The sequence below is a fragment of the Rhodanobacter denitrificans genome (genome assembly GCF_003335105.1).
Taxonomy (GTDB): Bacteria; Pseudomonadota; Gammaproteobacteria; order Xanthomonadales; family Rhodanobacteraceae; genus Rhodanobacter; species Rhodanobacter denitrificans_A.
Window position 1 is genome coordinate 169,829 of sequence record NZ_QFWQ01000008.1, and the last position, 44,408, is coordinate 214,236.

The window sequence follows — 44,408 nt, forward strand, 5'->3', positions numbered from 1 at the left end:
TGTCGACCACGACCTTCGATTCGATGCTTATGCGCTTGAAGCCGACCGGCTTCGCACCGTGCTGCGTTATGGCGTCGAAAACGTTCTTCGGCAGCGTATCGGGCGAATACTGCTGATGGAGGTAAGCATCCTTGTCATGCAGCGCAACGGCGACCGAGTTGGTCGGGTTTTGAGCAGAAACTCCCACGCCTTGCGCAAAAGCCGTCGACATGGGCAGTACCACGACCAAAGCCGTAAAAATATTCCTTGCTACGAAATCCATCCTTTCCCCCTGATTTTCAACTTGCATTCCTGGCCATCCGGAACGAAGCCAGCTGCAGAGGCCTGGTTGCAGACCTCCCCTTGCGCCGGAATGGGACACAAAACCGGTCCGGTCATCATGCACGACGCTCTGCGGGCCGTGCAAGATCATTCCAAATGAATCGCATACCGAAAGCTACGACCGGCTGAAAGTCCGATCGACGTTTCGTATTTATTTGCGACGCCGCGTTGAAAATCGATTCGCTACTCGACGTTTCCGGCTTGCAGCTTCATGCGCCGTATTCGAGTTTGAACGACAGGTACAGTACCGCCGCGGCGAAAACCCCGGCCACGACGTCATCCGCCATCACGCCCATCCCGCCTTTCACGCGCCGGTCCAGCCAGCGGATCGGCCACGGCTTCCACACGTCGAACAGGCGGAACAGCACGAAGCCGCATGCGATCGCCCACCACGGTGCGGGCAGCACCAGCAGCGGCAACAGCGCGATCCACTGGCCGATGAATTCGTCCCACACCAGGCTGCGGTGGTCGTCGACACCGAGCGCACGGCCGGCCACGTTGCAGGCCCATACGCCGATCGCGAAGCCGGCCACGACCGCCAGCAGATAGAACGGCAGCGGCAACCGGCGCAGGAACAGCCACGGCAGCAGCGCGGCCAGCGAGCCGAAGGTGCCCTGCGCCACCGGCGCCAGGCCCGAACCGAAGCCGCAGGCCAGCCAGCCCGCCGGCGTGGCCAGCAGGGCGCGCCGCTGCTCTGCACTGAGGGTCTTCTTCGCGCTCACGCGAAGTGCTCCCAGCCTGGCCGGTCCGTGGCCAGCCACGAGCCGTCGGCGGCACGCACCCGCACGCATTCGCCCTCCACGATACGGCCGATCTTCGTGGCGCCGCAGCCGAGCCGGGCCAGGCCGGCCTGCAGTTCGGCGACGCGGGCGGCCGGCGCGGTGAAGCACAATTCGTAGTCGTCGCCGCCGCTCAGGGCGAAGTGCAGCGCGGTGGTTTCGTCGTACAGCTCCAGCAGCGCCGACGAGCGCGGCAGCCACGCCGCCTCGATCTCCGCGCCGACGCCGCTGGCCGTGCAGATGTGCCCGAGGTCGGCGATCAGTCCGTCGGAGATGTCGATGCACGCCGTGGCCTGTCCGCGCAGCGCGGCGCCAGCCGCCAGCCGCGGCGTCGGGCGGTTCAGCCGCTCGCTCAGGAACGCGCGCAGCCCGGCGCGGTTGTCGTCGTCGCGCGGCGGATGCTGCACCGCATGCAGGCCGGCGGCCGCGTCGCCCAGCGTACCGGTGACCAGCACCGCGTCGCCGGCACGCGCACCGGCGCGGGTGAGCGCCTGGCCCGGCGGCACGAAGCCGTGCACGGCCACGCTGATCGTCAACGGCCCGCGGGTGGTGTCGCCGCCGACCAGGGCCAGACGCTGCGGTTGCGCCAGCCTGGCGAAACCCTCGGCAAAACCCTCGACGAAGGCCGTGTCCGCGCTGGGCATGGTCAGCGCCAGCAGCGCCCAGGCCGGGCTGGCACCCATCGCGGCGAGGTCGGACAAATTCACCGCCAGCGCCTTCCAGCCGATATCGGCGGCCGCGGTGCCGCGCGGAAAGTGCACGCCCTCGACCAGGGTGTCGATCGCCACCGCGAGTTCCTGCCCGGCCGGCACCGCGAGCACGGCGGCGTCGTCACCGATGCCGATGCGCACGTCATCCCGCGCTTGCGCGGCGTGCCGGCGGATCAGTTCGATCAGGTCGAATTCCATCGGGGAAGCCCCCATGCAAGGTCAGCGGCTGAACACGAGGGTGGGGCTGTCGTGATAGGTCGACGGTTGCCACAGGCGGAAGCCGGCTTTCTCCGCGACCCGGATCGACGCCTGGTTCTCCGGCGCGATGATGCACACCATGCGCCGTTCGGGAAACTGCACCTCGGCCCAGGCCGCGATCGCCGCCACCGCCTCGCTCGCATAGCCGTTGCCGTGCACCTGCGGCGCCAGTACCCAGCCGCACTCCAGCATGTCCCGCAACGAGGGTTGCAGTTCGCGCGCGAAGTCGGCGAAACCGACGTCGCCGACGTAGCGGCCGCTGGCTTTTTCCTCGACGGCCCAATAGCCGTAGCCGAGCAGTGCCCACAGCCCGCGATACTGCAGCAGCCGCTTCCACACTTCCTCGGCGGTGAACGGGCGCCCGCCGATGTGGCGGGTGACCGCGGGATCCGACCAGATTGCCGTGCAGCTGGCGTGATCGCCGGCCTGGTGCGCGCGCAGGCGCAACCGCGCGGTCTCGATTTCCGGCACCTGGCCGCCCGGCGACCCCGCGGCGCCCGGCATCAGCCGCGCTTCTCGACCGCGCGCAGTTCGCCGGCCAGCTTGTCCAGCACGCCGTTGACGTAACTGTGGCCGTGGTCGGCACCGAAGCGCTTGGTGACCTCGATCGCCTCGTTGATCACCACGCGATACGGCACGTCGGGGCGGAACTTCAGCTCGTATGCGGCCAGCCGCAGCGCGGCCCGTTCGATCGGGTCGACCTGCGCCACTTCGCGATCGAGATGCGGGCGCAGGCTGGCGTCCAGTGCGTCGACGTTCTTCTCCACGCCGTGCAGCAGGTCCTCGAAGTAGTCGAGGTCGGCCACTTCCATGTCCTGCTCGTGGCGGAACTGCTCGATCACAGCGTTCATGTGGCTGCCGGAGAGCTGCCACGCATACAACGCCTGCAAGGCGCGGCGGCGGGCGCGCGAGCGCGCGGCCAGATCGATGCCTTCAGGACGCGTGTGCATCACAGCTTCCCGTACAGGTTGACCATCTCCAGCGCGGCGACCGCGGCGTCGGCGCCCTTGTTGCCGGCCTTGGTGCCGGCGCGCTCGATCGCCTGCTCGATGCTGTCGGTGGTCAGCACGCCGAACGCCACCGGCACGCCGGAGCTGTAGGCGGCCTGGGCCAGGCCCTTGGCGCATTCGCCGGCGACGAAGTCGAAATGCGGGGTGGCGCCGCGGATCACCGCGCCCAGCGCGATCACCGCGGCGTACTTGCCGGAGTTCGCCAGCTTGTGCGCGGCCAGCGCGATCTCCCACGCGCCCGGCACGCGGACCAGTTCGATCGCGTCGTCCTTCACGCCGTGGCGCAGCAGCGCATCGCGCGCGCCGGCCACGAGGGGTTCCACGACGAAGCCGTTGAAACGGCCGGCGACGATGGCGAAACGGCCTTTCGGGGTGGCGAAATCGCCTTCGATGGTCTTCATTGCGGATTTCCTTGGGTGGACGCGCGGCCCATGCAGAGCGGGCATTTTACGGGTTTGCCGGGGATCCTGCCCGATTGGATCCCTCTCCTGCTTGCCCCAGGGGAGGATCCACGCTCAAACGCCGGGCGGCAAATGCGGATAGCCGCTGAAGGACAGTTGCGCCTTGCCGCCGGCGACCTGCAGCCGCGCCGGTGCACCGAACGGCAGGGTGAACTTGTCCGGCTCGTGGCCGACCGGCAGGCCGCCGAGCACCGGCAGACCACTCGCCCGGCGGATCTGCGCGAAGCTGTCGGCCAGGTCGTAGCCGTTGTCGTAGCTGCTGGGCCGGCACTGGCTGAAATGGCCCAGCAGCAGCGCGCGCTGGCGCCCCAGCACGCCGGACAGGTGCAGCTGGTACAGCATCCGCTCGATCCGGAACGGCGGCTCGCCCACGTCCTCGACGAACAGGATGCCGCCGTCGATCCCGCGGCCATCGATGCCCGGGAAATACGGCGTGCCGAGCAGGCTGCACAGCACGGCCAGGTTGCCGCCCCATAGCGGCCCCTCGACGTCGAGTTCGGCGTCGGCCGCGGTGACCCACTCGACCTGCGCCGAAGGGGAGCGCACGGTGTCCCAGAAGTGCCGCCAGGTGAATTCGCTGAGCGCTTCGGCGCCGAAGTCGGCGCCCAGCATCGGGCCGTTGAACGTGCACAGGCCGCTCTTCGCATGCAGCGCCAGTTGCAGGGCGGTGAAATCGCTGTGGCCGACCAGCACGGCGTTGCCGCCGCCGAGCCGTTCGCGCAAGGCGTCGTAATGCAGTTGCGCCAGCAGGCGGGTGGCGCCGTAGCCGCCGCGGATCGCCAGCGCGATATCCGGCAGTTCGTCCAGCGTGGCCAGCGCATTGAGGTCGCCGGCCCGCTGCGCGTCGCTGCCGGCGTAGCGCTGCTCGCTGCGCTCGAGCACCTCCAGGCCGCTCAATGCGCAACCGGCCTCGCGCAATCGCGCCACGCCGCGCGCCATCGCGGCGCGGTCGTGCGGGTAGCCGGAGGGGGCGATCAGGCGGATGCGGGTTTCAGACATGAGTCGATCATACGGTGCCGAAGCAATGGCTGCAGGGCGGAGTCATGGCGGACCAGAGCCGCTGCGTAGGGCGGGTACCGCCCGCCGCTGTACGTCAAGCACAAGACAAATGCAAAGGCCGGCGGGTAGTACCCGCCCTACGCAGCGAAGGTGGTTTCAGACGTATTCGACCACTTCCAGCCCGAAGCCACCCAGGCCGACCATCTTGCGCGGCGTGCCGAGCACGCGCAGGCGGCGCACGCCGAGGTCGGCCAGGATCTGCGCGCCGAGGCCGAGCTGGCGCCACTCCTGCTGCTGCGCCTCTTCCGGCGCCTGGGTACCGGGCTGGCGGTTGAGCCGGGCCAGCAGTGCCTCCGGGGTGTCTTCGCCGGACAGCACCAGCAGTACGCCGCGATCCTCGTCCGCGATGCGGCGCAGGGCCGAGGTGACGGTGAGGCCGAGATCGTCGCGCTTCAGGTGCAGCACGTCGGACAAGGTGTTGCGCACGTGCACGCGGGTCAGCACCGGCGCGCCGTCGTTGACCCTGCCGCGCACCAGCGCGTAGTGCAGGCCGCGGCGAATCGCGTCACGGTAAGCCACCAGCCGGAACGGGCCGAACTCGGTATCCACGTCTTCCTCGTGCACGCGCTGCACGGTCTTTTCGGTTTCCAGGCGGTAGCGGATCAGGTCGGCGATGCTGCCGATCTTCAGGCCGTGCTTCTGCGCGAAGATTTCGAGCTCCGGCCGGCGCGCCATCGAGCCGTCCTCGTGCAGGATCTCGATCAGCACCGCCGACGGCTCCAGCCCGGCCAGCGCGGCCAGGTCGCAGCCCGCCTCGGTGTGCCCGGCACGGGTCAGCACGCCGCCCGGCTGTGCAGTGAGCGGAAAGATGTGGCCGGGCTGCGACAGGTCCTGTGGCTTCGCATCGGACTTCACAGCCACCTGGATCGTGCGCGCGCGGTCGTGCGCCGAGATGCCGGTGGTGACGCCCTCCGCCGCCTCGATCGAGACGGTGAAGTTGGTGTGGTAGACCGAAGTGTTGTCGCTGACCATCGGGCGCAGGCCGAGCTGCCGCGTGCGCTGCTCGGTGAGCGTGAGGCAGAGCAGGCCGCGCGCCTCGCGCACCATGAAGTTCACGTCCTCCGGCCGCACCATCTGCGCGGCCATGATCAGGTCGCCTTCGTTCTCGCGGTCCTCGTCGTCGAGGAACACGACCATGCGGCCGGCGCGGATGTCTTCGAGGATTTCGGGGATGGTGTTGAAGGCCATGGGATTCGGGAGTCGGATAGGGGATTCGGTGAAAGGCCCGTCATTCCAGCGCAAGCTGGAATCCAGTGTCTTCCGCTTTGCCATAGCTAGACGTGAAGACTAAAGGCACTGGATTCCGACTTCCGCCGGAATGACGGCAAGGATCAGGCGAAGCCGTGCTGCTTGAGGAAGGCCTCGTCCAGCTTCGGCATCCCGCCAGCGGACAGCAGCCGCTCGATGTAGCGCGCCACCACGTCCACCTCGATGTTCACCGCGTCACCCACGCGGCGCACGTGGAACGCGGTGTGCTCGACGGTGTGCGGGATCAGGTTGACGCCGAATCGCGAGCCCGACACTTCGTTGACGGTAAGGCTGGTGCCGTCGATGCAGACCGAGCCTTTCGCCGCGATGTAGCGCGACAACGCCGCCGGCACTTCGAACGTCCAGCGCTGCGAGCGGCCATCGGGCGCGATCGAAACCACCTTGCCGAGGCCGTCGACGTGGCCGGAGACCATGTGCCCGCCCAGCCGATCGGCCAGGCGCAGCGCCTTTTCCAGGTTCACCGGGTCACCGGCCTTCAGCTGGCCCAGCGAGGTCAGCGACAAGGTTTCGTTGGAGACGTCCGCGCTGAAACCGCGCGGCTCCAGCGCGATCGCGGTGAGGCACACGCCTGAGACGGCGATCGAGTCGCCCAGCTGCACGTCGGCGAGGTCGAGGCCGGCGGTATCGACATGCAGCCGCACGTCGCCGCCGCGCGGTTCGAGCCGCGCCACGCGGCCCACGGACTGGATGATGCCGGTGAACATCAGCGCACCTCCGGCGGGAGGGGGATGGACCGCATGGATGCAATGGCTTTCATGAAACGTATCCCGCATGTTGTGAGCGAGTACGCCTCAAGGCATGGGGCCAGGCACGCGCCGTGAAGCGCCCGCCCTGCCGTCTTCTCTTTATCCGGACTGTGAGGAAGCGGTCGCCCGCTTCCAACCGTCGGCTCCGGCATTGGACCGGATCTGCTGACCTCACGGCGGTTGCCGTGAGCGCTCGCGGGCTCGCCCCCAAACCGTAAAAACCGGGGCCTACCGCCGGTGGGGAATTTCGCCCCGCCCTGAAGACGCTATGTAATGTCTGCCGACATCGCCGGCTGGCGAAGTCTAGCACCGCCGCCCCGCCGGCTCGCGTTCTGCCGTGGCGAATGCAGCGTTCGCCGGTGCGCACACCCGAACGGATCACGCCGGGCGCAATTGCAGCCTCCAGTCGGCACCGAGCATGCGCTGGTCGACCACCCGCAGCTGCCAGCGCAGCGCCATCTCGCCGAGTGTCGGCAGTTGCAGCAGCGGGCGGGCGGCGTCGCCCAGCAGCAGCGGGGCGACGTAGAGCAGCAGTTCGTCGACCAGGCCGGCGGCGAACAGCGCGCCGCACAGGGTCGGGCCGGCCTCCACCTGGACCTCGTTGCAGCCTCGCCCGGCCAGATGGGCCAGCACGGCGCGCAGGTCGAGCGCGTCGTCCGGCGTGGCCAGCGCCAGCCGCTCGACCCGCGCGAAGCGGTCGTCCTTGCAGGAAGCCGCCGCACCGTGCAGCAGCAGGGTTGGCGCCGAACCGTCCAGCACATGGCTGCCGGCCGGCGTGCGCAACCGACGGTCCAGCACGACGCGCAGCGGCGGCATGAACGCCGCGTCGTCGGGCAAGCGTACGGTGAGCTGCGGATCGTCGCCCAGCACGGTGCCGCTGCCGGTGAGAATCGCCGAGCTGCGCGCGCGCCAGCGCTGCACGTCGGCGCGTGCGGCCGCGCCGGTGATCCATTTCGATTCGCCGCTGGCCAGCGCGGTGCGCCCGTCCAGGCTCATCGCCAGCTTCACCCGCACGAACGGACGGCCGCGCTCGATCCGGCTGAAGAAGCCGCAGTTCAGCGCGCGCGCCGCTTCACGCATCAGACCGGATTCGACGGTGATGCCGGCGGCCCGCAGCTTGCCGATGCCGCGGCCGTCGACCTGCGGGAACGGATCCTCCGCCGCGATCACCACCCGTGACACGCCGGCGGCCACCAGCGCATCGGCGCACGGCGGCGTGCGGCCGTGGTGCGCGCACGGTTCCAGCGTCACGTAGGCGGTGGCACCGCTCGCCCGCTCGCCCGCTTCGCGCAGTGCGTACACCTCGGCATGCGGCTCGCCGGCGCGTTGATGAAAGCCGGTGCCGACCACCTCGTCGTCGCGCGCAATCACGCAACCCACGCGAGGGTTCGGCTGGGTGGTGTACAGGCCGCGCTCGGCCAGGCGCAGGGCATGCGCCATGTGGATGTGATCAGCCGCCGAAAAAGAGTCGGTCACGATGCCGCGCCTTGGTGGGAGCGCACCCCAGTGCGCGAAAAGCTTGCGATACGGCGACATTTTCCGCGCACGGGGTGCGCTCCCGCAGGGAAGCCAAAGCCCCCTGCGGGTGTCACGTCATTTGCCTTCCCGCTTGCCGCCGCCAAGCAAGGGCAGCTGCAGATCGGACAGCCCCGGCAGGTCGCGCTCGAGCTTCTCGATCTCCTCGCGGAACGCATGCACGTCCTCGAACTTGCGGTAGACCGAGGCGAAGCGCACGTAGGCGACCTGGTCGAGGTTCTTCAGCTCGCGCATCACCAGTTCGCCGACCTGGCGCGACGGCACCTCGCGCTCGCTGCTGCGGCGCAGGTCGTTGATGATCGCGCGCACCGCGGCGTCCACCGCGTCACTGGCCACCGGGCGCTTCTGCAGCGCCCGCTCGAAACTCACCCGCAGCTTGCGTTCGTCGAACGCCTCGCGCCGCTCGCCGCTCTTCACGATCGCCGGCAGCTTCAGCTCGGCCGTCTCGAACGTGTTGAAACGCTCACCACACTGCGGACACTCGCGCCGACGGCGCACGGTGGCACCGTCCTCGGCAAGCCGCGAATCGATCACGCGGGTGTCTTCGTGCTGGCAGAAGGGGCAATGCATAAGTTCAGGAGTGAGAGTAGAGAAGTGAGAAACGAGAGGAAAGCATCAGCGGCGGCTTTTTCTCACTTCTCACTCCTTTCGACTCACTTCTCGCTTTCAGCCGTACACCGGGAACTTCCGGCACTGTGCCGTCACCGCCTCGCGCACGCGGGCGATCACCGCTGCGTCGGTCGGCGCGTCCAGCACGTCGCAGATCCAGTTGGCCAGTTCGATGCAGTCGGCCTCCTTGTAGCCGCGGGTGGTGACGGCGGGGGTGCCCACGCGCAGGCCGGAGGTGACGAACGGCTTCTGCGGGTCGTTCGGCACGGCGTTCTTGTTCACCGTGATGTGCGCCTTGCCCAGCGCGGCCTCGGCATCCTTGCCGGTGATCGGCTTGCCGATCATGTCGACCAGCATCAGGTGGTTCTCGGTGCCGCCGGAGACGATCTTGTAGCCGCGCGCGATGATGGTCTTCGCCATCGCCTTGGCGTTCTTCACCACCTGGGCCTGGTATTCCTTGAAGGCCGGCTCCAGCGCTTCCTTGAACGCCACCGCCTTGGCCGCGATCACATGCATCAGCGGGCCGCCCTGGATGCCGGGGAACACGATCGACTGCAGCTTCTTCTCGATCTCCTCGCCAGCGCCCCTGGCGACGATGATGCCGCCGCGCGGGCCGCGCAGCGTCTTGTGGGTGGTCGAGGTGACCACGTGCGCATGCGGCAGCGGACTGGGGTACACGCCAGCGGCGACGAGGCCCGCGACGTGGGCCATGTCCACGAACAGGTACGCGCCGACCTTGTCGGCGATGGCGCGGAAACGCGCCCAGTCCATCACCTGCGAATAGGCGGAGAACCCGGCCACGATCATCTTCGGCTGGTGCTCGACAGCGAGGCGCTCGACCTCGTCATAGTCGACCAGGCCGTTCTCGTCGACGCCGTACTGCACCGCGTCGAGGATCTTGCCGGAGAGGTTCACCTTGGCACCATGGGTGAGATGGCCGCCGTGGGCCAGGCTCATGCCGAGGATCTTGTCGCCCGGCTGCAGCAGCGCGAAGTACACCGCCTGGTTCGCCTGCGAGCCGGAGTGCGGCTGCACGTTGGCGTAGTCGCAGTCGAACAGCTGCTTGAGCCGCTCGATCGCCAGCTTCTCGGCCACGTCCACGTACTCGCAGCCGCCGTAGTAGCGCTTGCCCGGGTAACCCTCGGCGTACTTGTTGGTGAGCTTGGAGCCCTGTGCTTCCATCACCCGCGGGCTGGCGTAGTTCTCCGAGGCGATCAGCTCGACGTGATCTTCCTGGCGCTGGCCCTCGTCGGCGATGGCTTGGGCCAGTTCGTCGTCGTAACCGGCAATCGTGCAGTCCTTGGGGAACATTCTGGCCTCGGCAGGTGATGGGGGATTAGCCGGAAAGTGTAGCGCTGCCGGGCGTTTGCGGCCACCGCCGGGCGGACCCGGGCGGCGGCATCGGCGCGAGGCCACAAGCCGCTATAATGTGCGGTTTGACGAATTCCCTTTACCGTGGCCGCCTCGCCGGCGGCGCGGTGCCCGCTTTCGGAGGTTGCATGAGCTCGCAGTACATCTACACCATGAACGGGGTCAGCAAGATCGTCCCGCCGAAGCGGCAGATCATCAAGGACATCTCGCTCAGCTTCTTCCCCGGCGCCAAGATCGGCCTGCTCGGCGTCAACGGCGCGGGCAAGTCCACCGTGCTGAAGATCATGGCCGGCGTGGATACCGACTTCCAGGGCGAGGCGCGCGCGCAGCCGGGCACCAAGATCGGCTACCTGGCTCAGGAGCCGGACCTGAATCCGGCAAAGACGGTGCGTGAAGTGGTCGAGGAAGGCGTCTCGGTCATCCTCGACGCGCAGAAACGGCTGGAAGAGGTCTACGCTGCCTACGCCGAGGACGGCGCGGATTTCGACAAGCTGGCCAAGGAGCAGGAACAGCTGGAAAACCTGCTGGCCGCGAACGATGCGCATGCGCTGGAGCGCCAGCTGGAAGTGGCCGCCGACGCGCTGCGCCTGCCGGCGTGGGAAGCCAAGGTGGGCCCGTTGTCGGGCGGCGAGAAGCGCCGCGTGGCGCTGTGCCGCCTGCTGCTGTCCAAGCCGGACATGCTGCTGCTGGACGAACCGACCAATCACCTGGACGCCGAGTCGGTGGACTGGCTGGAGCAGTTCCTGCACGACTACCCTGGCACCGTGGTGGCGGTCACCCATGACCGCTACTTCCTCGACAACGCCGCCGAGTGGATCCTTGAGCTCGACCGCGGCCGCGGCATTCCGTGGAAGGGCAACTACACCGAGTGGCTGGAGCAGAAGGACGCCCGCCTGAAGCAGGAAGCGAACCAGGAGAAGTCGCGCCAGAAGGCGATCGCGAAGGAGCTGGAGTGGGTGCGTTCGGCCGCCAAGGGCCGCCAGTCCAAGGGCAAGGCCCGCCTGGCCCGCTTCGAGGAACTGAACTCGGTCGACTACCAGCGCCGCAACGAGACCAACGAGATCTTCATCCCGCCGGGCGAGCGCCTGGGCCAGGAAGTGATCGAGTTCAAGAACGTCACCAAGTCATTCGGCGACCGCGTGCTGATCGAGGACCTGTCGTTCAAGGTGCCGCCGGGCGCGATCATCGGCGTGATCGGCCCGAACGGCGCCGGCAAGTCCACCCTGATGAAGATGATCATGGGCAAGGAGACGCCGGACTCGGGCGAGGTGAAGCTGGGTCACACCACCAAGCTGGCCTATGTCGACCAGTCGCGCGATGCGCTCGACCCGAAGAACAACGTGTGGCAGGAAGTCTCCGGCGGCTCGGACATCCTCACCATCGGCAACTTCGAGATCCAGTCGCGCGCATACATCGGCCGCTTCAACTTCAAGGGCACCGACCAGCAGAAGATCGTCGGCAGCCTGTCCGGCGGCGAGCGCGGCCGCCTGCACATGGCCAAGACCCTGCTGCAGGGCGGCAACGTGCTGCTGCTCGACGAGCCGTCCAACGATCTCGACGTGGAAACCCTGCGCGCGCTGGAAGACGCCCTGCTGGAATTCCCCGGCTGCGCGATGGTGATCTCGCATGACCGCTGGTTCCTCGACCGCATCGCCACCCACATCATCGCGTTCGAGGGCGACTCGCACGTGGAGTTCTTCCCCGGCAACTACAACGAGTACGAGGCCGACAAGAAGCGCCGCCTGGGCGACGAGGGCGCGCGGCCGCACCGGGTGAAGTACAAGAAGCTGGCTTGAGGACAGCTCTTTGCGTTTGCCTCCTCTCCCCTCCGGGGAGAGGATTGAGGTGAGGGACCACGGCTAGCCTCACCCCCATCAAGCCACCAGCCAAAACGCGTGGCCAAGACCGTCTCTCATCCCGCCCTTCTCCCCATAGTGGAGAAGGAGCAGGCTCACCGCCCGTCCGCCGACATCGAAGGCGGCGCATCGGCCGGGTCGGCACCCCAGGCCTTGTTCGGCACGGGACCCATCGTGAGCACCAGGGTGGCGCCGTGGACGATGTCCGCGTGGCTGAACCAGGGCTTGCCCCATGGCTTGCCATTGAGCGTGGCGGACTGGATGTACTTGTTCCGCGCCGAGTTGTTGCGCGCGACGATCTCCAGCGCCTTGCCGTTGCCCATGCGCAGGCGGACCCGGTCGAAGACCGGGCTGCCCAGGATGTAGTCGGAGCTGGACGGATCGACGGGATAGAAACCCATCGCGCTCAGCACGTACCACGACGAGGTCGAGCCCTGGTCGTCCATCCCGGGGTAGCCGTAGCCGCTGGCGTCGCTGCCGTACAGCTCGGCGAGAATGCGCCGTACCAGCGCCTGCGTCTTCCAGGGCTGGCCGCTCCAGGCATACAGATAGGCCGCCTGCTGATCCGGCTGGTTGCCCTGCACGTACTCACCGATCAGGCCGGTGCAATCGCGGCAGATGCCCTTGGCTGTGTAGGGCGTGGAGAAGAACGCGTCGAGCTTGGCGTTGAACGCGGCGCGTCCGCCGAGCAGGTCGATCAGGCCCTGCACGTCGTGCGGCACCAGCCACAGCGTGGACCAGCCCGAGGCCTCCTTCATCATGAAGTTGTAGTAGGGCTCGCCCGGGTCGAACGGTGCGATCCACTTGCCGTCTGCGGTTTTGCCGCGCATGAACCCGGTCGATGGGTCGAACACGTGGCGGTAGTTCGCGGCGCGGTGCAGGAACATCTGCGCCTCGTCGGTCTTGCCGAGCCGGCGCGCGATGTCGGCCAGCGCATGGTCGTCCCAGGCGTACTCCAGCGTGGTGGCGACGCCCGCCTTGCCGCCTGCATAGGGCGGGCTGGGATTGCCCTGCGGCACGATGTCGGAGATCCATCCGTTTTTCATGTACTCGGCGAGATAGCCGCGCGGCCCCCTGGGATCGGTCGCGTTCTTGCGCAGGTACGTGTAGGCGACGGCGTAGTCGAACGGGATGCCGCGCTGCCACGCGCCGTCGTACATCAGCGACGCGTGGTCACCGTGGAACGAGGTGTCCATGTAGCCGCGCTCGCGTGCCCGATCAAGCTCGGAGCGCATGATGTCCTGCACGACCTCCGGCTCAAGCAGCATCAGCAGCACGATCTGATTGCGGCCGGTATCCCAGAACGGCACCGGGCCGTAATGATCGTAGCTGGCGACCTGGGCTTTGCCGTCCGCGCCAGTGAAGTGCTCGCCCTTGCGCGCGAGCAGCCGGGGGCTGGCGAAGGCGTGGTACAGCGTCGAGTAGAACAGCATGCGCTGCTTTGGCGTGCCGCCAGTGACTTCGACGCGGTCGAACAATTGCGCCCACGCCTCGCGTGCCTTGGCATGCACGCGCTCGAAATCCCAACCCGGTTGTTCGTCGCGCAGCCGCTGTTCGGCTTCGTCGGCACTGTGGCCGTGGGCGATCTTCACCAGCACCTGCTCGCCGGCCTTCGTGTCGAAGGTGACGTAGGCGCCTGCATAGCTGCCGGATACCGCACGTCGATCCTGTTCCACGTCCGCGTCGCCGATGCCGTAGCCCGCGTGATCGTGGTTCGCGCGGAAAGTGCCGAAGCCGGCGAACGGCCGCGAGAACTCGGCGACGAACCAGGAGCCATCGGAGTCGCGTTCCGGATGCCCGCCTGTAGTGACGCCGCGGATGGTGTGGTCGTCGACCACCTCCACGTCGCCGCCGGAGCGGCGCAGGTTGATGACGACATGCGATCGATCGCTCGCCGGAAAGGTGAAACGCATCAGGCTGCTGCGCCGCGTCGCGGTGAGCTCGACCTTCGTGTGGAAGGTGGCGAGGTCGATCGCGTAATAGCCCGGCAACGCCTTCTCGCTCGCCTTGTCGTAGGTCGACTGTGCATAGTCGGGCGGCACCGTCCAGTCGCCCACCACCGGCATGATCATCGGCGATGCCTGGCCCCCATAGGTCGAACCGCCGCCGGTGAAACCGATCATCGTCGGGTTGGGGTAGTAGTACGACATGCCGACGCCCGCGGGGTAGCTGAGATCGACATTGAGGTTGACCGGCGTCGCCTCGGTCGAGCCGTGCGGCAGGCTCGCCCCCGGCGATGTCATGCCCGAGTACAGCGGCTCGCCCGGCGGCGGCGCATTGCCGATCAGCGCCTGCCGGTCCAGCGGCGCGGTGCCGACCAGCGGGCTGGCCATATCCACGGCCTGCATCGCTTGCGGCGACGCATCGCCATCGCGGGCATGGGTCGCGGCCACGCTTCCCAACGCATAGACCGCGAGTGCCAAGGCCAGGATCCCGGGGCGATTCCGGATCGACGGGACGCCGTGGCGGGAACGTGCGGCAGATGTATCCATAGTTTTTTTCCGGGGAGGAGGTGATGACGCGTCCCCACCGCGCTGGCCCGATACACGGCAACCGGGGTCGGTGCGAAACGGATGGGCTCGGTCAGGCGGGCAGTCCGTGCTCGCTCGCCCCACACCACCCGGAGTCAGGCAGTGAGCCTGACCTCGGGTGTCCGTGCCCGGGCTCCTAGTCGCCGGAACCGAACTTGTACGTGATACCCACGTAGTACTGGCGTCCGGCATATTCGAGCTGGTACAGCCGCGCCGTCGTATCGCCGCCCAGGTACGAGCGCGGCTTGGAACGCGTCAGGTTGAGGATCGACGCGGTCACCATCAGGTGCTTGTTGAACTCGTAGTCGCCATTCAGATCGATCTGGTGGTAAGGCTCCGTATAGATGGGAAGGCCGGCGGCAAGTCCCTGCATGGTGCGCCCCGTCCAGTTGCTGGTGGCGCGCAGCAGCAGCCCGTTCTTTTCATAGAACAACGACACGTTCGCCGCGTACTTGGCGCTGCCGATCAGCTCCGACTTGCCCACCTGGGTGTCGCCGAGCGAAACGGGTGTTTCGTTGGTCTTGTTGAGCGTGTAATTGGCGATGTAGCCAAAACCCGACTGGAAGGTGTGCTGCGTGTAGAGCTCCACGCCCTTGGAGGTGCCGGAACGGCCGTTGGCGTTGGTGCTGTACTGCAGGAAGGTCTGCTCGGTGCCACCGACATTCACCGTGATGTTGTTGACGGTGACCGGTACGACGAAGTTCTTCACCTTCTTCTCGAACAGGTCCAGGCCGACGACCGATTCGGGGGCGTAGTACCACTCGCCCGCCAGGTCGAACTGGGTGGCCGTGAACGGCTTCAGGTCGGCGTTGGCGCCGCTGCCGTACCAGCCCGGCGGGGGTGCGCCGAACTGCTTGCGGTCGTTGTAGTAGGCCTGGGTGTTGTTGGTGAGGCTGCCCAGCTGGGCGAGGTCGGTGTAGTTCGCGCGTGCCATCGCCTGCGAGCCGGCGGCACGCAGCACGAAGTCGTCGGCGAACGTCCACGCGACGTTGAAGCTCGGCAGGAGCTTGTTGTACCGCTTGGAGGTGGAGGCGTTGGAGTAGGTCTGCACCACCGACTGTTCGCGCGGCAGGTACTGGAAATCGCCCGGCGCGCACGGGCCACCGCCGGCGTTCACGCCGTTGGCCGGGCAGATCAGGATGTTGCCGGCCGCATCGTGGTAATACACCGCGTTATTGGTGGTGATCTGGTCGGCGACGGTGAGATCCTGCTGCGTGCTGACAAAGCGCAGGCCGACGTTGCCGCGCAGCGTGCCCGTATCAAAGTTCGCCTGGACGTAGGCCGCCGAGATCTTTTCCCGGACGGAGGATTTGTCTTCGGGATGGTTGAAGAGCACCCGGTCATAGGTCGAGTTGAGGTGGTTGTAGTAGGCCGGGAAGTTGATCGCCGGGAAGATGCTGTCGTTGTAGGCCTCGCTGCGGCCGTCGAGCATGGCCGGCTCGAGGAAGCCCGCCGGCAGCTGGCCGGCATTCGGATCGCAGGTCTGGAACTGCAGCGTGGTGCCCTTGCAGTACCAGCGCAACTCGTTGTTCTGCTGCTGGGCGCGGTTGTCGCGGTACTTCGCGCCGAACTGCAGCGATTGCAGCCAGCCGTTGTCGAAGGCCCAGGTGAGGTCCGCCTGGGCGAAATTCTGCGAGGTGCGGGTATTGACCATGTTGGAGCCGGTCGAACCAAGGTCCACCTGGCCCTGGCCAGCCAGCATGTTCTGCAGCACATTCGGCGAGGCGGTGATGGTCGGCGTGCCGTTCAGCGTCCACGCGGCCCCGTTGCTGCCGTCCACCCACTGCCCGTTGACGAAGTTGCGCGGCTTGGCGGCCATGCCCAGTTCCACCGACGGGCCGCCCGTGGCCCACGTGCGGCCGACGTTGAACGTTCCGCTGAGGTTGCCGCCGCCATCCCACTCGCCTTCGAGGTTGAGGGTCTGCGAGGTGGCCTTTTCGACGGAGTAATTGCCGTTGAGCCAGGGGATCTCCGTGGAGCAGACGTCTACCGGCTGCCGCTGCGCGCCGGTGCTGGGGTTCGTCGTCGCGTTGCAGCCCTGGCCCGGGGGTGGTAGCACATAGTTCGCACCGGTGACGACGGTGCCCGATGGATCGAAGGTGAGGCCGTTGGGCGCGAGCAGCCGGCCCTGCTGGTCGTCAAAATTGTTGTTGCTGGGCAGGCCCCACTCGGGAACCTCCAGGGTATTGGTGATCTGGGTCTGCTGCCGCTGGAAACGGAAGTAGTTGCCCGTCAGCAGGAAATGGTCGCTGGGCTTGAACTGCATGGTGGCCTGGACGCCCTTCGTCTTCAGGTCCAGCTGGTTCCGGCTGGTGGAGAACTGCTGCGGCATCCAGTAGCCCGAATACTGTCTGCCGGATTGGTCGACCTCGCCGTTGCCCCACAGGTCGATGTTGGAGGCCACGGCGGGGTCGTACTGGTTGCCATGCACATCCGTGGGCGGCTGGGTGCACGTTGCGTGGTCGGAGCAGTTGTTGGCCCACCAGTGCCAGCTCGACGCGTTGGCCGTGTAGTCGACATCCCGGCGCTTCTGGTAAGTGCCCGCGATCAGGACGCCAAAGGTCTCGTCCTTGTTCTTCCACGACCACAGCGCCGAGACCTGGGGCGTGATCTTGCTGCTGTTGTCGGAGCCCGCTCCATTGACGGACACGAAGCCTTCGTTCGCCTTCATTTCCAGCGGACGGCGCGTGCGCAGGTCCACGTTGCCACCGATGCCGCCTTCGTCCAGGCGCGCTTCCAGGCTCTTGTAGAGCTTGATGTCCGAGAACATGTTGGCGGGCATCAGCGTGTAGTTGAACGAGCGCGACAGGCTGGCCGAGGTATCGGCGGATGCCACGTAGTTGCCGTTCAATTCGGTGAGCGTCAGCTCGGGCGCGAGGCCGCGGATGCTTACCGTCTTGCCTTCGCCGGATTCGCGGGTGATGACCACGCCAGGCACGTGCGCCAGCGCGTCCGCGATGTTCTTGGCGGGGAACTGCGCGATGTTCTGCGCGTTGATGACCTCGACGATGGAATTGGAATCGCGCTTGTCCTGGAGGTTCTGGTCGATCGACTGGCGATAGCCGGTGACGACCACCGCCTGCAGATTGGTGGGACTGGTTGTCGCCCCGGTCTTTTTCTTGCCTGACTTCCTGGTCGCGGAACTATCGGTCGACTGTGCGGGTGACGGCGTAGCCGCGGCGGTTGCGGCAGGCGTCGATGCCTGCTCCGCAAAAGCGGCGGTCGGCATGGCCAGGCCGCCACCTAACGACAAAGTCGCCACGGCGAGCGCGGCGTACAACGGCTTTCGAGTAAAGACGCGTGGCAAATAAGTCATTTCTCTTGATCCCCATTTGGTGTGCATCCTTCTGGAATCAGCGGTGATCTCCCCCCGGTTCGATCACTGCAGTCGGATGCGTGATTTGCTCGATTGTCGCCTTCTCTTGCTGAAATTAGATCGATCTAAATTTTTGGGTGTCGATTAGGCCCTCGGCTTGCCAGTGGTGGATGCTTCAAGACCTTGAAAACACGACGGACATGTCCGGATCGGGTGCTGCCAAAGCGATAAGTCGCTGCTTGCCCGGACTGCGGGGGATCATTCGCAGGGCGAGATGATCAGGACCGACTGGATTTGGATCGATCTAAGCCCGTGGACCGAATTAGTACGCCGAGGACGCGATATGTCACGCTGCGGCGCAAAAAACGCAATGGATGACTGCCGGGCCTGTCGGATACGGCGGAGGCAAGACGGCCAGAAATGCGATCGGGCGTCCGTTTTGATGCCCTGCCCAGGTGGAGGCGCGGGAGCTTGCCATGTGTCTCGTGGCCTCAGTGGCGTGCCGCCACCTTTAGAAACGAAAGCCAGCGTGTCGATGAAATCCCGAACATCGCACTCTGCAGAAACAACGCAGCGCGATGAACCCCGGTTTTTGGCAAAACGGTTTCTGGCAAAACGGCCGCAAGACGCTGCCGCCTTCGACATGTCGCCCTCCTTCCTCGCCTGGCGGCTGGATTCCGTCATGGAGCGAGCATGGTGGCAACAACAAGGAGGGTCGCCGTACGCGCACGCAATCGCAGGGCGCCTCCAACGGCGCTCGACGGTCTGCCGGAAGCGGTGGTGCGACCTGGAATGAGAAGGAAGCGGTAAAACCGCCTCCTTCCGGAGCAAGCCGAAACGCCATCCATGACGATGGCGCACGTGATCGAAGGCGCTTCGCTAGACTACACGACCAGTTCTTTACCGGAGATCCCCGCCATGCGCTTCCAGGACACCTTGCAACGGCGCTGGCACGAGCATGGCACGCTGGTCTGCGTAGGCCTCGACCCGGAACCGACCAGGTTTCCCAGCCACCTGCGCGACACACCCGATGCGGTGTTCGACTTCTGCAGCGCCATCGTCGACGCCACCGCCGACCTGGTCTGTGCGTTCAAGCCGCAGATCGCGCACTTTGCCGCGCTGCGCGCCGAGGACGCGCTGGAGCGGCTGATCGCGCACATCCATGCGAAACATCCCGGCGTGCCGGTGATCCTCGATGCCAAGCGCGGCGACATCGGCTCCACCGCGCAGCACTACGCCACCGAGGCGTTCGAGCGCTACCGCGCCGATGCGGTGACGCTGAACCCCTACCTCGGCCGCGACTCGATCCAGCCCTTTCTCGAACGCGCCGACAAGGGCGTGATCCTGCTCTGCCGCACCTCCAACCCCGGCGGCGCGGATTTCCAGGCGCTCGATTGCGGCGGCACGCCGCTGTATCTGCGCGTGGCCGAGACCGTTGCCCGCGACTGGAACGCCAACGGCAACTGCGCCCTGGTCACCGGCGCCACCTGGCCGGAGGAACTGGGCAAGGTGCGCGCCGTGGTCGGCGAGATGCCACTGCTGGTGCCGGGCATCGGCGCCCAGGGCGGCGACGTGGAGGCGGTGCTCAAGCACGGCTGCACCGCGGACGGCAACGGCCTGCTGATCAGTTCGTCCCGCGCGATCCTCTATGCCGGTCGCGGCGAGGATTTCGCGGCGGCCGCGCGTGCCGCCGCCAGCGAATTGCGCGACACCATCAATCGCTGCGGGCGCGGCTGAGCGAGTCGCGCGCCGGCACCGCGGTCAACCCGTCGCCGTCTTCGCCGCCTGCAGCGCCTTCGTCTTCAGGTCCAGCGCATCGGCCGCATCCAGCAGTGCACGCGCAAAGCTGCGCACCTCGGCCGGACGCAAGGCATACCAGTTGCCGCTCTTGCCGGCTTCGTCCACCTTGCGCCCCGCACGGGACACGCAATGCGGCCGGAAGATCACCATGCCGGTGAGCGATTCCGAGCTGATGTCCGCCGAGACGATCTGCATGTGCGTTTCATCTTCTTTCTTCACCGAACTTCTCCCGGGCGGACATCCGCCCTTCCGCAGCTTACGCTACGGAGAGTTCGATGGTCGTCGGACTCGCGTCGCAGACTACGCCATGGTGATCGCCGCCATGCGTCGTCCCGTCCGCGCGCCGCGTTGCGGCGCCGAGGCGTCAGCGCATGTGCACCCAGTACACGCGAATGCCGTGGGCGCGATCTTCCGCACGATGCCCGTCGCGCCCGTCCATCACGATGCCCCAGGCCGAGCGCAACACACCCGCCTGCACGCGGTCGATGCGTACCTGTTCGCCATTGGGAATGATGAAGGCCGCCTCGACCACCATCACCCCGTCGCGCTCGAACACCAGGCTTGCCAGCCTGCCCGCGCCGGCGCCCCAGCCGACGTGCAGTTCGCAGGCCATCGGCGTGAACACGCCGCGGTTGTCCAGGCTCCACCCTTCCGTCTTGGTGAGCAGCGATTGCAGGCTGGGGGCGGTCCAGTCGACGCTGTTGCCCGGGGCACCCCACGGGCGCGGCTTGCCGCGGGTCATGTCCATGGCGATTCCTCGTCGCGCGCCTGCGGCCCGGGGCGGCCGGCGCGGACGCCCGTCGCGCCATGGCAGGCGTCGCGTCCGGACCAACCGGGATCGGCATGAAGACGAACTTCGCGTGGCAGCATGGACAAGGTATCGGCAGCACCGGCCGGTGCTTGAGCCGGTATTCGACGCCCGGGGGACGACCGGGCCTGCGCGCAATTACTCGTCTGCCGGCTCCTGCCCCGGAAACAGCACCTCGGTGTAGCCGAACTTGCTGAAGTCGGTGATGCGCGACGGATACAGCCGGCCGATCAGGTGGTCGCACTCGTGCTGCACCACGCGGGCATGGAAGCCCTCGGCGGTGCGTTCGATGCGCGCGCCCTCGGGGTCGACGCCTTCGTAGCGGATCAGCGTCCAGCGGTTCACCGCGCCGCGCAGGCCGGGAACCGACAGGCAGCCCTCCCAGCCCTCTTCCATGTCCTGCGACAGCGGCGTGATCACCGGGTTGAGCAGGATCGTGCGCGGAACTGCCGGCGCGTCGGGGTAGCGTTCGCTGGTGTCGAAGCCGAAGATCACCAGCTGCAGGTCGACGCCGATCTGCGGCGCGGCCAGGCCCACGCCGCCGGCGTCGTGCATGGTGTCGAACATGTCGGCGACCAGCGCGTCGAGCTCCGCGCTGCCCAGCATCGCATCAGGTACCGGCGGCGCGATGCGCAGCAGGCGCGGATCGCCCATCTTGAGGATTTCACGGATCATGAGGGCCTCGCCCTGAACACTGTTACCGGATGATCTGTGGTCGATGCGATGCCGGTACAAGCGGCGATGCCCATGCTACAACCGCCGGAAGCCGGGCAAAGCCTCGTACCGATTTTGTTGAAGCCGCAAGCGGCTTCAACCGCCGAACACCTTCTTCAACAGGTCGGTGGTGCGCGCTCCCGGATTGTGGCGGATCGACTGTTCCTGCTCGCCGATGGTGGTGAACAAGCCGTCCAGCGTCTTCGCCGTCACGTAGTCGTCCAGGTTCAGCGGGCTGCCGCCCTTGTTCGACTTGCCGCCGCCGAGCGCGCCCAGCGATCCCAGGGCGCCGCCGAGCGCGCCGCCGCTGCCGGAAGTGAATGCCTTGTACTTCTGGGTCACGCCGACGCTGTCGGTGGCCTTGGCCACGATCGGATGGATGCGCGCGGTCAGCGCGTCGCCGGCGACGCGGCGGAAGAAATCGGTGGCCGCGTGGTCGCCGCCGGTGAGGATGCCGCGCGCGTCGTCCAGGGTCATCTTGCGGATCGCGTCGCCGAAGATCTGGGCCACCTGGGGCACCGCCTTCTCCGCCGCCCGGTTCATGCTCAGCTCGAACGCGTCCACCTTGGCGCCCTGGCCAAGCTCGCGCGCCAGCTTGCCGGCCTGTTCGAGTTTTCCCGGCAGCGGGATGCGCACCTTGCTGTTGTTCCAGAAACCGCCGTCGCGGCCGAGGCTGTTGATCGCGTTGGTGGTGCCCTTGGCCAGCGCCTCCTTGAGGCCGGCGGCGATGTCGCTGGACGGCAGGTTGCTGCCGAGTTGCGACGGGCCGGAGGCATGCGTCGACTGCTTGACCTTGTTCAGCAGATCCTTGAACTGGCCGGAGCCGACCGCCGCGACCGGCAGGGTGGCGACAACGAGAGCGAGGCCCAACAGGCCGTGTCGAACCGGGATGCGCATGACGGATTCCAGGATGGTCGGCGGGGCGGCCAGTGTAGCTCCGCCGCCTCACCGCCGCGTGACGGCGCGCAGGAGGCTATTCGACCAAAGGCTAATACCGATCGGCCGTTTCCGGCATTGACCGCCGCCGCCGCCAGGAAGACTCTTGGAGCTATCGCCGAGGAGAGCCACCCATGCAAGCTGCTGTCATACCCAAGCCCAGTCCGGCCAGCAAGATTCTCTGGGTCGCCATCGCCATCGTCGGTGCGTTCTGCCTGGGCGTGGTCGCCCTGCGCCGGGGCGAGCCGATCAACGCGATCTGGCTGGTCGCCGCTTCGATCTCCATCTTCGTGATCGGCTACCGCTTCTACGGCAAGTTCATCGAGCACTCGGTGCTGCAGCTAGACCCCACCCGTGCGCCGCCTTCGGTGCTGCGCAACGACGGCCTCGACTACGTGCCCACCGACAAGTGGGTGGTGTTCGGCCACCACTTCGCCGCGATCGCCGGCGCCGGCCCGCTGGTCGGCCCGGTGCTGGCCGCGCAGATGGGCTACCTGCCCGGCACGCTGTGGATCCTGTTCGGCGTGGTGTTCGCCGGCGCGGTGCAGGACTTCATGATCCTCGGGCTCTCGCTGCGCCGCGACGCGCGCTCGCTCGGCCACATGCTGCGCGAGGAACTGGGGCCGTTCCCCGGCATCGTGGCGATGATCGGCGTGCTGGTGCTGATGATGATCGTGCTGGCGGTGCTGGCGCTGGTGGTGGTCAAGGCGCTCACGCACAGCCCGTGGGGCACCTTCACCGTAGCCGCCACGATTCCGATCGCGCTGCTGATGGGCGCTTACCTGCGCTGGTTCCGCCCGGGGCGGATCCTTGAGGTGTCGCTGATCGGCCTGGTGCTGCTGCTCGCCTCGATCTGGTTCGGCAAGATCGTGTACGACACGCCGGCGCTCGCCACGCTGTTCGACTTCGACGCGAAGGCGCTGGCCTGGCTGCTGATCGCCTACGGCTTCTGCGCCTCGGTGCTGCCGGTGTGGCTGCTGCTGGCGCCGCGCGACTACCTCTCCACCTTCCTCAAGATCGGCACCATCGCGCTGCTGGCGCTGGCGATCTTCCTGGCCGCGCCGACGCTGCAGTTGCCGGCGGTGACCAAGTTCATCGACGGCACCGGCCCGGTGTTCGCCGGCAACCTGTTCCCGTTCCTGTTCATCACCATCGCCTGCGGTGCGGTCTCCGGCTGGCACTCGATCATCGCCTCCGGCACCACGCCCAAGCTGCTCGCCAACGAAGGCCAGGCGCGCATGGTCGGCTACGGCGGCATGCTGATGGAGGCGTTCGTGGCGATCATGGCGCTGGTCGCCGCCGCCTCGCTGCACCCGGGCGTGTACTTCGCGATGAACTCGCCGGGTGCGATCGTCGGCACCACCGTGCAGGATGCCGCCACCGCGATCAGCCAGTGGGGCTTCGTGGTGACGCCGGACGAGTTGCTGCAGACGGCCAGGGACATCGGCGAGAGCAGCATCCTCGGCCGCGCCGGCGGCGCGCCGACGCTGGCGGTGGGCATGGCCCAGCTGCTGCACAACATCATCCCCGGCGGCGGCATGATGGCGTTCTGGTACCACTACGCGATCCTGTTCGAGGCGCTGTTCATCCTCACCACCGTGGACGCCGGCACCCGCGTGGGCCGCTTCATGATCCAGGAGATCGCCGGCCTGATCCACAAGCCGCTGCAGGAAACCGAATCGTGGACCGGCAACCTGCTGGCCACCGCGATCTGCGTGGCGCTGTGGGGCTACTTCCTGTACCAGGGCGCCGTCGATCCGCTCGGCGGCATCAACACCCTGTGGCCGCTGTTCGGCATCGCCAACCAGATGCTGGCCGCGATCGCGCTGATGCTGGCCACGGTGGTGGTGGTGAAACTCAAGCGCGAGCGCTACGTGTGGGTACCGGGCATCCCCGCGCTGTGGCTGATCATCTGCACGCTCACTGCCGGCTACGAAAAACTGGTCGGCCCGATCAGCTTCACCGCCGCAGCGAACAAGTACGCGGCCGCCATGCAGCAAGGCAAGCTGCTGGCCCCGGCCAAGACCCAGGCCGCGATGCAGCAGATCGTCACCAACAATTACGTCGACATGCTGATGACCGGCCTGTTCATGCTGCTGGTCGTGGCGATGGTGCTGTTCTGCCTGAACGCGGTGGTCAAGGCCTGGAACATCAACCACCCGACCGCGCACGAAGAGCCCTACGTGGCGCTGAGCAGCGTGGCCGGCTGAGCGGAGACGCCATGATGAACGCGACCTTCCAGTCCGTGCGCAAGTGGGCGGTGCAGACCGCCCGCCTGTGCTGCGGCGTGCCCGACTACGACGTGTACGTGAAGCACCTGCGCGAGCATCATCCCGAGCGCCAGGTGCCCAGCTACAGGGAGTTCTTCCGCGAGCGCCAGGAGGCCCGCTACAAGGGCACCGGCGGCCGCTGCTGCTGATCCCCGCCCGCGTCGTGCAGAGGAGCCCCCCGCGGGCTCCTCTGAACGCGTGTCTTCGACAGCCCTGCCGATGCGCACTGGTCAATCGCGCGCCAGCGCGGACAATGGGCGCGGCTTACCCGTCCAGTTTCCCTTCATGCCAGAAACCAAGTCTGCCACGCTCCCGCCCACGGCTGTTCCGGCGCAGCACCATGCCGGCCTGCGCGTCATCGCGGTCTATGAGATCATCAAGACCGCGTGCCTGGTGCTGGTGGCGATGGCGGCGTTCCATCTCGACCGCCAGCAGAACTTCGAACAGCTGGTGCACTGGCTGGAACATCTCTCGCTGGCCGACAGCAACGGCCTGCGCTGGAAGCTGGTCGGCCTGCTGCAGGATTTCGGGCCCAGCCGCTTTGTCGCGGTCGGGGCGGTCGCGCTGGGCTATGCAGTGTTGTTCGGCGTCGAAGGCGTGGGCTTGTGGCTGGGCAAGTACTGGGCGGAATGGTTCACCGTGATCGCCACCGGCTCGCTGATCCCGCTGGAACTGTACGAGACGCTGCACCGCTTCGGCTGGCTGAAGCTGGCCACCCTGGTCGGCAACGTGGCGATCATCGTCTACCTGGTGCGCATCGCGTTGCAGCCACGTCCGCGGCACTGACCGTCATACCTCGTGGTGCACTGCCTCGGCCGGCGGCTCGTTGCGCCGCGGCATCAGCTCGACGAGATACATCGCGGCCAGGATCAGCCCGCCGCCGAACAGCATGCGCCAGCTCACCACGTCGCTGCCGAGCAGCACCGCGAACGCGGCGGCGAACACCGGCTCGGTAGTCATCACGATCGCGGCGCGGGTGGCCGGCAGGTGCGACTGCGCCCAGGTCTGCACCAGCATCGCGCCGGCGCCGGCGATCAGTGCCATGTACAGCACGGCGAGCCAGGCGCTGCGGTCGGGCGGCAGCACCGGACCGTGCGGCGCGGTGGCGAGCAGGCAGACCGCCGCGATCGCCACCATCTGCACCGCCGACAGGCCGAACGCCTCGCCCTGCCGCGACCACTGACCGAGCAGCACGATGTGCAGGGCGTACAACGCGGCCGACGCCAGGGTGAGCCACACGCCCAGGTCGACCGACACGCCGTTCAGCGACAGCAACGCCAGCCCCACGGTGGCCAGCGCCACCGCCAGCCACACCACGCCGGCCATGCGCTGACCCAGCAGCAGCATCGCCAGGATCGGCGTGAACACCACATACATGCCGGTGGCGAAACCGCTGACGCTGGGCGCGATCAGCGACAGTCCCCAGGTCTGCAGCAACTGGCCGGCGCCATAGATCGTGCCGAGCAGCAGACCACGCAGCAGCAGTCCGCGGCCGAGCCGCAGCACGGCCCGAGGGAACAGCAGCAGCATCGCCAGCGCGGCGACCACGAAGCGCACGGCCAGGAAATCCGCCACCGGCATGCGCCCGACCACGTCCTTGATCAGCACGAAGGTCGAACCCCACACGGCGGTCAGCGCCAGCAGGCCGAGTGTGGCGAGGGTGGTCGTGGCGCGCGGCGTGCTCAAGGGATCGATCGCAAGTGGAGAAGAACCATGGGGAGAGAGAGTCGCGGCTTTGCCACCGGCAGGCAAGGGCGCGGCACCAGCTTCGCGCCTGGCCTTCCCCTGCACTCCTCGTCACCCGTTGCGCACCCTGCGCCACAACTGTCCGGGAATCTTCAGCAGGAAGTGCGTCCAGATGCCCAGCCACACCGCGGCGGCCACCAGCGGATTGCCCGCGGCCGGGTCGTGCTTGCGGAACCAGCGCCACATGCCGTGGTGCTTGTGACGGCTGACGAACACCGGCCGGTGCCGGCTCGAGCTGCCCTTGCCGTGCTGCACGCGGACGTCGCCCGCCAGCAGCACTTGGTAGCCGAGGTTGCGCACGCGGCGGCACAGGTCCAGATCCTCGCAATGCAGGAAGTATTCCTCGTCGAAGCCGCCGAGGCGCTGGAATATCTCGCGCGGCAGCAGCATCACCGCACCCGACACCGCCTCGGTCTCGATCACCCCGACCGGAATGTCCCGCGCCATGTTGATCTGCTCACCGGGGCGGCCAAGCAGGCTGTTGAGCGCGCGCCGCAGCAGCGGATCGCGACGCCACGAGGCGGGATCGGGGCGGCCGTCGGCATCGCATACCACCGCACCGATCAGCCCCGCCTTCGGCCGGTCCTCCAGCACGGTCAACAGCCGCTGCAGCTCGTCATCGCGCAACAGGCAGTCGGGATTGAGGATCAGCAGCGCCCGGCCATGCGCCTGCTTCGCGGCGAGGTTCACCGCCGGGCCGAACCCCAGGTTGCGATAGTTGTAGATCGCCCTGAGGCGCGTGTCGTGCGCATGCGCGCGCTCGATCGCCTCGGGCACGCCGTCGCGCGAATCGTTGTCGACCAGGATCAGTTCCAGCGACAGCGTGCTGGCCAGCACGCCGCGCACGCACTCGCGCAGGGTCTGCCCACTGTCGGCGGAGACCACGATCACGCTGAGTGCCACCGCAAATGGCGAACGATGTGGGGAAGCCGGATTCACGACGCAAGTATGCGCGGAGATGCGCGATGGGAGAACCGTTCGCGGCGATGCGCGCGAAGAAAACGCGGATCACGCCACGGCTTCACGCGTCTTCCACATCGTCTTCGCCCAGCACCGCCGACAGGGCCAGCGGCATGTCGCCTTCGCGACGGGCCAGCCACGGCCGCCCGCGGTGCCAGCCGACGAGTTGCCAACCGCGCAGCCAGTGCTGCCGCTCGCGCCGACGATCCCACAACAGCACGCCGCGGTCGCGACGCAAGCGCGCGACGAACCAGCGGCCGCACGGACTGAAGGTCGCCTGCGGGCCGACATCGTCGATACGGTTTCCCGCCGCGAACCGATAGCAGTTCGCGCGATAAACCACGCGGCCGCCCAGCGGATCGAGCAGCTCGCCCGCTCCCGCCAGCCACTGCACCGGTTGCAGTTCGATGATTTCCGCGGGCGGGCCGATCGGCGCCATCGCCAGCTCGGGCCATTCGGCGGAAGGGGCCGCCGCCGGCGCGCGGCGCATGTCGCGATCGAGCCACGCCTCCAGCCCGGCCAGCAGGGTGTAGCCGGCCAGAGCACCCAGCAGGGCCGTACCCCAGGCGAACGCATCGCCGCCCAATGCCCGCTGCAGCGCAAACAGCACGCCGGGCAGTCCCCAGTTCAGGCCGCGGCGGATCAGCGCAGCATGTGCCTCCGCCAGCCGGTACTGCAGCAATACGACGCTCGCCGCCAATGCCAGCAACCCCGGCAGGCCGAGCCACCACGGCAGTGCGGCCAGCACGACCAGCCAGGCCGCCCGCGACAGCACGGCGCGCCATGGCGGTCCGCGGCGCCGGGCCATCGCTCAGCGCCCGGCGACGCGATGGCCGGTCAGCCGCACCACACGCGGGCGTTGCGGAACATGCGCATCCACGGCGAATCCTCGCCCCATTGCTGCGGATGCCAGCTCAGCTGCACGCTGCGGAACACCCGCTCCGGATGCGGCATCAGGATCGTCACGCGGCCATCGGCGGCGGTGAAGCCGGCCAGGCCGCCCGGCGAGCCGTTGGGGTTGAGCGGGAAGTTCTCGGTCGGCTTGCCGCGGTTGTCGACGAAGCGCACCGCGCCGTTCGACTTCGACGGGCTGCACGCATGCGGGAAGCTGACCCGGCCCTCGCCATGCGCCACCGCCACCGGGATGCGCGAACCTGCCATGCCCTTGAAGAAGATGCTCGGCGAATCGAGCACCTCCAGCGTGGCCACGCGCGACTCGTACTGCTCCGACGCGTTGCGCAGGAACTTCGGCCAGTGCTGCGCGCCGGGGATGATCTCCTTCAGCTGCGACATCATCTGGCAGCCGTTGCACACGCCCAGCGCGAACTTCGCCTCGTCGGCGAAGAACGCCGCGAACTGCTCGCGCAGCATGTCGTTGTACAGGATCGAGGTGGCCCAGCCGCGGCCCGCGCCCAGCACGTCGCCGTAGGAGAAGCCGCCGCAGGCCGCGAAGCCGCGGAAGTCGGCCAGCTTCACGCGCCCGCTGGACAGGTCGGACATGTGCACGTCCACCGCCTCGAAGCCGGCGCGGGTGAACGCAGCCGACATCTCGACCTGGCCGTTGACGCCCTGCTCGCGCAGGACCGCGATGCGCGGGCGTTCGCCCTTGCCGATGAATGGCGCGGCGACGTCCTGCGCCGGATCGAAGCTGAGCTTCGGGCTGATTCCCGGATCGGCGTCGTCCAGCCGCCACTCCAGTTCGGCATCGGCGCTCTGCGGGTTGTCGCGCAGGCGCTGCATCGCGTGACTGGTTTCGTTCCACGCCTTGAACAGCGTGCTCCAGTTCCACTTGAACAGGGTCTCGTCGCCAAGGAACAGCTTGATGCCCAGCTTCTCCTTGGGCCGGCCGATGCGGTGGCAGATGCCGGCCACGCCATGCTTGACCACCAGCGCCTCGAACGCCTCGCGATTCGCCTCGGCCACCTGCACCACCGCGCCGAGTTCCTCGTTGAACAGCGCGCGCAGGGTCGCTTCGGCCCAGCCGTCCAGATGGATCTCAAGGCCGCAGTGGCCGGCGAACGCCATCTCCAGCAGGGTGATCAGCACGCCGCCGTCGGAACGGTCGTGGTATGCCAGCAGCAGCCCGTTCGCATTCGCCTCCTGGATCAGCTCGAACAGCGCGCGCAATCGCTTCGCGTCGTCCAGGTTCGGCGGCACGCCGCCCGAACGGCCGAACACCTGGGTCAGCGCGGAGCCGCCGAGGCGGCTGCGCCCGGCGCCCAGGTCGATCAGCCACAGCGCGGAGTCGCCGCGATGGAGCCGCAGTTGCGGGGTGAGCGTGCGGCGCACGTCGTCGACGCGGGCGAAGCCGGTGATCACCAGCGACACCGGCGACACGGTGCGCTGCGCGCTGCCGCCGTCCTGCCACACGGTCTGCATCGACAGCGAGTCCTTGCCGACCGGAATCGAGATGTCCAGCGCGGGGCACAGCTCCATGCCGACCGCGTGCACCGCGTCGAACAGCGCGGCGTCCTCGCCGGGATGGTTGACCGCGGCCATCCAGTTCGCCGACAGGCGGACCTCGCCGAGACTGGCGATCGGCGCGGCGGCCAGGTTGGTGATCGCCTCGCCCACCGCCAGCCGCGCAGCGTCGGCGCTGGAGAGCAGGGCCACCGGCGCGCGCTCGGCCATCGCCATCGCTTCGCCGGCGTAGCCGTCGAAGTCGATCATGGTCACCGCGCAATCGGCCACCGGCACCTGCCACGGGCCGACCATCGGGTCGCGGTGGTTGAGGCCGCCGACGGTGCGGTCGCCGATGGTGATCAGGAAGCTCTTGCTGCCCACCGTCGGCAGCCGCAGCACGCGCAGCAGCGCCTCGTCCATGCCGATGCCGGTGAGGTCGGGCAGCAGGTCCACGCGCGGCTTGTGCCGGCTGGCGTCGCGATGCATCCGCGGCGGCTTGCCGAACAGCACGTCCATCGGCAGGTCGATCACGGTCAGCTCGCGGCGCGGGTCGGTCACCAGCAGCCGGCGCTCGGCGGTGGCGTCGCCGACCACGGCATACGGGCAGCGCTCGCGCCGGCACATGGCCTCGAACGCCGGCAGGTCCGCCGGCGCGATCGCCAGAACGTAGCGCTCCTGCGATTCGTTGCTCCACACCTGCATCGGCGACAGCGAAGGGTCATCGCAGGGAACCTTCGACAGGTCGATCACGCCGCCGACGCCGGCGTCGTTGAGCAGCTCGGGGATCGCGTTGGACAGGCCGCCGGCGCCGACGTCGTGGACGCTGACGATCGGGTTGGCGTCGCCGCAACGCCAGCAGGCGTCGATCACTTCCTGACAGCGCCGCTCCATCTCGGCGTTGTCGCGCTGCACCGAGGCGAAATCCAGTTCCTCGCTCGACGCACCGGACGCCACCGACGAGGCCGCGCCGCCGCCCAGCCCGATCAGCATCGCCGGGCCGCCCAGCACGATCACCTTGTTGCCCGGCTGCACCGCGCGCTTCAGCACGTGACCGGCGCGCAGGTTGGCCAGCCCGCCGGCGAGCATGATCGGCTTGTCGTAGCCGCGGCGCAGGCCGGCTTCGCCGGTCTCGTGCTCGTAGCTGCGGAAATAGCCGCCCAGGCAGGGCCGGCCGAATTCGTTGTTGAACGCGGCCGCGCCGAGCGGGCCGTCGCGCATGATCTCGAACGCGCTGGCCATCCGCGGCGGCAGCGGGCGATCCACTTCCCACGGCCGCGGCAGGCCGGGGATGCGCAGGTCGGAGACCGAGAAGCCGGTGAGCCCGGCCTTCGGCTTGCCGCCGCGGCCGGTCGCGCCCTCGTCGCGGATCTCGCCGCCGGCGCCGGTGGCGGCGCCCGGCCACGGCGCGATCGCGGTGGGATGGTTGTGCGTCTCCACCTTGATCGCGTAATCGATGCGCTCCTCGTGCCCGCGCCACACGCCATCGGCCGGGTCGGCGAAGAAGCGCCGGCCGGTGCTGCCCTCGATCACCGCCGCGTTGTCCGAATAGGCGGACAGCGTATGCGCGGGCGCGTGCTGGTGGGTGTGCTTGATCATGCCGAACAGGCTCTTGTCCTGTTCCACGCCGTCCACCGTCCAGCTGGCGTTGAACACCTTGTGCCGGCAGTGCTCGGAATTCGCCTGGGCGAACATGAACAGCTCGGCGTCGGTGGGGTCGCGGCCGAGTTCGGCGTAGCGGTCGGCCAGGTACTCGATCTCGTCGTCGGCCAGCGCCAGGCCCAGCCGCGCGTTCGCCGCGGCCAACGCGCCGCGGGGGTCGGCGCCGAGCGCCACGTGCACCAGCTCGCCGGGCGAACCGGCCAGGAACAGGCCCTGCGCGTCCTCGATCCGCTGCAGCACCGACTGCGTCATCGCGTCGTGCAGCACCGCCATGACCGCCGCGTGGTCCGGCGCCTCGGCCGGCGGCAGGCCGGCCACGAGCCATGCCAGGCCGCGCTCCACCCGGCGCACGTCGAAACCGGCGCCATGCAGGATGTCGGTGGCCTTGCTCGACCACGGCGAGATCGTGCCCAGCCGCGGCACCACCCACAGCGTGGCCGGCTCAGGCGTGACGACGTCCTTCGCCTCCAGCACGGCCAGCAGGCGCTGACGCAGCGCGCCCTCGGGCGCCGTCTCGGCATCGATGAAGTAGACGAACCACGAAGCCTGCACGCGAACGCCCCGATGCAGGGCATCGAGGCGGGCATTGAGGCGTTCGAGGCGGAACGGCGAGAGGGCGTTCTGCCCGTCGAGTACGATCATGCGGGGAACGAAACTGTGCGGAGGAAACGCCTATTCTACCCTATGCTGCAATACGGCATAGGCGGTCCGGGGCGCGCACCCCGGGACCGGGCGCAAGCGAGCCCTCAGCCGCCCTGCTTCAGCGCCTGCAGCAACTGCTCCGGAGTCACGTAGCCGCCCAGCATGCGGCCGTCCGGGCCGTAGATCGACGGGGTGCCGCTGACGCCCAGCTTCACGCCCAGCTCGAACTCGTCCTTGACCGGGTTGGCACAGGCCGCCGGTGCCGGCGCACGACCCTCCTTCGCGGCGGTGAACGCGGCCTTGCGGTCCTTGGCGCACCATACCGAGACCATCTCGGTGTAGGTCGGCGTGGGCCGCCCGGCGGTGGTCACCACGCCTTCGCGCGGCCACGCCAGGTATTCCACCGCGATGCCCGCCTTGTTGAACGCGGCGACGTGCTCGTGCAGCGCGCGGCAGAAGCCGCAGTTGACGTCGGTGAACACGGTCACCGTGTACTTCGGATTAGGCGGCGCGAACACGATGCGCTCGGACGCCGGCACCTTGGCCAGCTCGGCCTTGCGGAAACGCGCCCAGGCGTCGTCGCTGACGTTCTGCTTGCGGCTGAGGTCGATCACGTCGCCGTGCATCGCGTACTTGCCGTCGGTGCTCACGTAGAGCAACTGGCCGGCGGCGATCACCTGGTAGAAGCCCGGCATCGGCGCCGGCTCGATCGAATCGACCTGCACGTTCGCCGCCAGGCTGTGGATCGCCTGGCGCACCATCTGCTGCGCCGCCGGCGTCACCGCCGGGGCGGCGATCGGCGCCGCATCGTTCTCGGCGGCACACGCGCTCAGGGAAAGCCCGCCGATGCACAGCGCCAGCAACAGTTTCTTCAGCATCACCAACCTCGTTCGATCCGTGGCCGGCGCATTCACCGGCGGCAGAGGCGCATTCTCGCACAGGCGGCTGAACGCCATTCGGCGCACGATGCCGCAGAAGCCGATGATCGCCGCCCGCTTCGATGGTAGATTTTCGCCACACAGCTGCCCTGCAACGGCCCGGCGGAACCGCCTGGCCGCGCACGGCCCCTTCCGACAGCCTGAATCGCCCGGCGGAATCCTCGTGATCATTTGCGCTCCCAACGTGCTGACCCCCGAAGAACTCGGCGTGATACGCGGCGAACTCCAGGGCGCTTCGTTCGTCGACGGCGCCAGCACGGCCGGCTGGTCGGCACGCGAGGTCAAGAAGAATCTGCAGGTCTCCATCAACACCGAAAGCCAGGCCCGGCTGCAGGACATCGTGCGCGGCGCCTTCCTGCGCAATGCGATGCTGCAGACCTCGATTCTGCCGGCCGCGACCACGCAGGTGCTGTTCAACCGCTACGACGTCGGCATGCAATACGGTCCGCACGTCGACGCCCCGGTGATGGGCGGCCTCGGCAGCGCGGTGCGCACCGACGTGGCGATCACGCTCTTCCTGTCCGACGCCAAAAGCTACGCCGGCGGCGACCTGGTGGTGGAGAGCAACGGCGTGGAATACGGATTCAAGCTGGAAGCCGGCTCCGCCATCGCCTACCCGGCCAACTCCCTGCACCACGTCACCCCGGTCACCCAGGGCGTGCGTCATGCCGCGATCATCTGGGTGCAGAGCCAGGTACGCGACACCGCCAGGCGCGAGCTGCTGTGGGACCTGGACAACGCCAAGCGGCAGATCTTCGGCCGCGAAGGCAAGAGCGCCACGTTCGACGTCGTCAGCAAGTCGCATGCGAATCTGCTGCGGATGTGGGCGGAGGTGTGATTTCCATCGTCGATACAGGATCAGAAGCAGGCGCCGGCACAAAAACGTAGCAGTCGTCTGCATGGGAAACGCTCGGAAATTGTCCCGGATACCTTTTTCAGGATATCCCTTTAGTCGCGATCATAAACGTAAATTCGCGCATCATCCAGGAGAGTGACTTTTTTAAACCCCCAAAAAATAAATGCCTCTTTTAAAACAGTGAACATCTCGGGAAATATCTCGCCCAGACTGCGTGGCAGCTCAAGAGCAGTTATTTGGCATTCATCCCTGTCAGAAGCGTCCCAGCGTCTCTTGGTGAAGACCTTAATGTACATTTTCTTCCATTTCAGAAGATATTCATCATCACGCTCCGGCATCATTGAAGAAATGCCGGCCAAGAAAATGTCACGATCTCGATCAATGATCCAGTTAAATGGTCGCGTAAGCCCATACCTTCTTAGATGAAGGTAATTTCCTTCTTTGTCAGCATTATCTTCATGTACAAATTTCACAGATCATCCTATTTGAATGACAGGAATACAAAAATAAGTGGCCAGGTCCATTTACGTGCAACGCGGTAACCGCCGCGGCAACTGTCATCCCAAGCGACACGCTATCACCCCCGCGGATGATGCTGCGCATGCAGCCGCTTCAAGCCTTCCTTCGCCACCAGCGTGTAGATCTGGGTGGTGCTGAGCGAGCTGTGGCCGAGCAGCATCTGCAGGGCGCGCAGGTCGGCGCCGTGGTTCAGCAGGTGGGTGGCGAAGGAGTGGCGCAGCACGTGCGGCGAGATGCGTTTCGGGTTGATGCCGACTTTCAGCGCGTAGCGCTTGACCAGGGTCCAGAACATCTGCCGGGTCATGCCTTCGCCGCGCTGGCTGAGGAACAGCGCTGCCGGCTGGCGGCCTTTCGCCAATGCCGGCCGCGCGTCGGCCAAATAGGTGCCGATGCGCGCCAGCGCTTCCTCGCCGACCGGCACCAGCCGGTCCTTGCCGCCCTTGCCGGTGACCCGCAGCACACCCTGGCGCGGGTTCAGCGCGGCCAGCGGCAACTCGACCAGCTCGGACACGCGCAGGCCGGAGGCGTACATCAGCTCCAGCATCGCGCGGTCGCGCAGGCCCAGCGTGGTCGTGGTGTCGGGCGCGTTGAGCAGGCCCTCGATCTCGCGCTCGGCCAGTGCCTTGGGCAGGCTGCGCGGCAGCTTCGGACGCTCGATCAGCAGGGTCGGATCGGCGAAGCCCGGTTCGCTGCGGGCGAGGAACGCGTAGTAGCGGCGGAACGCCGATTGCCGCCGTGCGATCGAGCGCACCGCCGCCGGCTGCGCGCCGTGGTACGCGGAGATGTCCTCGCGCCGCGCGGTGTGCAGGGTGCGCCCGCGCGCCGCGAGCCAGAGCGCCAGCGCTTCCAGGTCGCGGCGGTAGGCCTCCAGCGTGCGGTCGACCAGGCCGTCCTCCGACCAAACCCGTTCCACGAATGCGCTGATGCCCAGCCGGTCGGCTTCGGCGATACTGGCGCGGTTCTCTTCCTTCCTCATGCGCACGATGCTGGCCATTGCGCGCGCACTACGCAAGCGACCGAGCCACGATGCCCGCCAACCCCGCCACCACCGACATCCCCTGCCCGCCGTGGCGGCGCCTGTTGGCGCTGGTCTACGACCTGCTGATCGTGCTGGCGATCGTGATGGTGGTGGGCCTGCTGTGCCAGCTCGCCACCGGCGGCAACCTGATCCGCACCGGCGCGCGGACGGTCGTGCCGCTCTGGTACCAGGCGCTGCAGGGGGTGGTGGTGGCGGCGTACTTCATCAGCTCGTGGCGGCGCGGGGGGCAGACGCTGGGCATGCGGCCGTGGCGCATCCGGGTGACCCGCGACGACGGCGGCACGCCGACGCTGCAGCAGGCGCTGATCCGCGTGCTGGTGGCGGCCGCGCCGCTGGTGCTGTTGCTGCTGGCGCCGGTAGCCGGGCTGCGCGCGACGCTGTGGACGCTGCTGGCGGTGTGGGCCGGCTGGTTCGCCGTGGCCCTGTTCGACCCGCGCCGGCGCGCGCTGCACGACATCGCGGCCGGCACCGAGATCCGCGTGCTGGGCTGAGCTTCACACTCCGCTCAGTGCATCCACGCTTCAATTCTCCGATGCCCGCACCGCGCCCTGCCGAAAGCCGCAGCAACGCCGAACTGATCCGCGCCAACCGCGGCTTCTACGAATCGCTGTGGTCCGAGGCCCAACTGATCGGACCGGAGCGCTTCAACACCTGGCCGCTGCTGCGCGAGCTGGCCGACGCCGCGCCGCGGCGGCTGGAGGTGGCACCGGGCCTGCGCCCACGGCTGCCGTTGCACGGCACCTGCTTCGTCGATCTGAGCCATGCCGCGCTGCGCCGCCTGCAGGCGAGCGGAGCCAATGCGGTACACGGCATGATCGGCGCCCTGCCATACGGCGACGACAGCTTCGACCTGGTCTGCGCGCTCGACATCCTCGAACACGTCGCCGACGACGATGGCGCGCTGGCCGAACTGGCGCGCGTGGCGGCACCTGGTGCCAGCGTGCTGCTGTCGGTGCCGCTGCACCCGGCGGCATGGACCGCGTTCGACGATTTCGTCGGTCACTGCCGCCGCTACGAACCGGAGCGGATCGTGGCGTTGCTCGCACGGCACGGTTTCACCATCGAACGCAGCGCGGTGTACGGCATGCAGCCGAAATCCTCGCGGCTGCTCGACCTCGGCCAGTGGTATCTGACCCATCGGCGCGAGCGCGCGATGTGGTGGTACAACCGGGTGTTCATGCCGCTGGGCCTGCACTTCCAGAAGCCCTTGCTGTGGCGCGCCGGGCTCGGCGACACCGCGGGGGTCGACGAGCTGCTGCTGCGCTGCAGTTACCGGCCGGTTTCAGCGGCAAGTCACTGATCAGGTTGGCAAGCCGCGATTGTGGCATCGCAACACACGGCGGGAAAACGGCGCTAAGATGCCTCCTTTCGCCTGCGGCCAGCCCACTCCGATGCTCTATCAGATCCACGAATGGCAACGTGCGTTCCTCGGCCCGCTGAGCCATTTCGCGCAAGCCGGCGCGCGCATGCTCAACGACGCCAGCAGCCCGTTCGCGCAGATGCCCGGCGCCCAGCGGATGGCCGCCGGCTACGAGCTGGTCCATCGCCTCGGCAAGGACTACGAGAAGCCCGCCTTCGGCATCCACACCGCCACCGCGCACGAGCACGAGATCGCGGTGATCGAGCGGGTCGCGCTGGACAAGCCGTTCTGCCAGCTGAAGCGCTTCAAGCGTTTCAGCGACGACCCCGGCACCATCGAGAAGATGAAGAACGACCCGGTGGTGCTGGTGGTGGCGCCGCTGTCCGGCCATCACGCCACGTTGCTGCGCGACACCGTGCGCACGCTGCTGCGCGACCACAAGGTCTACATCACCGACTGGGTCGACGCGCGCATGGTGCCGGCCGCGGCCGGTCCGTTCGGGCTGGACGACTACATCGCCTGCGTCCAGGAATTCATCCGCCACATCGGCGCATCCACCCTGCACGTGATCTCGGTATGCCAGCCCACCGTGCCGGTGCTGGCGGCGGTATCGCTGATGGCCGCGCGCGGCGAAGCCACCCCGCGCAGCATGACCATGATGGGCGGCCCGATCGACCCGCGCCGCAGCCCCACCAGCGTCAACAACCTGGCCACCACCCAGCCGCTGTCCTGGTTCAAGGGCAACGTGATCCACACGGTGCCGCCGAACTATCCCGGCCGCGGCCGCGAGGTCTATCCGGGCTTCCTGCAGCACGCCGGCTTCATCGCGATGAACCCCGGCCGCCACCTCAACTCGCACTGGGATTTCTACCAGGACCTGCTGCGCGGCGACCTCGACGACGCGGAATCGCACCGCAAGTTCTACGACGAGTACAACGCCGTGCTCGACATGCCGGCCGAGTTCTACCTCGACACGATCGACAAGGTGTTCCAGCAGTTCCTGCTGCCGCGTGGCCTGTGGGACGTGGCCGGCGAACGGGTGAACCCCGCCGCCATCGAACGCACCGCCCTGCTCACCATCGAGGGCGAACTGGATGACATCTCCGGCCTCGGCCAGACCGAAGCCGCGCATGAGCTGTGCAGCAGCATCCCGGCTACGCGCCGCGTGCACAAGGTGATCGAAGGCGCCGGCCACTACGGCATCTTCAGCGGCCGCCGCTGGCGCGAAACGGTCTACCCGCAGGTGCGCGACTTCATCCGCCAGTTCGACGCCGCCCCGGCAGGCGCGCGCAGCGTGGTGAAGCTCAGCGACGCGCGAAAAACGCGCTGAATGCCGCGACGACGCGCTCGACGCCGTCGTCGTCGACATCCAGATGCGTCACCAGGCGCAGCGTGGGCAGGTAGCCGATGCTGATGCGGATGCAGGCCTCGCGCAGGTGCGCATCCAGCTCGCGCAGGCGCCCGGCAGGCACGTCGACGAACACCATGTTGGTGTACTGGCCGAGCAGGTCGATGCCGGCGATCTCGCGCAGGCGGCCGGCCAGGTAGGCGGCGCGGCGGTGGTCGTCGGCCAGCCGCGCCACGTGGTGATCCAGCGCGTACTGACCCGCCGCGGCCAGCATGCCGGCCTGGCGCCAGCCTCCGCCGGTGACCTTGCGCCAGCGACGAGCCTTGTCGACCAGCGCGTGCGAACCGAGCAGCACCGAACCGACCGGCGCGCCAAGCCCCTTGGACAGGCATACGGAGACGGTGTCGAAGTGCCGCGCGATCTCGCGCGCCGGCACGCCACCGGCAACCGCGGCGTTGAACAGGCGCGCGCCATCCAGGTGCAGGCCGAGTCCGTGCGCGCGCGCCACGTCGTGCGCCGCCTGCAGATAATCCAGCGGCAGCGTGCGGCCGTGCCAGGTGTCCTCAAGCGCCAGTACGCGGGTGCGCGCGAAATGCGGATCGACCGGCTTGATCGCCGCCTCGATGCGTTCCAGCGGCAGCGAGCCGTCGGCCGCCTGCACGATCGGCTGCGGCTGGATCGAGCCCAGCACCGCGGCACCGCCGCCCTCGAACTTGTAGGTGTGCGCATCCGCGCCGACCAGGTACTCGTCGCCGCGCTCGCAATGGCTCATCAGCGCCAGCAGGTTGGACTGGGTGCCGCTGGGCACGAACAGGCCGGCATCGAAACCGAGCTCGTCGGCGAGGCGCTGCTGCAATGCGTTGACCGTGGGGTCCTCGCCGTAGACATCGTCGCCGACCTCGGCCGCCAGCATCGCCGCGCGCATCGCGGCGGTGGGGCGGGTCACCGTGTCGCTGCGCAGGTCAACCCATTCCACGATGCACTCCTCGATTGCCGGCAAAGGCGGCCAGCTTGGCTGCATCGCATGCGCCGGGCAAGCCCTCGGTGATTCAGACGCGCCGGCGGAAGTACAGCCATGCGGCGAGCGCCAGCACCATTGCCGGCAGCAGGTTCGCCAGCAGCGGCGGCATGCCGTACACGGTGCCGAAATTCACCATCGCCTGCTGCAGGAAATACCAGCCGAGCGCCAGCAGGATACCGATGAACATGCGCTTGCCCAGGCCGCCCGAGCGCAGCGCGCCAAACGCGAACGGCATCGCGCACAGCACCAGCACCAGCACGTTGAGCGGATACAGCGCACGCCGCCAGAACGCCACCGCGTAGCTGCCCGAACTCTGGCCGTTGCCTTCCAGGTAATCCATGTTGCGGCGCAGGTCGCGCATCGAGAGGTATTGCGGCTGGATCACCGACTGCGCCAGCACCTGCGGGTTGAGGCTGGACCGCCATGGCAGGCTGGCATCGGTGCTGGCATGCGTGCCCTGCGCATCGAGCGTGGTGGTGCGCGCGTCGTGCAATACCCATTGCCGGCCGTCGTGATCCGCGGTCCTGGCCTGGCGGAAGCGGCTGACCTGGCCGTCGGCGGTGAAGGTGAAGATGCGCACGTCGCTCAGCTGTACCGTGCCCACGCCGTCGCGCTGCTTCAGCGAGGTGCCGCGGGCGTTGATGATGTCGTCGCCGTCGCGCGCCCACAGTCCGCTGCTGGTGCCCATGCCGAGGCTGCCGGTCTTCGCGCGCAGTTGCATCGCCTGCGCCTGCTGGTCGCCCCACGGCGCCAGCGTCTCGCCCATCACCACCACGGCGACGATCAGCACCGCGACCACGCCCACTGCGGAACCGGCGATGCGCAGCCGCGACATGCCGGCCGCACGCAGGGCGGTGAGCTCCCCGGTGCCGGCCAGTCCACCCAGCCCGAGCAGGCCGCCGATCAGCGCCGAATTGCCGAACATCTCGTAGGCGCGGCGCGGGAACGTCACCAGCACGTAGACCACCGCGTTGCTCAATGTGTAGCCATGCCTGCCGACGTTGCCGAGCTGGCGCAGCAGCTGGGTGACCGCGTCGAAGCCGGTCAGCACCAGCCACACCATCAGCAGCGAGCCGAGCACGCTCATCGCCACCAGCCGGTCGACCCGCTTGATGTTGAACACCGTCATGCCGGCATACCCGCCTGCGATCGCACGGACCGGCGCGGGGCGTACTGCTGCCACAGCATCCAGCCGGCCAGCGCCAGCACCAGCGCATGCAGCAGCCACAGCGGCGCCTCGCCGTGCCAGTGGCCCTTGCCGATCTGGGCGCGGCCCAGCGCCAGCAGGGTGTAGTAGAGATAGAACGCAACCACCGCCAGCAGCAGGCGGCCGTACTTCGGCTCGCGCGGGCTCTGCCGCGCCAGCGGCAGCGCCAGCAGCAGCAGCACCAGGGTCAGCGGCGGTGCGTTGGCGCGCCAGGCGAATTCGGCTCGGTCGCCCGGGTCGGTCGACTTGAACAGGGTCCAGCTGCCCTTCGAGTGCGACGGATCGTCGTCCTCGTCACCCTTCACGCTGGACAGCGAGGTGTCGTTGCGCTGGTAGCGCATCTGCCGCCAGTTGTTCGCACCGAGCGGGATGTCGTATTGCCAGCCGTCCTTGAACGCGATGAAACGGCCGTCGCCGTTGCTCTCCTGGTACAGCTCGCCGCTGGCGGCGCTGACCACCTTCACGTGCAGCGTGCCGTCCTTGCTGCTGCTCTGGGTGGCCACGAAGGTACGCCCCAGTTTGCTGCCGTCGCGGCTGATGCTGTCGACGAAGATGATGCCGCCCTTGCCCGGCAGCTCGGTGAAGCGCCCCGCATCCAGGCCGGCGGCGATCACCGAGCGGTTCGCCTCGGTCACCAGCGCGTCGCTGGTGCGCACCGCCCACGGTCCCAGCCACAGCGAAACCAGCGCGGTGATCGCCACCAGCATCGCGCCGAGGATCAGTACCGGCCGCAGCAGCCCGCCCGGTCCCATGCCGGAAGACGACAGCACGTGCATCTCGCTCTCGCGGTACATCCGGCCCAGCCCCATCAGCACGCCGACGAAACTGGCCAGCGGCATCATGTTGGTCAGCCCGTCGAGCGTGCGCAGCCCCAGCACCTGGAACATCACGCTGGCCGGGAAGCTGCCGTTGGCGACCTGCTGCAGCACCTTGGCGAATGCGCTGCCGGCGACGATCACCAGCAGCACGACCACGGTGGCGGCCACGGTCTGCGCCAGCTCGCGCAGGAAATAGCGGTCGAGGATGCTCAGCATGCGATAAACTTGTCTGCTTATCCGGCCCGGCGGCGATCGCCGGCAAGCCGCCAGTCTAGCCTGTCCGGCCACTGCCGGGCCCACGCAGGAACGCCCGATGACCCTCCAGTTCAGCCTCGGCACCGCCGCCCCCGCCACCGTCGACAGCGCCTGTGTGCTGGTCGGGGTCTACGAGCAAGGCGTGCTGACCAGCGCCGCGGCCCAGCTGGACAGCGCCGCCGATGGGGCGATCAAGCGCCAGGTGGAGAGCGGCGACATCAGCGGCAAGGCGGGCTCCACCACCGTGCTGTTCGCGCCGGCCGGCATCGCCGCACAGCGCGTGCTGGTGGTCGGCCTGGGCGCGCAGAAGTCGTTCGACGCGGCACGCTTCCAGAAGGTGAACATCGAGGCTACGCGCGCGCTGGCCCGGCTGCCGGTGGCGAACGCGGTGTCCTACCTCACCGAGGTGGACGTGCCCGGCCGCGACAGCGCCTGGCGCGTGCGCACCGCCGCGCTGGCCTGCGACCATGCCGCCTACCGCTACACCGCCACCTTCAAGCCGCGCGACAAGAACAAGCAGCCGGAACTGGCTGCGCTCACCTTCGCCGCGGGCGCCGAGGCACAGGGCGGCCTCGACCAGGCTTTGGCGATCGCCGAGGGCGTGCGCTTTGCCCGCGAGCTGGCCAACCTGCCGCCGAACATCTGCAACCCGGCCTACATCGCGGCGCAGGCCCAGGCCTTCGCCGACGCGCAGGACAAGGTCGGCTGCAGCGTGCTCGATGAAGCGGGGATGGAGAAGCTCGGCTTCGGCTCGCTGCTGGCGGTGGCGCGCGGCTCGGTCAACAAGCCGCGCCTGATCGCACTCGAATACAAGGGCGGCAACGACGGCGACAAGCCATACGCGTTCGTCGGCAAGGGCGTCACCTTCGACTCCGGCGGCATCAGCCTGAAGCCCGGCGCCGGCATGGAGGAGATGAAGTTCGACATGGGCGGCGCCGCCGGCGTGCTCGGCGCGTTCGTGGCCGCGGTGAAGATGGGCCTGAAGCTCAACCTGGTGTGCGTGGTGCCGGCCGTGGAAAACATGCCCGACGGCGACAGCTACCGCCCCAGCGACGTGCTGACCAGCCTGTCCGGCCTCACCATCGAGGTGCTCAATACCGACGCGGAGGGCCGCCTGATCCTGTGCGATGCGCTCACCTATACCGCGCAGACGTACCAGCCGCAGGCGCTGATCGACGCCGCCACGCTCACCGGCGCCTGCGTGATCGCGCTGGGCAAGCACGCGAGCGGCCTGATGAGCAAGCACGACGACCTCGCCGCCGAGCTGCTTGCCGCCGGCGAGGAAACGCTGGACCGCGCCTGGCGCCTGCCGCTGTGGGACGACTACCAGGTGCAGCTCGACTCCGGCTTCGCCGACGTGGCCAACATCGGCGGCAAGAGCGCCGGCGCGATCACCGCCGGCTGCTTCCTGTCGCGCTTCACCGACGGCCAGCGCTGGGCCCACCTGGACATCGCCGGCACCGCCTGGGAGGAAGGCCGCAAGGGCCTCGCCACCGGCCGCCCGGTTGCACTGCTGGCGCAGTGGCTGCTGGACCGCGCCGGCTGAATCCACCACGGAGCCGACCTGCCATGCCCCGAGCCGACTTCTATCTGATCGACAAGCCGCGCTTCCGCGAGCAGCCGCTGCTGCTGGCGTGCGAGCTGGCGAAGAAGGCATTCGAGTCGCAGCAGCCGACCCTGGTGCTGACCCGCGACTTCGCCCAGGCCGAGGCCCTCGACGAACTGCTGTGGGCGTTCGACGACGACGCGATGGTCCCGCATCAGCTGGCCGGCGACGACGATGACGACGACACCGCCGTGCTGATCGTGCCACCGGGCATCGACACCGCCGACCGCGCGCTGGTGATCAACCTGCGCGAGACCTGTCCCGCCGGCCGCTACCAGCGCGTGCTGGAGGTGGTGGCCGCCGACCCGGCCGAGCGCGACGGCTCGCGCACGCGCTGGCGCGAATACCAGCGGCTCGGTTTCGAGCTGCACAAGTTCGACATGTAGCAGAGCCTGTTCAACGTCCCCGAATGCCTCGCGCCGGGAGCTGTTTGCACGCAGGCCAAGGAAGAACGAGGGCACGCGGGGAGAGTCCATGGATGGACTCGGCTTTGAGGAGCGAGGAGTGGACGTCCGTCCACGACCGAGTGATGACGCCGGCATGTGGGCAAACAGACCCGGCCCGAAGGGTTGTCATCGAGTGGCCGCCATGCGGCAGCGCGCGGCTTGACCTGACGGCCAGTCAGGTGCTCCGCCACGCACTACCACCTAGCGGCCACTCGATGACAACGCGAGGCATTCGGGGACGTTGAACAGGCTCTCATGCCGGCATCGGCGCATCCGCGCCGCCCAGCACGCGCGCCAGCGCATCGGCGAGGCGTTCGCCGCTGACCGGCTTGCGCAGGAAGCCGTCCATCCCCGCCGCCCGCGCCTTCGCCTCGTCCCCGCTGCCCGAGCGCGCCGTCACCGCCACGATCGGCAGGTGCTGCCCCGCGCGCTCGCGCTGGCGGATCAGCCGCGCCACCTGGAACCCGTCCACCCCTGGCAGGTCCAGGTCCAGCAGCACCGCGTCGACGTCCGCATGCGCCAGCTCGGCCAGCGCCGCCAGCCCGTTCACCACGTGCACCACCGTATGCCCCTCCCGCTCCAGCAGCCCGCGGATCACCGTCGCCACGATGGTGTCGTCCTCCACCAGCAGCAGGTGGCAGGGACGGCCCGGCGCCCACGCCACCGGCACCGACGACGCCGGCACCGCCAGCGGCAGCCGTACACGGAACGTGCTGCCGTGCGCCAGCCGCGACTCCAGCTCGATGCTGCCGCCCATCATCTCCACCAGCTCGCGGCAGATCGCCAGGCCCAGCCCGCTGCCCACCCGCCGCTGCGGCCCCTCCGCCTGCTCGAAGCGCTGGAACAGCCGCGCCTGGCTCGCCTCCGGGATGCCCGGACCGGTGTCGCTCACGCTCAGCAGCAGCCCCTCTTCCGTGCGCTGCGCCCGCAGCGTCACCTTGCCGTGCTCGGTGAACTTCAGCGCGTTGCTGGCCAGGTTCAGCAGGATCTGCTTGATCCGCAGCGCGTCGCCGAGCAGCCGGGCTGGCAGGTCCTCGGCCACTTCCAGCACGAAGCGGATGCCCTTGGCGTGCGCCAGCCCCTGCTCCAGCTGCACCACGTCCTCCAGCAACTGGCGCGGCTCGAACGGCGCCGGCTCCAGCTCCAGCCTGCCCGCCTCGATCCGCGCCAGGTCCAGCGCGTCGTTGAGCAGCTTCAGCAGCATCCCGCCGGAGCGCTGCATCGC

Annotated in this window: 40 protein-coding genes and 1 riboswitch (1 of these 41 cut by a window edge); of the genes, 11 read left to right on the plus strand and 29 right to left on the minus strand. The window is 68.0% G+C overall.

Going from position 1 to position 44,408, the window contains the following annotated elements:
• The 12 genes from DEO45_RS13825 to glyA all read right to left on the minus strand — a co-directional run.
• Positions 1 to 289 carry the 5' portion of a hypothetical protein gene (locus DEO45_RS13825; protein WP_147269699.1) on the minus strand. Its footprint begins 530 nt before the window's first position, so only the first 289 of its 819 coding nucleotides appear in the window; the start codon lies at positions 287 to 289; the stop codon falls past the left edge of the window.
• A gap of 241 nt (positions 290 to 530) precedes the next feature.
• A complete protein-coding gene (locus tag DEO45_RS13830; RefSeq protein ID WP_114344745.1) occupies positions 531 to 1,043 on the minus strand; it encodes a phosphatidylglycerophosphatase A family protein in 513 nt (170 codons plus the stop codon).
• Entirely contained in the window at positions 1,040 to 2,008 is a 969-nt protein-coding gene (gene thiL, locus DEO45_RS13835; RefSeq protein ID WP_114344747.1) for a thiamine-phosphate kinase, read from the minus strand. The genes DEO45_RS13830 and thiL overlap by 4 nt, the downstream gene beginning before the upstream one ends.
• Before the next feature lie 21 nt (positions 2,009 to 2,029).
• On the minus strand, positions 2,030 to 2,572 hold the full coding sequence (locus tag DEO45_RS13840) for a GNAT family N-acetyltransferase (protein ID WP_114344750.1): 543 nt from the start codon (positions 2,570 to 2,572) through the stop codon (positions 2,030 to 2,032).
• Positions 2,572 to 3,018 (minus strand): transcription antitermination factor NusB, encoded by a 447-nt coding sequence (gene nusB, locus DEO45_RS13845; protein ID WP_114344753.1) that lies wholly within the window; start codon positions 3,016 to 3,018, stop codon positions 2,572 to 2,574. The genes DEO45_RS13840 and nusB overlap by 1 nt, the downstream gene beginning before the upstream one ends.
• Positions 3,018 to 3,479 (minus strand): 6,7-dimethyl-8-ribityllumazine synthase, encoded by a 462-nt coding sequence (gene ribH / locus DEO45_RS13850; protein ID WP_114344755.1) that lies wholly within the window; start codon positions 3,477 to 3,479, stop codon positions 3,018 to 3,020. Before ribH ends, nusB begins: the two co-directional genes overlap by 1 nt.
• 114 nt (positions 3,480 to 3,593) lie before the next feature.
• A complete protein-coding gene (ldcA, locus tag DEO45_RS13855) occupies positions 3,594 to 4,538 on the minus strand; it encodes a muramoyltetrapeptide carboxypeptidase (RefSeq protein ID WP_114344757.1) in 945 nt (314 codons plus the stop codon).
• Positions 4,539 to 4,694: 156 nt separating this feature from the next.
• Complete coding sequence (gene ribBA, locus DEO45_RS13860) at positions 4,695 to 5,786, minus strand: bifunctional 3,4-dihydroxy-2-butanone-4-phosphate synthase/GTP cyclohydrolase II (protein ID WP_114344759.1); 1,092 nt, start codon at positions 5,784 to 5,786, stop codon at positions 4,695 to 4,697.
• 143 nt (positions 5,787 to 5,929) lie between these two features.
• Positions 5,930 to 6,571: a riboflavin synthase gene (locus tag DEO45_RS13865; protein WP_114344762.1), complete on the minus strand. Its 642-nt coding sequence runs from the start codon at positions 6,569 to 6,571 to the stop codon at positions 5,930 to 5,932.
• 128 nt (positions 6,572 to 6,699) lie between these two features.
• A riboswitch (FMN riboswitch) is annotated at positions 6,700 to 6,882 on the minus strand.
• A gap of 109 nt (positions 6,883 to 6,991) precedes the next feature.
• On the minus strand, positions 6,992 to 8,053 hold the full coding sequence (gene ribD, locus DEO45_RS13870) for a bifunctional diaminohydroxyphosphoribosylaminopyrimidine deaminase/5-amino-6-(5-phosphoribosylamino)uracil reductase RibD (protein WP_114344764.1): 1,062 nt from the start codon (positions 8,051 to 8,053) through the stop codon (positions 6,992 to 6,994).
• A gap of 153 nt (positions 8,054 to 8,206) precedes the next feature.
• The gene (nrdR, locus tag DEO45_RS13875) at positions 8,207 to 8,719 is read right to left on the minus strand and encodes a transcriptional regulator NrdR (protein ID WP_114344766.1); all 513 of its coding nucleotides are present in this window, start codon (positions 8,717 to 8,719) and stop codon (positions 8,207 to 8,209) included.
• 96 nt (positions 8,720 to 8,815) lie between these two features.
• The gene (glyA, locus tag DEO45_RS13880; protein WP_114344769.1) at positions 8,816 to 10,069 is read right to left on the minus strand and encodes a serine hydroxymethyltransferase; all 1,254 of its coding nucleotides are present in this window, start codon (positions 10,067 to 10,069) and stop codon (positions 8,816 to 8,818) included.
• A 188-nt stretch (positions 10,070 to 10,257) separates the two neighbouring features.
• Here glyA and ettA point away from each other — a divergent pair, with 188 nt between their 5' ends.
• The gene (gene ettA, locus DEO45_RS13885; protein WP_114344771.1) at positions 10,258 to 11,925 is read left to right on the plus strand and encodes an energy-dependent translational throttle protein EttA; all 1,668 of its coding nucleotides are present in this window, start codon (positions 10,258 to 10,260) and stop codon (positions 11,923 to 11,925) included.
• Positions 11,926 to 12,080: 155 nt separating this feature from the next.
• On the opposite strand, the gene DEO45_RS13890 is transcribed toward ettA, so the two are convergent.
• Positions 12,081 to 14,408, minus strand: a complete 2,328-nt coding sequence (locus tag DEO45_RS13890; protein ID WP_223250876.1) for a GH92 family glycosyl hydrolase — start codon at positions 14,406 to 14,408, stop codon at positions 12,081 to 12,083.
• 244 nt (positions 14,409 to 14,652) lie between these two features.
• A complete protein-coding gene (locus tag DEO45_RS13895; protein WP_223250877.1) occupies positions 14,653 to 17,745 on the minus strand; it encodes a TonB-dependent receptor in 3,093 nt (1,030 codons plus the stop codon).
• 1,005 nt (positions 17,746 to 18,750) lie between these two features.
• Between DEO45_RS13895 and pyrF the strand changes: the two genes are divergently transcribed.
• Positions 18,751 to 19,569: an orotidine-5'-phosphate decarboxylase gene (pyrF, locus tag DEO45_RS13900; RefSeq protein WP_114344777.1), complete on the plus strand. Its 819-nt coding sequence runs from the start codon at positions 18,751 to 18,753 to the stop codon at positions 19,567 to 19,569.
• Positions 19,570 to 19,593: 24 nt separating this feature from the next.
• On the opposite strand, the gene DEO45_RS13905 is transcribed toward pyrF, so the two are convergent.
• The 4 genes from DEO45_RS13905 to DEO45_RS13920 form a co-directional block, all read right to left on the minus strand.
• Positions 19,594 to 19,827, minus strand: a complete 234-nt coding sequence (locus DEO45_RS13905; RefSeq protein WP_114344780.1) for a hypothetical protein — start codon at positions 19,825 to 19,827, stop codon at positions 19,594 to 19,596.
• A gap of 169 nt (positions 19,828 to 19,996) precedes the next feature.
• Positions 19,997 to 20,380 (minus strand): hypothetical protein, encoded by a 384-nt coding sequence (locus tag DEO45_RS13910; protein ID WP_223250878.1) that lies wholly within the window; start codon positions 20,378 to 20,380, stop codon positions 19,997 to 19,999.
• Positions 20,381 to 20,578: 198 nt separating this feature from the next.
• Entirely contained in the window at positions 20,579 to 21,115 is a 537-nt protein-coding gene (gene def, locus DEO45_RS13915) for a peptide deformylase (RefSeq protein WP_114344782.1), read from the minus strand.
• Between the two features lie 135 nt (positions 21,116 to 21,250).
• Positions 21,251 to 22,051, minus strand: coding sequence for a DUF4197 domain-containing protein (locus DEO45_RS13920; RefSeq protein ID WP_114344785.1), 801 nt, complete (start codon positions 22,049 to 22,051; stop codon positions 21,251 to 21,253).
• 173 nt (positions 22,052 to 22,224) lie between these two features.
• On the opposite strand from DEO45_RS13920, the gene DEO45_RS13925 reads away from it, so the two are divergent.
• The 3 genes from DEO45_RS13925 to DEO45_RS13935 all read left to right on the plus strand — a co-directional run bounded on the left by DEO45_RS13925 (position 22,225) and on the right by DEO45_RS13935 (position 25,146).
• Complete coding sequence (locus tag DEO45_RS13925) at positions 22,225 to 24,300, plus strand: carbon starvation CstA family protein (protein WP_114344788.1); 2,076 nt, start codon at positions 22,225 to 22,227, stop codon at positions 24,298 to 24,300.
• 14 nt (positions 24,301 to 24,314) lie between these two features.
• Entirely contained in the window at positions 24,315 to 24,509 is a 195-nt protein-coding gene (locus tag DEO45_RS13930) for a YbdD/YjiX family protein (protein WP_114344853.1), read from the plus strand.
• A gap of 136 nt (positions 24,510 to 24,645) precedes the next feature.
• Positions 24,646 to 25,146 carry a DUF2127 domain-containing protein gene (locus tag DEO45_RS13935; RefSeq protein ID WP_114344791.1) on the plus strand — a complete coding sequence of 167 codons (501 nt, stop codon included), beginning with the start codon at positions 24,646 to 24,648 and terminating at the stop codon, positions 25,144 to 25,146.
• Positions 25,147 to 25,149: 3 nt separating this feature from the next.
• On the opposite strand, the gene DEO45_RS13940 is transcribed toward DEO45_RS13935, so the two are convergent.
• The 5 genes from DEO45_RS13940 to DEO45_RS13960 all read right to left on the minus strand — a co-directional run bounded on the left by DEO45_RS13940 (position 25,150) and on the right by DEO45_RS13960 (position 32,648).
• On the minus strand, positions 25,150 to 26,046 hold the full coding sequence (locus DEO45_RS13940) for a DMT family transporter (RefSeq protein WP_114344793.1): 897 nt from the start codon (positions 26,044 to 26,046) through the stop codon (positions 25,150 to 25,152).
• Between the two features lie 111 nt (positions 26,047 to 26,157).
• Positions 26,158 to 27,045, minus strand: coding sequence for a glycosyltransferase family 2 protein (locus DEO45_RS13945; RefSeq protein ID WP_114344795.1), 888 nt, complete (start codon positions 27,043 to 27,045; stop codon positions 26,158 to 26,160).
• 82 nt (positions 27,046 to 27,127) lie between these two features.
• A complete protein-coding gene (locus DEO45_RS13950) occupies positions 27,128 to 27,874 on the minus strand; it encodes a hypothetical protein (protein WP_114344798.1) in 747 nt (248 codons plus the stop codon).
• A 29-nt stretch (positions 27,875 to 27,903) separates the two neighbouring features.
• Positions 27,904 to 31,770 carry a phosphoribosylformylglycinamidine synthase gene (gene purL / locus DEO45_RS13955; protein WP_114344800.1) on the minus strand — a complete coding sequence of 1,289 codons (3,867 nt, stop codon included), beginning with the start codon at positions 31,768 to 31,770 and terminating at the stop codon, positions 27,904 to 27,906.
• Between the two features lie 104 nt (positions 31,771 to 31,874).
• Positions 31,875 to 32,648 (minus strand): DsbC family protein, encoded by a 774-nt coding sequence (locus tag DEO45_RS13960; RefSeq protein WP_114344855.1) that lies wholly within the window; start codon positions 32,646 to 32,648, stop codon positions 31,875 to 31,877.
• Positions 32,649 to 32,871: 223 nt separating this feature from the next.
• Between DEO45_RS13960 and DEO45_RS13965 the strand changes: the two genes are divergently transcribed.
• Positions 32,872 to 33,546 carry a Fe2+-dependent dioxygenase gene (locus DEO45_RS13965; RefSeq protein ID WP_114344803.1) on the plus strand — a complete coding sequence of 225 codons (675 nt, stop codon included), beginning with the start codon at positions 32,872 to 32,874 and terminating at the stop codon, positions 33,544 to 33,546.
• Between the two features lie 110 nt (positions 33,547 to 33,656).
• On the opposite strand, the gene DEO45_RS13970 is transcribed toward DEO45_RS13965, so the two are convergent.
• Together DEO45_RS13970 and xerD are read right to left on the minus strand one after the other, a co-directional pair.
• Entirely contained in the window at positions 33,657 to 34,037 is a 381-nt protein-coding gene (locus tag DEO45_RS13970; RefSeq protein WP_147269700.1) for a hypothetical protein, read from the minus strand.
• 104 nt (positions 34,038 to 34,141) lie between these two features.
• Positions 34,142 to 35,059, minus strand: coding sequence for a site-specific tyrosine recombinase XerD (gene xerD / locus DEO45_RS13975; protein ID WP_114344857.1), 918 nt, complete (start codon positions 35,057 to 35,059; stop codon positions 34,142 to 34,144).
• A 50-nt stretch (positions 35,060 to 35,109) separates the two neighbouring features.
• Here xerD and DEO45_RS13980 point away from each other — a divergent pair, with 50 nt between their 5' ends.
• From DEO45_RS13980 to DEO45_RS13990, 3 genes are all read left to right on the plus strand, one after another.
• Entirely contained in the window at positions 35,110 to 35,613 is a 504-nt protein-coding gene (locus tag DEO45_RS13980) for an RDD family protein (RefSeq protein ID WP_114344807.1), read from the plus strand.
• A 41-nt stretch (positions 35,614 to 35,654) separates the two neighbouring features.
• Positions 35,655 to 36,422, plus strand: coding sequence for a class I SAM-dependent methyltransferase (locus DEO45_RS13985; RefSeq protein ID WP_114344809.1), 768 nt, complete (start codon positions 35,655 to 35,657; stop codon positions 36,420 to 36,422).
• Positions 36,423 to 36,513: 91 nt separating this feature from the next.
• Positions 36,514 to 37,812 (plus strand): polyhydroxyalkanoate depolymerase, encoded by a 1,299-nt coding sequence (locus DEO45_RS13990; RefSeq protein ID WP_114344811.1) that lies wholly within the window; start codon positions 36,514 to 36,516, stop codon positions 37,810 to 37,812.
• Here DEO45_RS13990 and ltaE read toward each other — a convergent pair.
• From ltaE to lptF, 3 genes are all read right to left on the minus strand, one after another.
• Positions 37,787 to 38,806, minus strand: a complete 1,020-nt coding sequence (gene ltaE / locus DEO45_RS13995; protein ID WP_114344859.1) for a low-specificity L-threonine aldolase — start codon at positions 38,804 to 38,806, stop codon at positions 37,787 to 37,789. The genes DEO45_RS13990 and ltaE overlap by 26 nt on opposite strands.
• 73 nt (positions 38,807 to 38,879) lie before the next feature.
• Positions 38,880 to 39,980, minus strand: a complete 1,101-nt coding sequence (lptG, locus tag DEO45_RS14000) for an LPS export ABC transporter permease LptG (protein WP_114344813.1) — start codon at positions 39,978 to 39,980, stop codon at positions 38,880 to 38,882.
• Positions 39,977 to 41,092 carry an LPS export ABC transporter permease LptF gene (lptF, locus tag DEO45_RS14005; RefSeq protein WP_114344815.1) on the minus strand — a complete coding sequence of 372 codons (1,116 nt, stop codon included), beginning with the start codon at positions 41,090 to 41,092 and terminating at the stop codon, positions 39,977 to 39,979. The genes lptG and lptF overlap by 4 nt, the downstream gene beginning before the upstream one ends.
• Before the next feature lie 97 nt (positions 41,093 to 41,189).
• Here lptF and DEO45_RS14010 point away from each other — a divergent pair, with 97 nt between their 5' ends.
• Together DEO45_RS14010 and DEO45_RS14015 are read left to right on the plus strand one after the other, a co-directional pair.
• Positions 41,190 to 42,677 carry a leucyl aminopeptidase gene (locus tag DEO45_RS14010; protein WP_114344817.1) on the plus strand — a complete coding sequence of 496 codons (1,488 nt, stop codon included), beginning with the start codon at positions 41,190 to 41,192 and terminating at the stop codon, positions 42,675 to 42,677.
• 23 nt (positions 42,678 to 42,700) lie between these two features.
• Entirely contained in the window at positions 42,701 to 43,123 is a 423-nt protein-coding gene (locus DEO45_RS14015) for a DNA polymerase III subunit chi (protein WP_114344819.1), read from the plus strand.
• A 313-nt stretch (positions 43,124 to 43,436) separates the two neighbouring features.
• On the opposite strand, the gene DEO45_RS14020 is transcribed toward DEO45_RS14015, so the two are convergent.
• A partial coding sequence (locus DEO45_RS14020; RefSeq protein ID WP_223250879.1) for an ATP-binding protein occupies positions 43,437 to 44,408 on the minus strand: 972 nt, incomplete at its 5' end.

Bases quoted from the DNA above. Each gene is read 5' to 3' on its own strand.
- DEO45_RS13895 (WP_223250877.1), bottom strand. From the start codon at position 17,745: ATGCCGACCGCCGCTTTTGCGGAGCAGGCATCGACGCCTGCCGCAACC.
- ldcA (WP_114344757.1), bottom strand. From the start codon at position 4,538: ATGTCTGAAACCCGCATCCGCCTGATCGCCCCCTCCGGCTACCCGCAC.
- purL (WP_114344800.1), bottom strand. From the start codon at position 31,770: ATGATCGTACTCGACGGGCAGAACGCCCTCTCGCCGTTCCGCCTCGAA.
- nrdR (WP_114344766.1), bottom strand. From the start codon at position 8,719: ATGCATTGCCCCTTCTGCCAGCACGAAGACACCCGCGTGATCGATTCG.
- DEO45_RS14015 (WP_114344819.1), top strand. From the start codon at position 42,701: ATGCCCCGAGCCGACTTCTATCTGATCGACAAGCCGCGCTTCCGCGAG.
- ribBA (WP_114344759.1), bottom strand. From the start codon at position 5,786: ATGGCCTTCAACACCATCCCCGAAATCCTCGAAGACATCCGCGCCGGC.
- pyrF (WP_114344777.1), top strand. From the start codon at position 18,751: ATGCGCTTCCAGGACACCTTGCAACGGCGCTGGCACGAGCATGGCACG.
- DEO45_RS13925 (WP_114344788.1), top strand. From the start codon at position 22,225: ATGCAAGCTGCTGTCATACCCAAGCCCAGTCCGGCCAGCAAGATTCTC.
- DEO45_RS13980 (WP_114344807.1), top strand. From the start codon at position 35,110: ATGCCCGCCAACCCCGCCACCACCGACATCCCCTGCCCGCCGTGGCGG.
- ribD (WP_114344764.1), bottom strand. From the start codon at position 8,053: ATGGCGCATGCCCTGCGCCTGGCCGAGCGCGGCCTGTACACCACCCAG.
- DEO45_RS13910 (WP_223250878.1), bottom strand. From the start codon at position 20,380: ATGGACATGACCCGCGGCAAGCCGCGCCCGTGGGGTGCCCCGGGCAAC.
- lptF (WP_114344815.1), bottom strand. From the start codon at position 41,092: ATGCTGAGCATCCTCGACCGCTATTTCCTGCGCGAGCTGGCGCAGACC.
- DEO45_RS14010 (WP_114344817.1), top strand. From the start codon at position 41,190: ATGACCCTCCAGTTCAGCCTCGGCACCGCCGCCCCCGCCACCGTCGAC.
- ettA (WP_114344771.1), top strand. From the start codon at position 10,258: ATGAGCTCGCAGTACATCTACACCATGAACGGGGTCAGCAAGATCGTC.
- lptG (WP_114344813.1), bottom strand. From the start codon at position 39,980: ATGACGGTGTTCAACATCAAGCGGGTCGACCGGCTGGTGGCGATGAGC.
- def (WP_114344782.1), bottom strand. From the start codon at position 21,115: ATGATCCGTGAAATCCTCAAGATGGGCGATCCGCGCCTGCTGCGCATC.
- nusB (WP_114344753.1), bottom strand. From the start codon at position 3,018: ATGCACACGCGTCCTGAAGGCATCGATCTGGCCGCGCGCTCGCGCGCC.
- DEO45_RS13935 (WP_114344791.1), top strand. From the start codon at position 24,646: ATGCCAGAAACCAAGTCTGCCACGCTCCCGCCCACGGCTGTTCCGGCG.
- DEO45_RS13905 (WP_114344780.1), bottom strand. From the start codon at position 19,827: ATGCAGATCGTCTCGGCGGACATCAGCTCGGAATCGCTCACCGGCATG.
- ribH (WP_114344755.1), bottom strand. From the start codon at position 3,479: ATGAAGACCATCGAAGGCGATTTCGCCACCCCGAAAGGCCGTTTCGCC.
- DEO45_RS13930 (WP_114344853.1), top strand. From the start codon at position 24,315: ATGAACGCGACCTTCCAGTCCGTGCGCAAGTGGGCGGTGCAGACCGCC.
- xerD (WP_114344857.1), bottom strand. From the start codon at position 35,059: ATGAGGAAGGAAGAGAACCGCGCCAGTATCGCCGAAGCCGACCGGCTG.
- DEO45_RS13920 (WP_114344785.1), bottom strand. From the start codon at position 22,051: ATGCGCATCCCGGTTCGACACGGCCTGTTGGGCCTCGCTCTCGTTGTC.
- DEO45_RS13960 (WP_114344855.1), bottom strand. From the start codon at position 32,648: ATGCTGAAGAAACTGTTGCTGGCGCTGTGCATCGGCGGGCTTTCCCTG.
- DEO45_RS13990 (WP_114344811.1), top strand. From the start codon at position 36,514: ATGCTCTATCAGATCCACGAATGGCAACGTGCGTTCCTCGGCCCGCTG.
- glyA (WP_114344769.1), bottom strand. From the start codon at position 10,069: ATGTTCCCCAAGGACTGCACGATTGCCGGTTACGACGACGAACTGGCC.
- DEO45_RS13865 (WP_114344762.1), bottom strand. From the start codon at position 6,571: ATGTTCACCGGCATCATCCAGTCCGTGGGCCGCGTGGCGCGGCTCGAA.
- DEO45_RS13840 (WP_114344750.1), bottom strand. From the start codon at position 2,572: ATGCCGGGCGCCGCGGGGTCGCCGGGCGGCCAGGTGCCGGAAATCGAG.
- DEO45_RS13985 (WP_114344809.1), top strand. From the start codon at position 35,655: ATGCCCGCACCGCGCCCTGCCGAAAGCCGCAGCAACGCCGAACTGATC.
- DEO45_RS13950 (WP_114344798.1), bottom strand. From the start codon at position 27,874: ATGGCCCGGCGCCGCGGACCGCCATGGCGCGCCGTGCTGTCGCGGGCG.
- thiL (WP_114344747.1), bottom strand. From the start codon at position 2,008: ATGGAATTCGACCTGATCGAACTGATCCGCCGGCACGCCGCGCAAGCG.